This is a genomic window from Lysobacter tyrosinilyticus (assembly GCF_054779815.1).
The window spans coordinates 1-57,671 of sequence record NZ_BAAGXN010000002.1 but is presented as its reverse complement, the minus strand read 5'-3'; the positions used below and the strand labels follow the sequence as shown (position 1 = coordinate 57,671).

Annotated in this window: 45 protein-coding genes and 1 riboswitch (1 of these 46 running past the window's edge); of the genes, 17 read left to right on the top strand and 28 right to left on the bottom strand. The window is 66.2% G+C overall.

Annotation, left to right across the window (positions count from 1 at the left end; genetic code table 11):
• Positions 1–353, bottom strand: the 5' portion of a protein-coding gene (locus ACYVGK_RS06590; RefSeq protein ID WP_460732504.1) for a TetR/AcrR family transcriptional regulator. Its footprint begins 310 nt before the window's first position; only the first 353 of its 663 coding nucleotides appear in the window; the start codon lies at positions 351–353; its stop codon lies off the left edge, out of view.
• 79 nt (positions 354–432) lie between these two features.
• On the opposite strand from ACYVGK_RS06590, the gene ACYVGK_RS06585 reads away from it, so the two are divergent.
• Positions 433–1,608: an efflux RND transporter periplasmic adaptor subunit gene (locus ACYVGK_RS06585; protein ID WP_460732503.1), complete on the top strand. Its 1,176-nt coding sequence runs from the start codon at positions 433–435 to the stop codon at positions 1,606–1,608.
• A gap of 206 nt (positions 1,609–1,814) precedes the next feature.
• The gene (locus tag ACYVGK_RS06580; protein ID WP_460732502.1) at positions 1,815–5,015 is read left to right on the top strand and encodes an efflux RND transporter permease subunit; all 3,201 of its coding nucleotides are present in this window, start codon (positions 1,815–1,817) and stop codon (positions 5,013–5,015) included.
• A gap of 226 nt (positions 5,016–5,241) precedes the next feature.
• Here ACYVGK_RS06580 and thrC read toward each other — a convergent pair whose 3' ends face one another.
• The 16 genes from thrC to ACYVGK_RS06500 form a co-directional block, all read right to left on the bottom strand.
• The gene (thrC, locus tag ACYVGK_RS06575) at positions 5,242–6,522 is read right to left on the bottom strand and encodes a threonine synthase (protein ID WP_460732501.1); all 1,281 of its coding nucleotides are present in this window, start codon (positions 6,520–6,522) and stop codon (positions 5,242–5,244) included.
• 164 nt (positions 6,523–6,686) lie between these two features.
• Positions 6,687–7,622 (bottom strand): homoserine kinase, encoded by a 936-nt coding sequence (locus ACYVGK_RS06570; protein ID WP_460732500.1) that lies wholly within the window; start codon positions 7,620–7,622, stop codon positions 6,687–6,689.
• A gap of 125 nt (positions 7,623–7,747) precedes the next feature.
• Positions 7,748–10,279, bottom strand: coding sequence for a bifunctional aspartate kinase/homoserine dehydrogenase I (gene thrA / locus ACYVGK_RS06565; RefSeq protein ID WP_460732499.1), 2,532 nt, complete (start codon positions 10,277–10,279; stop codon positions 7,748–7,750).
• A gap of 82 nt (positions 10,280–10,361) precedes the next feature.
• A complete protein-coding gene (locus ACYVGK_RS06560) occupies positions 10,362–10,502 on the bottom strand; it encodes a hypothetical protein (RefSeq protein ID WP_460732498.1) in 141 nt (46 codons plus the stop codon).
• 193 nt (positions 10,503–10,695) lie between these two features.
• Complete coding sequence (leuB, locus tag ACYVGK_RS06555) at positions 10,696–11,820, bottom strand: 3-isopropylmalate dehydrogenase (RefSeq protein WP_460732497.1); 1,125 nt, start codon at positions 11,818–11,820, stop codon at positions 10,696–10,698.
• Entirely contained in the window at positions 11,810–12,433 is a 624-nt protein-coding gene (leuD, locus tag ACYVGK_RS06550) for a 3-isopropylmalate dehydratase small subunit (RefSeq protein WP_460732496.1), read from the bottom strand. The genes leuB and leuD overlap by 11 nt, the downstream gene beginning before the upstream one ends.
• A gap of 181 nt (positions 12,434–12,614) precedes the next feature.
• A complete protein-coding gene (gene leuC / locus ACYVGK_RS06545; RefSeq protein ID WP_460732495.1) occupies positions 12,615–14,027 on the bottom strand; it encodes a 3-isopropylmalate dehydratase large subunit in 1,413 nt (470 codons plus the stop codon).
• 133 nt (positions 14,028–14,160) lie between these two features.
• Positions 14,161–15,732, bottom strand: a complete 1,572-nt coding sequence (locus ACYVGK_RS06540) for a 2-isopropylmalate synthase (RefSeq protein WP_460732494.1) — start codon at positions 15,730–15,732, stop codon at positions 14,161–14,163.
• Positions 15,729–16,898 carry a threonine dehydratase gene (locus ACYVGK_RS06535; protein ID WP_460732493.1) on the bottom strand — a complete coding sequence of 390 codons (1,170 nt, stop codon included), beginning with the start codon at positions 16,896–16,898 and terminating at the stop codon, positions 15,729–15,731. Before ACYVGK_RS06535 ends, ACYVGK_RS06540 begins: the two co-directional genes overlap by 4 nt.
• Positions 16,899–17,076: 178 nt before the next feature.
• Positions 17,077–17,964 (bottom strand): aminotransferase class IV, encoded by an 888-nt coding sequence (locus ACYVGK_RS06530; RefSeq protein ID WP_460732492.1) that lies wholly within the window; start codon positions 17,962–17,964, stop codon positions 17,077–17,079.
• 143 nt (positions 17,965–18,107) lie between these two features.
• Positions 18,108–18,344: an ACT domain-containing protein gene (locus ACYVGK_RS06525; protein WP_460732491.1), complete on the bottom strand. Its 237-nt coding sequence runs from the start codon at positions 18,342–18,344 to the stop codon at positions 18,108–18,110.
• Positions 18,328–20,085 (bottom strand): acetolactate synthase 2 catalytic subunit, encoded by a 1,758-nt coding sequence (ilvG, locus tag ACYVGK_RS06520; RefSeq protein ID WP_460732490.1) that lies wholly within the window; start codon positions 20,083–20,085, stop codon positions 18,328–18,330. Before ilvG ends, ACYVGK_RS06525 begins: the two co-directional genes overlap by 17 nt.
• Positions 20,085–21,092, bottom strand: a complete 1,008-nt coding sequence (ilvC, locus tag ACYVGK_RS06515; RefSeq protein WP_460732489.1) for a ketol-acid reductoisomerase — start codon at positions 21,090–21,092, stop codon at positions 20,085–20,087. Before ilvC ends, ilvG begins: the two co-directional genes overlap by 1 nt.
• A 66-nt stretch (positions 21,093–21,158) precedes the next feature.
• Entirely contained in the window at positions 21,159–22,931 is a 1,773-nt protein-coding gene (gene ilvD / locus ACYVGK_RS06510; protein ID WP_460732488.1) for a dihydroxy-acid dehydratase, read from the bottom strand.
• A gap of 113 nt (positions 22,932–23,044) precedes the next feature.
• Positions 23,045–23,203, bottom strand: a complete 159-nt coding sequence (locus tag ACYVGK_RS06505) for a hypothetical protein (RefSeq protein ID WP_460732487.1) — start codon at positions 23,201–23,203, stop codon at positions 23,045–23,047.
• A 134-nt stretch (positions 23,204–23,337) separates the two neighbouring features.
• Positions 23,338–24,087 carry a TylF/MycF/NovP-related O-methyltransferase gene (locus ACYVGK_RS06500; protein ID WP_460732486.1) on the bottom strand — a complete coding sequence of 250 codons (750 nt, stop codon included), beginning with the start codon at positions 24,085–24,087 and terminating at the stop codon, positions 23,338–23,340.
• Between the two features lie 80 nt (positions 24,088–24,167).
• Positions 24,168–24,263, top strand: a riboswitch (TPP riboswitch).
• 150 nt (positions 24,264–24,413) lie between these two features.
• Between ACYVGK_RS06500 and thiC the strand changes: the two genes are divergently transcribed.
• From thiC to ACYVGK_RS06470, 6 genes are all read left to right on the top strand, one after another.
• On the top strand, positions 24,414–26,291 hold the full coding sequence (thiC, locus tag ACYVGK_RS06495) for a phosphomethylpyrimidine synthase ThiC (RefSeq protein ID WP_460732485.1): 1,878 nt from the start codon (positions 24,414–24,416) through the stop codon (positions 26,289–26,291).
• A 559-nt stretch (positions 26,292–26,850) separates the two neighbouring features.
• Positions 26,851–29,109, top strand: coding sequence for a winged helix-turn-helix domain-containing protein (locus tag ACYVGK_RS06490; protein ID WP_460732484.1), 2,259 nt, complete (start codon positions 26,851–26,853; stop codon positions 29,107–29,109).
• 155 nt (positions 29,110–29,264) lie between these two features.
• Positions 29,265–30,167 (top strand): helix-turn-helix domain-containing protein, encoded by a 903-nt coding sequence (locus ACYVGK_RS06485; RefSeq protein WP_460732483.1) that lies wholly within the window; start codon positions 29,265–29,267, stop codon positions 30,165–30,167.
• Positions 30,168–30,265: 98 nt separating this feature from the next.
• Positions 30,266–33,184: a TonB-dependent receptor plug domain-containing protein gene (locus ACYVGK_RS06480; protein ID WP_460732482.1), complete on the top strand. Its 2,919-nt coding sequence runs from the start codon at positions 30,266–30,268 to the stop codon at positions 33,182–33,184.
• 113 nt (positions 33,185–33,297) lie between these two features.
• Positions 33,298–34,281: an aspartyl/asparaginyl beta-hydroxylase domain-containing protein gene (locus ACYVGK_RS06475; RefSeq protein WP_460732481.1), complete on the top strand. Its 984-nt coding sequence runs from the start codon at positions 33,298–33,300 to the stop codon at positions 34,279–34,281.
• Positions 34,282–34,428: 147 nt separating this feature from the next.
• Positions 34,429–37,290 (top strand): TonB-dependent receptor plug domain-containing protein, encoded by a 2,862-nt coding sequence (locus tag ACYVGK_RS06470; protein ID WP_460732480.1) that lies wholly within the window; start codon positions 34,429–34,431, stop codon positions 37,288–37,290.
• A gap of 76 nt (positions 37,291–37,366) precedes the next feature.
• Here ACYVGK_RS06470 and ppa read toward each other — a convergent pair whose 3' ends face one another.
• From ppa to ACYVGK_RS06450, 4 genes are all read right to left on the bottom strand, one after another.
• Positions 37,367–37,915, bottom strand: a complete 549-nt coding sequence (gene ppa, locus ACYVGK_RS06465) for an inorganic diphosphatase (RefSeq protein WP_460732479.1) — start codon at positions 37,913–37,915, stop codon at positions 37,367–37,369.
• A 124-nt stretch (positions 37,916–38,039) separates the two neighbouring features.
• Positions 38,040–38,795 (bottom strand): slipin family protein, encoded by a 756-nt coding sequence (locus ACYVGK_RS06460; protein ID WP_460732478.1) that lies wholly within the window; start codon positions 38,793–38,795, stop codon positions 38,040–38,042.
• A 33-nt stretch (positions 38,796–38,828) separates the two neighbouring features.
• Entirely contained in the window at positions 38,829–40,226 is a 1,398-nt protein-coding gene (locus tag ACYVGK_RS06455; protein ID WP_460732477.1) for an NfeD family protein, read from the bottom strand.
• 315 nt (positions 40,227–40,541) lie between these two features.
• A complete protein-coding gene (locus ACYVGK_RS06450) occupies positions 40,542–42,602 on the bottom strand; it encodes a sodium-translocating pyrophosphatase (RefSeq protein WP_460732476.1) in 2,061 nt (686 codons plus the stop codon).
• A gap of 250 nt (positions 42,603–42,852) precedes the next feature.
• On the opposite strand from ACYVGK_RS06450, the gene ACYVGK_RS06445 reads away from it, so the two are divergent.
• Complete coding sequence (locus ACYVGK_RS06445) at positions 42,853–43,356, top strand: hypothetical protein (RefSeq protein ID WP_460732475.1); 504 nt, start codon at positions 42,853–42,855, stop codon at positions 43,354–43,356.
• Between the two features lie 55 nt (positions 43,357–43,411).
• Here the strand turns inward: ACYVGK_RS06445 and ACYVGK_RS06440 are convergent, their stop codons facing one another.
• From ACYVGK_RS06440 to ACYVGK_RS06430, 3 genes are all read right to left on the bottom strand, one after another.
• Positions 43,412–43,879 carry a DUF2846 domain-containing protein gene (locus tag ACYVGK_RS06440; RefSeq protein WP_460732474.1) on the bottom strand — a complete coding sequence of 156 codons (468 nt, stop codon included), beginning with the start codon at positions 43,877–43,879 and terminating at the stop codon, positions 43,412–43,414.
• A gap of 3 nt (positions 43,880–43,882) precedes the next feature.
• Positions 43,883–44,506 (bottom strand): hypothetical protein, encoded by a 624-nt coding sequence (locus tag ACYVGK_RS06435; protein ID WP_460732473.1) that lies wholly within the window; start codon positions 44,504–44,506, stop codon positions 43,883–43,885.
• Between the two features lie 87 nt (positions 44,507–44,593).
• Complete coding sequence (locus tag ACYVGK_RS06430) at positions 44,594–45,862, bottom strand: 6-phosphofructokinase (RefSeq protein ID WP_460732472.1); 1,269 nt, start codon at positions 45,860–45,862, stop codon at positions 44,594–44,596.
• 142 nt (positions 45,863–46,004) lie between these two features.
• On the opposite strand from ACYVGK_RS06430, the gene ACYVGK_RS06425 reads away from it, so the two are divergent.
• The 3 genes from ACYVGK_RS06425 to ACYVGK_RS06415 all read left to right on the top strand — a co-directional run bounded on the left by ACYVGK_RS06425 (position 46,005) and on the right by ACYVGK_RS06415 (position 48,917).
• The gene (locus ACYVGK_RS06425) at positions 46,005–46,583 is read left to right on the top strand and encodes an adenylate kinase (protein WP_460732471.1); all 579 of its coding nucleotides are present in this window, start codon (positions 46,005–46,007) and stop codon (positions 46,581–46,583) included.
• A 176-nt stretch (positions 46,584–46,759) separates the two neighbouring features.
• Complete coding sequence (locus tag ACYVGK_RS06420) at positions 46,760–48,202, top strand: Mur ligase family protein (RefSeq protein WP_460732470.1); 1,443 nt, start codon at positions 46,760–46,762, stop codon at positions 48,200–48,202.
• 124 nt (positions 48,203–48,326) lie between these two features.
• Positions 48,327–48,917, top strand: coding sequence for an LON peptidase substrate-binding domain-containing protein (locus tag ACYVGK_RS06415; RefSeq protein WP_460732469.1), 591 nt, complete (start codon positions 48,327–48,329; stop codon positions 48,915–48,917).
• Positions 48,918–48,983: 66 nt separating this feature from the next.
• Here the strand turns inward: ACYVGK_RS06415 and ACYVGK_RS06410 are convergent, their stop codons facing one another.
• Positions 48,984–50,969 (bottom strand): bifunctional DedA family/phosphatase PAP2 family protein, encoded by a 1,986-nt coding sequence (locus tag ACYVGK_RS06410; protein WP_460732468.1) that lies wholly within the window; start codon positions 50,967–50,969, stop codon positions 48,984–48,986.
• A gap of 104 nt (positions 50,970–51,073) precedes the next feature.
• Between ACYVGK_RS06410 and ACYVGK_RS06405 the strand changes: the two genes are divergently transcribed.
• From ACYVGK_RS06405 to ACYVGK_RS06390, 4 genes are all read left to right on the top strand, one after another.
• Positions 51,074–51,739, top strand: coding sequence for a protein kinase family protein (locus ACYVGK_RS06405; protein ID WP_460732645.1), 666 nt, complete (start codon positions 51,074–51,076; stop codon positions 51,737–51,739).
• A complete protein-coding gene (locus ACYVGK_RS06400) occupies positions 51,736–52,554 on the top strand; it encodes an SDR family oxidoreductase (protein WP_460732467.1) in 819 nt (272 codons plus the stop codon). The genes ACYVGK_RS06405 and ACYVGK_RS06400 overlap by 4 nt, the downstream gene beginning before the upstream one ends.
• 29 nt (positions 52,555–52,583) lie before the next feature.
• A complete protein-coding gene (locus ACYVGK_RS06395; RefSeq protein WP_460732466.1) occupies positions 52,584–53,003 on the top strand; it encodes a VOC family protein in 420 nt (139 codons plus the stop codon).
• Between the two features lie 88 nt (positions 53,004–53,091).
• Entirely contained in the window at positions 53,092–54,315 is a 1,224-nt protein-coding gene (locus ACYVGK_RS06390; protein WP_460732465.1) for an acetylornithine/succinyldiaminopimelate transaminase, read from the top strand.
• Between the two features lie 57 nt (positions 54,316–54,372).
• On the opposite strand, the gene hemL is transcribed toward ACYVGK_RS06390, so the two are convergent.
• Both hemL and thiE read right to left on the bottom strand, forming a co-directional pair.
• The gene (gene hemL, locus ACYVGK_RS06385) at positions 54,373–55,662 is read right to left on the bottom strand and encodes a glutamate-1-semialdehyde 2,1-aminomutase (protein ID WP_460732464.1); all 1,290 of its coding nucleotides are present in this window, start codon (positions 55,660–55,662) and stop codon (positions 54,373–54,375) included.
• Positions 55,659–56,294 carry a thiamine phosphate synthase gene (gene thiE, locus ACYVGK_RS06380; RefSeq protein WP_460732463.1) on the bottom strand — a complete coding sequence of 212 codons (636 nt, stop codon included), beginning with the start codon at positions 56,292–56,294 and terminating at the stop codon, positions 55,659–55,661. Before thiE ends, hemL begins: the two co-directional genes overlap by 4 nt.
• A 73-nt stretch (positions 56,295–56,367) precedes the next feature.
• Here thiE and ACYVGK_RS06375 point away from each other — a divergent pair, with 73 nt between their 5' ends.
• The gene (locus tag ACYVGK_RS06375; RefSeq protein WP_460732462.1) at positions 56,368–56,559 is read left to right on the top strand and encodes a rubredoxin; all 192 of its coding nucleotides are present in this window, start codon (positions 56,368–56,370) and stop codon (positions 56,557–56,559) included.
• A gap of 80 nt (positions 56,560–56,639) precedes the next feature.
• Here the strand turns inward: ACYVGK_RS06375 and ACYVGK_RS06370 are convergent, their stop codons facing one another.
• Entirely contained in the window at positions 56,640–57,080 is a 441-nt protein-coding gene (locus ACYVGK_RS06370; protein ID WP_460732461.1) for a DUF192 domain-containing protein, read from the bottom strand.
• Between the last annotated feature and the right edge of the window lie 591 nt (positions 57,081–57,671).

The following is a 57,671-nucleotide window of genomic DNA, read 5'->3' as shown; positions in this document are numbered from 1 at the left end:
ATCGCCAGGGCTTCCTCGCTGTTGATCAGGGCGACGAAGGCGCGGCCGATGCTCAGCAGCTGTTCGCGCAGCGACGAGGCCGGATCGACCGCAAACAGGCCGTTGGAGAGCTGCTCCTCGCACTTGGCGCTGATTGCCGCGGAGAACAGCGTCTCCTTGTCGCCGAAGTGGCTGTACACGGTGAGCTTGGACACCCCGGCCTCGGCGGCGATCTGGTCCATGCTCACGCGCTCGAAGCCGTGGGCCGTGAACATGCGCTTGGCCGCGTCGAGGATGGCGGCGCGCTTGCCCAGGTCCTTGGGGCGGCCGGGGCTGGCGGGCTTGGGGTCTGGAGAAAGTGGGACGGAAGTCATGGCTGCAGATACTAGACTACGCGGTTTGATAAATATACAGTACCAGCCAGTTTACTAATCTGCTGGCCGAGGCCGCGCCATGAACCCGCTCCGCAATGCGTTCTTCCAGGTCCGGAAATCCGGTGTCACGCCGCTGCTGGCCGGGCTCGCCCTGGCGGCCGCGCTCCCGCTGGCCGGCTGCAACAGCGAGGCCAAGCCGGTGGAGGCCGCCCGTCCGGTACTGGTGATCCGTCCCGGCGGCGGCGCCGAAGCGGGGCTCACTGCTTATCCCGGTGAAATCCGGGCCCGCGAAGAAAGCCCGCTGGCCTTCCGCGTCGGCGGCAAGCTGGTCCGCCGCGATGTCGATGTCGGCGCGCATGTGAAGCAGGGCGATCTGCTGGCCGTGCTCGACGCCGGTGACCTCGCCGCGCAGGCCCGTGCCGCACAAGCCCAGCTCACCGCGGCCGAAGCCGAACTCGTCCGCGCCCGCGCCGACCAGTCCCGCTTCGCCAAGCTCGCCGGCCAGCAGCTGGTCAGCCGCTCTACGCTCGATGCGCAGAACGCCGCCGCGACCGCTGCGCAGGGCCAGGTGAATGCCGCACGCGCGAATTTTGATGTCGCCCGCAACCAGGCCGGCTACACGCAGTTGCGTGCACCGCGCGATGGCGTGATCGCCAGCCGCGCCGCCGAAGCCGGTCAGGTCGTCGGTGCGGGCCAGCCGATCTTCACGCTGGCTGCCGATGGCGGCCGCGAAGTCGCAATCGCGCTGCCGGAAAGCCGCATCCGCGAATTCACGGTCGGCCAGCCGGTGGCGGTCGAACTGTGGAGCGCACCGGGCCAGCATCTGCCGGCCACGATTCGTGAAATCGCGCCGGCCGCAGACCCGCAGGCCCGCACCTACGCGGCGCGCGTCAGTCTCGCCATTGATGCGGCGAAGGCGGTCGATCTCGGCCAGAGCGCACGTGTCTATGTACAAGACAACGGTGCGCGGGCCGCGCTGACCGTGCCGCTGTCGGCGATCCAGCGGGACGCCCGCAGCGGCGCTGCGTTGTGGGTGGTCGATCCTGCGACCGCCAAGCTGCACCTCACTTCCGTGCAGCTGGGTCCGTTCGGAGAAACGAGCGCACCGGTGCTGTCGGGTGTGAAGCCGGATGCGTGGATCGTCGCGGCCGGTGGGCATCTGTTGCGCGAAGGGCAGCTGGTGGCACCGGTGGATCGGGAAAACCGCCCCGTGGCAATGAACGCCACGAAGCCCGTAGCGCTAACGGCCCGGTAATTCATTCGAGCGGCTCCTGCACGGCACCTACTCCTCCTCTCCCCGCATCGCGAGAGGGCAAGGGGTGAGAGGCGCCGCAGGCGCTGCAACAGCAACAACAAAAGCTGCCCCTCATCCGCCCTTCCCTCAGCGAGCTGTCGCTCGCTTCGACCTTCTCCCCGCTGGCGCGGGGAGAAGGGAACATCAAAAACACGGAACGCTGACCTATGCGTCGTTTCAACCTGTCCGAGTGGGCGCTCAACAACCGCACCCTCGTCGTCTACGCGATGCTGCTGCTGGCGCTGATCGGCGCCTGGTCGTACCGCAATCTCGGGCAGTCGGAAGACCCGCCTTTCACGTTCAAGGCCATGGTGGTGCGCACGCTGTGGCCGGGCGCTACTGCCGATGAAGTCTCGCGCCAGGTCACCGAGCGCATCGAGAAGCAACTGATGCAGACCGGCAAGTACGAGTTCATCCGCTCGTATTCGCGGCCGGGTGAGTCGCAGGTGATCTTCATCGCGCGCGATTCGCTGAAATCCAGCCAGGTGCCCGACGTCTGGTACCAGGTGCGCAAGAAGGTCGGCGACATCCGCCCGACGCTGCCCGAAGGCGTGATCGGTCCGTTCTTCAACGATGAGTTCGGCGACACCTTCGGCAATATCTATGCGCTGACCGGCAAGGGGTTCGACTACGCCGTGCTCAAGGACTACGCCGAGCGCGTGGAACTGGAACTGCAGCGCGTGCCCGACGTGGGCAAGATCGAACTGGTCGGCCTGCAGGACGAAAAGATCTGGATCGAAGTCAGCAACACCAAGCTGGCCACCCTTGGCATTCCGCTCGATGCGGTGAAGAGCGCGCTGGAACAGCAGAACGCGGTGGTGCCGGCCGGCTTCTTCGAAACGCCGACCGAGCGCGTGCAGCTGCGCATTACCGGCGGCTTCAAGTCGGTCGAAGAGATCCGCGATTTCCCGATCCGCGCCGGTGGCCGCACGATCCGCCTCGCCGACGTGGCCACCGTCACCCGCGGCTTCAGCGACCCCGCCGCTCCGCGCATGCGCTTCATGGGCGATGACGCCATCGGTATCGCGGTGGCGATGAAGGACGGTGGCGACATCCTCAAGCTCGGCAAGACCCTGGAAAGCGAATTCGAGCGCCTGCAGAACACGCTGCCGGCAGGCATGGAACTGCGCAAGGTCTCGGATCAGCCCGCAGCCGTGCATGAATCCGTCGGCGAGTTCGTGCATGTGCTCGCCGAAGCCGTTGCGATCGTGTTGCTGGTGAGCTTCTTCTCGCTCGGCTTCCGCACCGGCATGGTGGTCGCGGTCAGCATTCCGCTGGTGCTGGCGATGACCTTCGCGGTGATGCATTACTTCGGCATCGGTCTGCACAAGATTTCACTCGGCGCGCTGGTGCTGGCGCTGGGCCTGCTCGTGGACGACGCGATCATTGCGGTCGAGATGATGGCAATCAAGATGGAGCAGGGCTTCTCGCGCCTGAAGGCGGCGAGCTTTGCCTACGAGACCACGGCGTTCCCGATGCTCACCGGTACGCTGGTCACCGCGGCCGGCTTCCTGCCGATCGCGACCGCCGCGTCGAGCACCGGCGAATACACGCGTTCGCTGTTCCAGGTGGTGACCATCGCGCTGCTGGTGTCGTGGGTCGCGGCGGTGCTGTTCATCCCGTACCTGGGCGACAAGATGCTGCCCGACCTGCATCAGCCGCAGCCGCCCAAGCCCGGCTCACTGACCGCGCGCTGGAACGCGCTGCGTGCGCGTGCGGCCGATCGCTGGCCGGCGTTCGCCAGCGTGCTCGCGCCGCCGGAGCCGCACGATCATGCGCACGACCCGTATGCGTCGAAGTTCTACGTCGGCTTCCGCAATCTGCTCGATGCCAGCCTGCGTCGGCGCTGGTTGGTGATCGGGCTGACCGCGATGGCGTTCGTGGCTTCGGTTTTGCTGTTCCGCTTCGTCCCGCAGCAGTTCTTCCCGGATTCGACCCGCGTCGAGCTGATGGTCGACATGGAGCTGGCCGAAGGCGTGTCGCTGCGTTCGACCGAAGTCCAGGCGAAGAAGCTGGAGAAGCTGTTGGCCAAGCGCGCGGGCATCGACAATTACGTCGCCTACGTCGGCACCGGTTCGCCGCGGTTCTACCTGCCGCTGGACCAGCAGCTGCCGCAGGCGAACTTCTCGCAATTCGTGGTGCGCGCCAAGGACATCCATGCCCGCGAGGAGCTGCGCGACTGGCTGATCAATGACGTCGCCCCGCAATTCCCCGAGCTGCAGCTGCGCGTGACGCGTCTGGAGAACGGTCCGCCGGTCGGCTATCCGGTGCAGTTCCGCGTCTCCGGCGAACACATCGATCGCGTGCGCGCGATCGCCAAGCAGGTCGAAGCCGAGGTTCGCAAGAATCCCAACGTTTCCAACGTCAACCTCGACTGGGACGAGCCCAGCAAGGTGGTGAAGCTGGTGATCGACCAGGATCGCGCCCGCGCGCTGGGCGTGAGCTCGGCGGAAGTCGCGCGCTTCCTGTCCGGCTCGCTCTCGGGCCTGCGCGTGAGCACCTATCGCGAAGGCAACGAGCTGATCGAGATGCTGATGCGCGGCCCGGACGAGGAGCGCGCGCGTCTGGATCTGCTCGGTAGCCTGGCGGTGCCGACTCCGAACGGGCCGGTGCCGCTGTCGCAGATCGCCAAGCTTGAGTACGTGTTCGAAGATGGCGTGATCTGGCATCGCGATCGCCTGCCGACCGTGACCGTGCGCGCCGACATCCGCAACAAGCTCACCGCGCCGACCGTAGTCGACCAGATCTTGCCGACGCTGAAGGATATCGAGGCGAAGCTGCCGGAGGGCTACCTGTTGCGCACCGGCGGAACGGTCGAGGACTCGGCGCGCGGCCAGAACTCGATCAACGCCGGCATGCCGCTGTTCCTGCTGGTGGTGGTCACGCTGCTGATGCTGCAGCTGCGCAGCTTCTCGCGCACGATGCTGGTGCTGCTGACCGCGCCGCTCGGACTGATCGGTGTGACCTTGTTCCTGCTAGTGTTCCGCGTCCCGTTCGGCTTCGTGGCGATGCTCGGCACGATCGCGCTGGCCGGCATGATCATGCGTAACTCGGTGATCCTGGTCGACCAGATCGAACACGACATCGCAGCCGGCAACGACCGCTGGCACGCGATTGTCGAGGCTACCGTGCGCCGTTTCCGCCCGATCGTGTTGACTGCGCTTGCAGCGGTGCTGGCGATGATTCCGCTGACGCGATCGGCGTTCTTCGGGCCGATGGCGGTGGCGATCATGGGTGGTCTGATCGTGGCGACGGTGCTGACGTTGCTGTTCCTGCCGGCGTTGTATGCGGCGTGGTTCAGAGTCAAACCTTCGGAAGGGAAAGCGGTACCGACCCCGATGACGCCGGCACCGAGTACGGCCCACTGATCTTCTCTTCGCGACCGGGCCGTCTGCAGGCTCTCTCCCCCTCCCGACCTTCGGGCGGCCCGGTTCGCGATCCTTCACCGGACATTGTCTTTGTAGAGCGGAGCTTGCTCCGCTGCTTTCCCATCCGCGCACCTGACTCAGCGGGAGTGGATCGACGTCAAAGACAGCGGAGCAAGCTCCGCTCTACAAAGCAGGTTCGCCGCCTCATCGACCTGCCGCGGTGTGCTTATCCCAGCATCGCGCGCAATGCGTCGTAACTTGCTTCCATCGTCGAGCCATGTGCAGGTCGCGCCAGCCATTCGGCGAGGGCCGGTGGCGGCGTGACGGCGTGCCCCACCAGCGGTTCCACGATGCTGTCGAACTTGGCCGGATGCGCGGTGGCGACCACGGCCCACGGCTTCGTATCGGCCGCGTCGCGCAAACGCTCGAGCACGCGCAGCCCGACTGAGGTGTGCGGGCATGGGACGACGCCGTGCAGCTGCGGAGACTGCCCGATCGTCTCGCGGATCGCCGCGTCGTCCACGCTGAAAGCGCGCAACGCGGCGCGTAGTTCGGTGTCGTCGCGATGCCACCAGCGCAGGCGTTCGAAATTGCTCGGCGCACCTACATCCATCGCATTCGCCAGGGTGGCGACACTGGCATGCGGGACGTAGTCGGCGCCGGCGAAGTAGCGCGGCAACACATCATTGGCGTTGCTGGCCAGCACGATCTCGCCGATCGGCAGGCCCATGCGTCGCGCCAGCCAGCACGCCAGCGCGTTGCCGAGATTGCCGGTGGGGATGACGAAGTTCAGCGGCACGCCATGCTGCGCGTGAAACTGCAGCGCGGTATGCGCGTAGTACGCCGCCTGCGGCAACAGCCGCCCGAGGCTGATGCTGTTGGCCGAGCTCAGCGGCACGCGCGCGCGCAGCGATTCATCGCCCAGCGCCTGCTTCACCATGCGCTGGCAATCGTCGAAGGTGCCGGCCACGCGATAGGTGCTTACGTTGTCGCCGAAGCATTCCAATCCATGCGCCTGCCGCGGCGACACGCGGCCATCCGGATACAGGATCACCACCTTGAAGCCGGGGCGGCGATGGAACGCCGCGCCGACCGCGGCGCCGGTATCGCCGGATGTGGCCACAAGAATGGTGGTTGGCGGCGCGGCCGGATCGCGCAGACGCGACAGGCATTCGGCGAGGAAGCGCGCAGCGTAGTCCTTGAATGCGGCGGTCGGCCCATGGAACAGCTCGAGCAGGTAGTCATTGCCCGACGACAGCGGCTTAAGCGGCGCGGCGAAGTCGAATGCCGTGGCGCAGATCGCCGGTAACTCCGCCTGCAGGCGCGATTGCGCGAAGTACGGCGAGAGCAGGGCTTGTGCGGTCTCCGCGAGCGTCGCGCCAGCGTGGTCCAGTGCGCTGGCAGGCACCGACGCGGGCACGTAGAGACCGCCGTCGGGAGCGAGCCCGGCGATCAGGGCGACGTCGATGGAGACGGGAGCGTTGCTGCGGGTACTGATGAAGTCCATGGCGTGGTTCTGGCTCTTGATTTTGGCTCCCTCCCTTGCACGCAGCGCAGGGGAGGGTTGGGGAGGGGTGCTTTTGCTGTTGCTTTATGGAGCAGGAGCAACAGCAAAAGCACCCCTCCCCAACCCTCCCCTTCGCCTGCGGCGAAAGGGAGGGGCAGAAGGGCTCAATGCGCGATCACTTCCGCGCGCGGTCCGTTCACCGGCGAGATGTAGACATCGCTTTCCAGTCCGGTGGCGGCGAAGGCGACCTGCATCGCGTGCCCCGCCCACGACGCCTCATCCGCGCTGTTGAACCAGCCGAACACGGTCGGACCTGCGCCAGAGATGCTCGCGCCCAGCGCACCGTGCGCGAGCGCCGCGGCCTTCACCTCGGCGAAGCCGGGAATCAGCGGCGCGCGGCGTGGCTCGACCAGCCCATCACGCAGGCCTTCGGCGATCAGCGTGCGGTCTCCGCGCGCCAGGCCGGTGAGGAACAGCGCCAGGAATTCGCTCTGGTGCACGAACTCGCTGATCGCATACGGCACCGCCAGGGCCGCACGTGCGCGTCGTGTCTCCAACACGAAATGCGGATGCACCGCGGCGCAGTACAGATCCGGCGCCGCCAGTGGAATCGCGCGCGTCGCGGTCGCCAGCACCACACCGCCGAACAGCATCGGCGCGACGTTGTCGCCGTGCACGCTGCCGCTGGCGACGGCTTCGCCGATCAGGGCGAGGAGATAGAGCTCGTCGCGCGACAGCGGCGTGTCGAGCACCGCGTTCGCCGCGACCAGGGCCGCGACGCACGACGCGGCCGAGCCGCCCAGGCCGGAGCCGAGTGGAATGCCCTTGTGCAGCTGCAGTTCGAAGCCGTGCGCAATGCCATGGCGTTGGCGCAATTCGATCAGCGCGCGGCCCGCGGTATTCGCCTCGGCTTCCAGCGGCAACAGCGCGGCGCCTTCCACATCGCCCTCGATGGCGGTGATGCGCACCACGGGTTCGTTGATGCGCGTGACCCGCGCGCGGTCGCCGGGGCCGGCGATGGTGTGGCCGAGCAGGTCGAAACCGACGCCGATGTTGCCGACGCTGGCGGGGGCGAAGGCGATGGCCTGTCTTGCGGTCATGGCGTTGAAACGTGAAGTTTGCGAAGGGTCCTTCGACTTCGGGCCTTCGGCCCTACGCTCAGGACAAACGGAAGTTGGGAGTATTGGACCGTGCGTCCTGAGCGTAGCGGAGCGGAGTCGAAGGGTCATGGACGTGCTCCCAGCGCCTGGGCGATGGCGAGGATATCGCCGAATACGCCTGCGGCCGTGACATCCGGGCCTGCGCCGGGTCCCTGTACTACCAGCGGATTGCTGGCATAGCGGCGGGTGCGGAACTGGATGAGATTATCGGTGAGTTGGCTATGCAGCGCGGGATGCTGCGGTTCCGGCGAAACCAGGCCGACGCGCGCATTGCCGTCGCGGTCGAGCCGGGCCAGATAGCGCAGCGCGCGGCCTTCGCGGCGTGCCGCATCCAGCCGCACCTGCAACGGTGCATCGAGCTCGGACAGGCGCGCCAGGAATTCCTCACGATTTATCGCGCGCAGCTCCGGCGGCACGAGACTCTCGATCGCGACATCTTCCATCGACAACTCGCGCCCCGCTTCGCGCGCGAGGATGACCAGCTTGCGCGCCACGTCGATGCCGGAAAGGTCGTCGCGCGGATCCGGTTCGGTATAGCCCAGGGCGCGCGCTTCGGATACCAGCTGCGAGAACGGCACGCTGCCGTCGTACTTGTTGAACAGCCACGCCAGCGTGCCGGAGAACACGCCTTCGACTTCGGTCAGTTCATCGCCGGTGTCCAGCTGGCTGCGCAGTGTCTGGATCACCGGTAGCCCGGCGCCGACCGTGGCTTCGTAACGGAAGTGGCCGCCGTTGCGGGTCGCGGCCTGGATCGCGCGGTAGCGCTCCAGCGGGCCGGAGCCGGCGTGCTTGTTCGGCGTGACCACATGGATGCCGGCGGCGAGCCAGGCCTCGTAATGCGCGGCGACCGCGTCGCTGCCGCTGCAGTCGACGATCATCGCGTGCGGTAGGTGCTCGGCGCGCACATGTGCGGCGAAGCGGTCGAAGTCGAGCGGCTGGCCCAGTTCCAGCGCTTCCACCGCTTCCGCCGGATCGAGTCGACGCGGCGCCAGATGCATGCGCTGGCTGTTGGCGATGGCGCGCAGGCGCAGGTCGAGACCACTGACACCCAAGCCGCTGTAGCGCGTGGCCGCCTGCGCCAATTGCGCGAGCAGGGCGCGACCGACATTACCGGGGCCGATGATGCCGACCGACAAGGTCTGCGGCGACAGCCAGAACGCGGAATGTGCAGCGCGCAAGCCACGCGTGGCATCGTCGGCATCGATCGCCACCGAGACGTTGCGTTCGCTGGCGCCTTGCGCGATTGCGCGGATGTTCACCCGCGCCTGCGCGAGTCCGGCGAACAGGCGCGCCGATACGCCGGGTGTGCCGACCATGCCATCGCCGACGGCGGCGAGCACGGCCACACCGGAGGTGATGCGTACTCCCTCGACCAGACCATCGGCGATCGCATCGCGGAACGCGGCCTGCACCGCCATGCGTCCGCGCTCGGCCTGATCGGCACGCAGCACGCAGCAGATCGAGTGTTCGGAGGAGCCCTGCGAAATCATCGTCACCGACACGCTCGCGGTGTGCAGCGCGGCGAACATGCGCTCGGCCGTGCCGGGCACGCCGATCAGGCCGGCGCCGGTGAGCTCCAGCAGCGCCATGTCGGGGACAAGGCTGAGTCCCTTCACCGGCGAGGCGGCCGGCACGGATTGCTCGGTGATCAGCGTGCCGGGGCTATCGGGATTGAGCGTGTTGCGGATGCGGATCGGCAGCCCGGCGTTCATCGCCGGCGCCATCGTCTGCGGATGCAGCACCTTGGCGCCGAAGTAGGCGAGTTCGCAGGCTTCCGCATAGGACATCGATTCCAGGCACACCGCATCGGGCACCAGGCGCGGATCGGCGCTGAGTACGCCATCGACGTCAGTCCAGATGGTCAGCAGGGTGGCGTCGAACAACACGGCGAAGATCGCCGCCGAGTAATCGCTGCCGTTGCGGCCCAACGTGGTGACCGCACCGCCGCCGTCGCGGGCGATGAAGCCGGTGACGATCACGTTGGTCTGCGGGTTGGCGGCGCGCCACATCGCGAGCTTGCTGCGGCTGGCCGTCCAATCGACGCCGACACCCAGCTCGCCCGCGTGCACTTCCAGCACTTCGCGCGCGTCCATCACGCCCCACTTGAACACGTCGCAATCGAGCGTGGCCTTCAGCATCCGCGAGGACCAGACTTCGCCCAGGCCCTGGATCGTGGCGAACCACTCGGGTTTGCGCGACGGCGCCGACAAAGCGGCGTGCAGTGCGAGGAACTCCTGTTCCAGCCAGGCGGCGAGCGCGTAGGTCTCGCTCGCGTCCAGCTCGCGCGCGGTGCTGAGGTGGCGGTCGCGCAGGTCGCGGAACTCTTCTTCCCAGGGCTTCTTCGCCAGTGCGGCGTTGGCCAGGCCGCTCAGGGCATCGGTGACGCCCTGCATCGCCGAGACCACGACCACGCGCGAGAAGCCGTAATCGTTCAGCAGCGTCGCGACATTGCGGAAGCGGTCCGCGGTGGCGAGGCTGGTGCCGCCGAACTTGTGCGCCTGGCAGACAAGCACGGGCTCAGCCGGGCGCGGTTGACCGGACAGGCGTCCTTGAAGCGCCGCGGCGGCAGCTGGGTCGGAAGGTGGTGCGACGGACATGCGGGGGCTCCTGATAAGCCCCGCAACGGCCGGAGGGGGTTGCCCCGCATCCGGTCCGGATGCGGGGCGGGGTGATGGATTCTCAGTCCACGACGCCCAACCGCATCCGCCACCTGGTACCGGTACCGGTGGTAGTGCGGGTGGTGGTAATCGTCGCCACGGCCACGCCGATACGCGCAGCCTGGCTGCGGATCGTGCGGGCGGTGGCGAGGGCGGCGTGCATGGACGAAGTGATAACGGGGCGTGCGGCGGGCTGTCAAATAATCTTACGGGTGAAACGAGTGGTAGCGGCCTGTCCGGACTCGCTTTTGTTCGTCATCCCGGCGAACGCCGGGATCCAGCTCTTCGGAAAGTACGGAAATACTGGATCCCGGGCATTCGCCGGGATGACGAAGGATTAGCTCCCAACCAGCTCCCTAGTCGCGCAACTCGGTCACCTGGCACGGCAACTGCAGCTGTTCGATGACCGCGGCAGTGGCGGCGCGCGTACCGATTGCCGGCTTCCCGGCGGCAAGGTCTGCAGTGAGATGCCCGGCGTCCAAGGCGTTGGAGACCGCCTTCTCGACGCATTGCGCCTCGGCTTCCAGGCCCAGCGAATGCCGCAACAGCAGTGCCGCGCTGAGGATGGCCGCGTAGGGATTGGCGATGCCCTGGCCAGCGATGTCGGGTGCGGAACCGTGGATGGGTTCGTACAGGCCTGTCCTGAGCGTAGGCGAAGCCGAAGTCGAAGGGCCGACGCGGCCTTCGCCCAGGGAAGCCGACGGCAGCAAGCCCAGCGAGCCGGCCAGCATCGAGGCCTCATCGGTGAGGATGTCGCCGAACATGTTCTCGGTGACGATCACGTCGTACTCGCGCGGCTTGGCGAGCAGGTGCATCGCCATCGAATCCACCAGCTGGTGCTCCAGCGCCACGTCGGGGAATTCGTCGCGCACCACCTGCGTGGCGACTTCGCGCCACAGGCGGGAGGTTTCCAGCACGTTGGCCTTGTCAACCGATGTGACGCGACCACTGCGCTGCAGGGCGAGGCGGCAGGCGTGGCGCACCACGCGTTTGACTTCATCGACGCTGTATTCGCACAGATCGCTGGCTGATTCGGCGGTGCGCTGCTTCTGGCCGAAGTAGATGCCGCCGGTGAGCTCGCGCACCACGATCAGGTCGACGCCCTGCAGCAGGTGCGGTTTGATCGGTGAGGCGCCGAGCGCGACCGCGTGCGGCTTCACCGGACGCAGGTTGGCGTACAGGCCCAGTGCCTTGCGGATCGCGAGCAGGCCCTGTTCCGGGCGCACCTTGGCCTTGGGATCGGACCACTTCGGGCCGCCGACCGCGCCGAGCAGCACCGCATCGGCCTTCCGTGCGGCCGCCAGCGTGTCCAGTGGCAGCGGCTCGCCAGTGGCATCGATCGCGGCGCCGCCGATCAGCTTCTCGGTGAAGGTGAAGCTGTGGCCGTAGCGTGCGGCCACGGCGCGCAGCACTTCCACCGCCGCAGCGGTGACTTCGGGACCGATGCCGTCACCGGGCAGGACGACGATGTCAGCGTGCATGGGAAACCTCGGTAGTAGCGACGTGGGAGTACGGATGGGCATTGCGTCCGGCTTCGAAGCGTTCGATCGCCGCGTGCTGCTTGAGCAGGTAGCCGAGCTGATCCACGCCTTCGAGCAGGCAAGTCTGGGCGAAGGCGTCGAGCGGGAATTCGAAGCGCCGGCCGTCGGGCAACGCGACGCTGCGGGTGGCGACATCGATAGCGAGTTCGATCCCGGGTTGGTCAAGCAGTTCGTCGACGATCGCGTCATCTAGCACGATCGGCAGCAGACCGTTCTTCAATGCGTTGCTACGAAAGATGTCGGCGATTTCGCTGCTGATCACCGCGCGCAGGCCGAGATCGAGCAGCGCCCACGGCGCGTGCTCGCGCGAGGAACCGCAGCCGAAGTTGCGCCCGGCGACGAGGATGCGTGCGTTGACGTTCTCGGCCAGGTTGAACGGAAAGGCGAGGTTGGTCGACCCGTTCGGCAGCGTGCGCCAGTCGCTGAAGGCGTGCTTGCCCAGGCCCTTGCGCTCGGTGGTGGTGAGGAAGCGCGCCGGAATGATCTGGTCGGTGTCGATGTTGCGTTCGCGCAGCACGACGGTACGCGAGGTGAGTTCTTTGAAGGCATGCATCAGGAGATCTCCCGGCCACACGGTTGCATTTGTTCGTCATTCCCGCGAACGCGGGAACCCAGGGTCTTTGGGGTTGCGGTTGCTTCTTCCGCTGCTGCGGCTGACAGAAGCAAAGCCACTGGGTCCCCGCTTGCGCGGGGATGACGGGAAGCAGCGAACGTTGTAAAGGAAGCGGGATTCATCACGCCGCCTCCGGTTGCAGGAACTTGCGCGGATCGGTGATCTCGCCGGCAACCGCGCAGGCTGCGGCCGTCGCGGGCGAGGCGAGCACGGTGCGTGCGCCCTTGCCCTGGCGGCCTTCGAAGTTGCGATTGCTGGTCGAGACTGCGAGCTGGCCGGGACCGACCAGGTCGCCGTTCATGGCGATGCACATGGAGCAGCCGGGCTCGCGCCACTCCGCGCCGGCGGCGCGCACGATGTCGTGGATGCCCTCGGCCTCCGCGTCGCGCTTGACCTGCTCCGAACCGGGCACGACCAGCATGCGCACACGCGGATGCACGCGACGGTTGCGCAGCACCTCCGCCGCCGCGCGCAGGTCGCTCAGTCGCGAGTTGGTGCAGCTGCCGACGAACACCACGTCGACCGCACGACCCGCGACCGCGGCACCGGCGTCCCAGCCCATGTATTGGCGCGCCTTGGCTTCATCGCTGTCGGCACTGGCCGATACGTTGCCGCTGAGTGCGACGACCTGGCCCGGATGCGTGCCCCAGGTGATGGTCGGCTGGATGTCGCGCGCATCGATGTGCACCTCGCGATCGAAGCGGGCGCCGTCGTCGCTGCGGAACTGTTGCCAGTACTCGACTGCGCGGGCGAAGTCATCGCCCTGTGGCGCACGTGGCGTATGCGCCAGATATTCGAACGTGGTTTCGTCCGGCGCGATCAGGCCTGCACGCGCGCCGGCTTCGATCGACATGTTGCACACGGTCATGCGCTCGTCCATCGACATCGCGCGGATCGCTTCGCCGCGATATTCGATGACGTGGCCGGTGCCGCCATTGACGCCGATCACGCCGATCACGTGCAGGATCAGATCCTTCGCGGTCACGCCGGGCGCGAGTTCGCCGTCGACCGTGATCGCCAGCGTCTTGGGCTTGCGTTGCAGCAGGCATTGCGTGGCCATCACATGGCTGACTTCACTGGTGCCGATGCCGAAGGCCAATGCTCCAAAAGCACCATGCGTGGCGGTGTGGCTGTCGCCGCAGACGATGGTCATGCCGGGTTGGGTCAGGCCAAGCTCCGGGCCGATCACGTGGACGATGCCGCGGTGCGCGCTGTCGAAATCGAACAGCTCGACACCGAAGCGCGCGCAGTTCTCGCGCAGCGTCTGAACCTGGGTCTGTGCGGCTTCGCTGACGTACGGCAGGACGCCGTGCGCGTCGGCGGGCAGCGTCGGCGTGGAATGGTCGAGGGTGGCCTTGGTGCGTTCAGGACAGCGCAGCGGCAGGTCGCGCGCGTCGAGTTCGGTGAAGGCCTGCGGCGAGGTGACTTCGTGGATCAGGTGCAGGTCGATGTAGAGCATGGCCGGCGCGGCCTCGCTTTCCGGCGTGACCACGTGCGCGTCCCACAATTTGTCGAATAGGGTTCTGGGAGTCATTGAACAGTGCTCTTTTCTGTGTCTTTGTCCGTTGCTGTTGCTCGTCATTCCCGCGAACGCGGGAACCCAGCGCCTTGGTGCTCAGGCGAAAGTCGCTGGGTTCCTGCTTGCGCAGGAATGACGAGCGAGGGAATCACGCACTCACTGCGACACGCGGCTGCACCCTGTGCCCGCGCAACACGCGGTTGGCGACATCGAGCCACGCGATCGCGCTGGCTTCGAGCACGTCGCGGCTGGTGCCTTGTCCGGTCAGGGTGTCGTCGTCGATGCGCGCGCTGAGGTTGGCCTCGCCGCGTGCGTCGGCACCGACGCCCATGCTGTGCACCTCGTAGGTCTCGAGCACGAAGTCGACGCCGGTCGCCTGTGCGAGCGCGGCGAACAACGCGGCCACCGGGCCTTCGCCTTCGGCGCTCTGGATCACGTGCCGGCCGTCCGGATCGGACAGGTCCACGTGTGCGCGTGTGCGCTGGCCGTAGTCGGTCAGACTTAAGGCGGAGACGCGCCAACCCGGGCCAAAACTCTCGCCCTCGACCAGCCGCTGCAGGTCGCGATCACTGATCACGTGCTGGGTCTGGGTCAGTGCCTTGGCATCGGCGATCACCTGGTCCAGTTGCGCGTCTTCCAATATGTAGCCCAGATGGCGCAGGCGATTGGCGACCGCGGCGCGGCCACTGTGGCGACCCAGCACCAGCTGCGAGTCCTCCCAGCCCACGTCCTGCGGCCGCATGATTTCGTAGGTATCGCGGTTCTTCAGCATGCCGTGCTGATGGATGCCGGACTCGTGCGCGAAGGCATTGGCGCCGACGATCGCCTTGTTGCGCTGTACCTGGTTACCGGTGATGCGCGAGAGCAGGCGCGAGGTCGGCAGCAATCGGCGGGTGTCGATGCCGGTGCCGACGTTGTAGTACGCGCCGCGCACCTTCAGCGCCATCACCAGCTCTTCCAGCGCGGCATTGCCGGCGCGTTCGCCGATACCGTTGATCGTGCATTCGACCTGGCGCGCGCCGCCTTCGACCGCGGCCAGCGAGTTGGCGACGGCCAATCCCAGATCGTTGTGGCAGTGCGCACTGAACACGACGTGCTCGGCGCCCTTCACGTTGGCGCGCAGATATTCGAACAGCGCACGAATCTCAGCGGGCGTGGTGTAGCCGACCGTGTCGGGCACGTTGAGCGTGCGCGCGCCGGCTTCGATCGCGGCGTCGAACACTTCGACCAGGAACTCGCGCTCGGTGCGCAGCGCGTCTTCGGCGGAGAACTCGACGTCGTCGACGTGCTTGCGCGCCAGGCTCACGCCCATGATCGTGTGCTCGATCACCTGCGCGCGGCTCATGTTGAGCTTGTGCTGGCGGTGCAGCGGGCTGGTGGAAATGAAGGTGTGGATGCGTGGCGCGGCGGCGTGTTGCAGCGCGCTGGCGCAGGCCTCGATGTCGGCGGGGTGGCAGCGCGCCAGTGCGGCGATCGAGGCGCCGCGCACCTCGCGGGCGATGGTCTGCACCGCGTTGAAGTCGGCGGGCGAGCTGTTGGGGAAGCCGGCTTCGATCACGTCGACGCCGAGATCGGCCAGCGCGTGCGCGAACAGGATCTTCTGCGCGGCGTTCATGGTGAAGCCCGGCGACTGTTCGCCGTCGCGCAGGGTGGTGTCGAAGATGCGGATCGGGGCGGGCGTGGCGACGCGTGCTACGTCGCTCGGAATGGAATCATTCACGTCAAGCAGTCCTCTTTTGGCGTGTTTTCGGTGGTGGAAGCAGCGGAGGGAGTGCGCGGGACGGCTGCCGCAACCAGGTTCGCGCCAGGCGCGAGCGTCGTCGGGGCAGCCTGCCTAAGTCGGGCCTGCATGCCGGCCTTGGCGGCGGCTTCGTCCAGCACCGGTCGCGTCATGCCCGTCGCTGGGAGCGGCTCCTGCACACGCCGGCGCGGCTTGCGCGGCGGACGCGGACGCACATCGCACAGCAGCTTCGCGAGCACGCCGGCATCGACGTTGCCGCCGGATACCACTGCGCATTTGCGCTTGCCGGCGACGCGGCGGCCTGCAGCCAACGCCAATGCACCGGCGCCTTCGGCGATCACGTGTTCTTCCAGCGCAAGCCGCACCAGCGTCTCGCGCAGTTCGGCCTCGCGCACGATCACCACGTCGTCGAGCAGCGCGCGCAGCACCTTCTGAGTCAGCGCGCCGGGCTCCTTCACCCGTACGCCATCGGCGAGCGTGGTCGCGGGTTCGCATATTTCCAGATCGCCGCGCAAGGCACGCGCCATCGAATCCACGTTCTCGACCTGCGCGCCGACTACGCGCACGCCCTGCGACTTCAGCGCCAGCACCACGCCGGACGCCAGTCCGCCGCCACCGATGGGAACCAGCACCACGTCCGGCATCAGCGCGGCCATTTCCAGCCCGACCGTGCCTTGACCGGCGATCACGTCCGCATCGTCGAACGCGGACAGCAGGCGGAAATCGTGCTGCGCGGCGAGTTCGGCGGCGAAGGCCTTGGCCTCGTCATAGCTGTCGCCATGCAGGCGCACGGTGGCGCCCCAATGCGCGACGCCGGCGATCTTGGTTTCCGGTGCGGTGCGCGGCATCACCGTGATCGCTTGCAGACCCAATCTGTAGGCCGCCCACGCCAGGCCCTGTGCGTGATTGCCGGCGGACGCGGCGATGGTCGGGCGCGTATCGCCGCGTTCGCGCGCCGCCAGCAGCGCGTTCATCGCGCCGCGCACCTTGTACGAACCGGTGCGCTGCAGGTTCTCCAGTTTCAGCCAGCAGCCGAAGCGTTCGGCATAGTGCAGCGGCGTGGGATTGAGATAGCGACGCAGCCGCGCCTGCGCCGCCAATACATCGGCAGCGCTTACGGGCAAGTCCGTAACGGAAGCGCTCATCACCGCGCTCCCCTTCGTGTTGAGCCAATGACTTCCGCTCGTGCCGAGCGGATGAATCCCGCTCGTGCTGAGCGTAGCCGCGCAGCGGCGAAGTCGAAGCACCCGACCATGCGCGAGTCCTTCGACTTCGGGCCTGCGGCCCTACGCTCAGGACGAACGGAGGCGGGCGCCGACGTGCTCATACAGTCGTCAGCCAATGCGCGTAAGCGGCGTCTTCACCGCGAACCACGCGCCGATACTGCTGCACCAGCTCCGTGGCAACGCGGTGGTCGTCGAAGCGGCGCGTGTCCAGTTCGGCGACCGGGGTGATCTCCGCGGCCGTGCCGCAGACGAATACGGCATCGGCTTCTGCCAGCTCTTCGTAGCGCACCGGTCGCGATTGCGCACTGGTCAACGCGATCACGGTGTCGCGGGTGATGCCCGCCAGCGCGTCGCGATGCTCTACTGCGGTGATCCGGTAGCCGCGCACCATGAACACGTTGGCGCCGGTGCACTCGACGATATAGCCCTGCTCATCGACGAACAGCGCCTCATTGAAGCCGCGCTGCTTGGCCTCGTGCTTGGCCAGGATCGAATTGACGTAGGCGCCGCACAGCTTCAGCGGCGGCAACGAAGTGGCGGGATTGCGCCGCCAGCTCGAGGTGCCCAGACGCACGTGCGCGCCGGCCAGGTGCACGTTGGTCGGGAAGGTCGCGACCATCAGGTGCTTGCTCAGCGGCGCGACGTCCAGGCCGATCGAGCCGGTGCCGCACCAGGCCAGCGGACGCACGTAGGCGTCGCGATGGCCGTTGCGGCGCAGGATCTGCAGCGTGGCCTCGGTGGCTTCGGCGACATCGAACGGGATGCCCAACAGCTCGCAGCCCTTGCGCATGCGTTCCAGGTGTTCGGGAAGACGGAATACGGCGCTGCCACCGTCGACCGTTGCATACGCGCGGATGCCCTCGAACACGCCGCTGCCGTAATGCATGGCATGCGTGGTCAGCGGCGCGCCGTCCGCGCTGGCGTCGATGAAGCGGCCGTCGAACCAGATCTGCGGGCTCTGCTCCCTCCCTTTTGCCGAAGGCAAAGGGGAGGGCTGGGGAGGGGTGCTTTTGATCGTGGCGGCACCCGAAAAGGCTTCGGCGCTCCGCGCCTCATACCCCCTCCCGGCCTCGCCCTGCTCGCTGCGCGAGCAAGGGGAGGAGACAAGCACAGCGTCCCGCGGCGAGCTCATCGACATAGCGAGACCTCCACCGCGAGACAGTCGTACAGCTTCTCCAACTGTTGCTGCAGCGATTCGGGCGCACGTTCGCCTTCGACGGTCATGCGCAGATGCCAACGATCGCCGTCGGGCTGTGCTTCGCCGTCGACGCTGATCGGCTGGAAGCCGCGGCGCTCGGCCGTGCCCAGTACGCGGGCGAGGGCACCTTCGGCATGGCGCAGAGTGAGATCAAGCTGGTAGCGCATGGGCGTCCTCCTGTGGATTGGCGTATGAGGGAGCGACGGTGTCGTCGCGTTGCGGATCGAGCATCTCCGCGTTGTTGCGGTTGGGTGGAACCAGTGGCCACACGTTGGTGGCCTGGTCGATGGCGACGTGCAGCAGCGCCGGACCCTTCGCGTCGAGCAGCGCCTGCAGCGCGGCTTCGACTGCATCGGCGCGATCGACATGCAGCGCCTCGACGCCGAATGCAGTGGCAACGGCTCCGAAGTCGGGGTTGTCGGACAGGTCGATCTCCGAATAGCGCTTATCGAAGAACAGCTCCTGCCACTGCCGCACCATGCCCAGCGCCTGGTTGTCGAGCAGCACGATCTTCACGGGCAGGCCGTAGCGGCGCAGCGTTGCAAGCTCCTGCACGTTCATCAGGAACGAGCCGTCGCCGCTGACGCAGACCACGCGCGCCTCCGGTTCCCTGCATTTATCAAGCGCGAGCTGTGCACCGATCGCCGCCGGCAGGCCGAAGCCCATCGCGCCGAGCGCGCCGGAGGTCAGGTGCTTGCGCGGATCGTCGAAGCGCCAGTGCTGCGCGACCCACATCTGGTGCTGGCCGACGTCGCAGGCGACGACGGCATCGGGCGCGAGTTCGGACAGGCGCTTGAGCAATGCCGGCGCGTACACGGTCTCGCCCGGCGCGTCATAACGTGCCGCACCTTCGCGTGCACGCTGCTGGCACAGCGCACGCCACTGCCGGCGCGCGGCGCCGTGGCGACCATGGAGATGCGCGGCGCACGGCAAGGTCAGTTTGGTCAGCGTAGTGGTGATATCGCCGCGCACGCCGGCATCGGCGTGGCGCAGCTTGCCGATCTCGCAGGCATCCAGGTCCATGTGCACGACGCGCGCATGCGGAGCGAATTCGGCCAGTTTGCCGGTGGCGCGGTCGTCGAAGCGCGCGCCGACCACGATCAGCAGGTCGCTCTCCTGCACGGCCAGGTTGGCCGCGCGGGTGCCGTGCATGCCGAGCATGCCGAGATTGAGCGGATGCTGCGCCGGCAGTGCGCCCAGCCCCTTCAGCGTCAGCACCGTCGGGATCTGGGTGGCGTCGACGAAGGTGCGAAACGCTGCCATCGCGTCACCGAGCGCGATGCCGCCACCGCCATAGATCACCGGCCGGTCGGCCTGCGAGATCAGAGCCAGCGCCGCGTGTAGCGACGCATCCATCGGCGCATCAACATCATCGATGCCCAACGACACGTGTGGCGCCACGCGTGAGGCGTCGCCGTTCTGCACGTCCTTGGGCAGATCGATCAGCACCGGGCCGGGGCGGCCGGAGCGCGCCAGGCGGAACGCTTCGCCGACGATGCGCGGCAGGTCCTCGACGCGGCGCGCGATGAAGCTGTGCTTCACCATCGGTAGCGTCATGCCGAACACGTCCAGTTCCTGGAACGCATCGGTACCCATCAGCGTGGTCGGCACCTGGCCGGTGATGACCACCATCGGCACCGAATCCAGCATCGCATCGGCGATGCCGGTGACCAGGTTCGACGCGCCGGGGCCGGACGTCGCCACGCATACACCGACGCGCCCGCTGGCCCGCGCATAACCGTTCGCGGCGAACGCCGCGCCCTGCTCGTGGCGGACCAGAACGTGCTTCAGTTCCGATACGCCATGCAGCGCGTCGTAGAACGGCATGATCGCGCCGCCCGGATACCCGAACAGCGTGTCGATGCCTTCGGCGACGAGGGCCTGCACCAGCCAGCGGGCGCCATTCATCACGCGGCCTCGGTCTGCGGTGCGGCGGCGGGCTTGGTCGCCTGCGGCGCGGTCGACAGCCACTTCATGTTGGCGCGCAGCTTCTTGCCGACCGCTTCGATCGGATGATCGAGGTCGGCCTGCTTCATCGCCTTGTAGTTGGCGTTGCCGGCGGCGTACTCGGCGATCCACTGGCGCGCGAAGGTGCCGTCCTGGATCTCCGTCAGCACCTTCTTCATCTGCGTGCGGGTGTTGTCGTCGACCACGTAGTTGCCGCGGGTCAGCGCGCCGTACTGCGCGGTCTCGCTGATGAACTCGTGCATGCGGGTGATGCCGCCTTCGTAGAACAGGTCGACGATCAGCTTCAGTTCGTGCAGGCACTCGTAGTAGGCGACCTCCGGTTGATAGCCGGCTTCGACCAGGGTTTCCCAGCCGGCCTGCACGAGCTTGGTCGCGCCGCCGCAGAGCACGGCCTGTTCGCCGAACAGGTCGGTTTCGGTTTCTTCTTTGAAGGTGGTCTTGATCGCGTTCTGACGTGCGCCACCGATGCCGGCGCAATAGGTCAGCGCGAACTGCTCCGCCTTGCCGCTCTTGTCCTGGTAGACCGCATACACCGACGGAACGCCGCGACCGATCTCGTACTCTCGACGGACCAGCGCGCCCGGACCCTTCGGTGCAACGAGCACGACATCGAGGTCCTCGCGCGGCGAGATCTGACCGTAGTGCACGTTGAAGCCGTGCGCGAACAGCAGGCAGGCGCCCTTGGCGATGTTCGGCTCGATCACTTCGCCGTAGAGCTGCGGCTGGACCATGTCGGGCGTGAGCACGGCGACGAGTTCGGCGTCTTTCACCGCCTCGGCGGGCGTCTTCACGGTGAAGCCGTCGGCCTTCGCCTTGATCTCCGTGGGGCCGCCCGGGCGCAGGCCGATGGTGACGTCGAAGCCGGAGTCGCGCAGGTTCAGTGCATGGGCGCGGCCCTGGCTGCCGTAACCGACGATCGCGATGCGGGGCTGGGTGGTGCTGGTCATGGTGGTGTCCTGTGGTGGATCGGAAGAGGTGGTGATCGAACTGGTTGTGAAGCTGGAACTGCGGGATCAGACGACGATTACTTCGTCCGCCAGGTCGGCGGCCGAACGAACGAATGCAGAAGTGGAGTCGTTGGCGTCGGACGCGTCCATGCGAAGCACGTGCGAAAGCGGGCCCGGTGCGGTAACCGCGCCGCGCGACGCGGAACCGACCGCAAGCGCGTATTTGGCGAGCACGCCGGTAGTGACGCGCGGCGCCATGCGTTTGGCAGGGCGCACGCGCAGGTCGGCGTCGACATCGATGCGGCGCTGCGCGACATCGATGCGTACGGTGTCGCCTTCGCGCAGCTTGGCGATCGGTCCGCCGCGTGCGGCTTCCGGCGCGATGTGACCGACCATGAAGCCGTGCGTGGCGCCGCTGAAGCGGCCATCGGTGATCAGCGCGACGTCGTTGCCGAGGCCCTGGCCGACCAGCGCGGCTGTGACCGCGAGCATCTCGCGCATGCCAGGACCGCCGGCGGGGCCTTCGAAGCGGATCACGACCACATCGCCTGCGTTGATCAGTCGCGCCTGCACCGCGGCGAACGCGGCTTCCTCGGAATCGAACACGCGCGCCGGGCCTTCGAAGTGTTCGCGGCCGTGGCCGGCGAGCTTGAGGATGCAGCCCTCGGGAGCGAGATCTCCGTACAGGATCGAGTAGCCGCCGCGCGGCTTGATCGGCGAAGCGATCGGACGCACCACGTCCTGGGCGGCTGCGACCGGAACTTCATCGAGTTCGGCAAAGAAGCGGCGGCCGGTGACGGTCGGAATGTCTTCGATCAACCCGGCCGCACGCAGTTCGCGCGCGACCAGCGCGGTGCCGCCGTACTCGAACATCTCCGCCGCGGTATAGCGACCACCGGGCTTCAGGTCGGCGATGACCGGCGTGCGCGCGGCCGCTTCGAACTCGTCCAGGTCGAAGGCGACACCTGCTTCGTGCGCGATCGCCAGCAGATGCAGCGCCGCGTTGGTGGAACCGGCGGTGGCCGAGACCGCGCGCGCCGCGTTGCGCAACGCGACGGGAGAGAGGATGTCGCGCGGTCTCGGGCCGCCATCGCGCAGGAGCTGCATCACCAGTTCGCCGCAGGCATGGGCGGCGACGGGCTTGTCGACATGGACCGCCGGGATGTCGTTGAGCTGCAGCGGCGACAGGCCGAGGAAGGTCAGCACCATCGCCATCGTGTTGGCGGTGAACTGGCCGCCACACGCGCCCGCGCCGGGGCAGGCGTGCGATTCGATGCGATGCAGTTCGCGGTCGTCGATCTTGCCGGCGGCGTGCGCACCGACGGCTTCGAACACGTCCTGTACGGTGAGCGCGCGGTCTTCCTCGGGCCTCGCTGCGGCGCGTTTTGGGCAATGTCCCGGCATGATCGTGCCGCCGTACAGGATCACGGTCGGGATGTTCAAACGCGCGGCCGCCATTGCCGCCGCGGGAATGGTCTTGTCGCAGCCGACCAGCATCACCACCGCATCGAGGCAGTGTCCATTGACCGCGAGCTCGATCGAATCGGCGATGGTCTCGCGCGACACCAGCGACGCGCGCATGCCCTCGGAGCCCATCGCGATGCCGTCGGTGACCGCGATCGTGTTGAACTCGATCGGCGTGCCGCCACCGGCGATCACGCCGGCGCGCACATGCTGGGCGAGATCGCGCAACGTGAGGTTGCACGGCGACACGTCCGACCAGGTATGCACGACTGCAACCAGCGGCTTGGCGATGGCGGCATCGTCGAGCCCGGTGGCGCGCAGCATCGCGCGGGCCGGAGCACGTGCGGGTCCTTGCTTGATGGCGTTGCTTCTCACGTCTGAACGTTCCTGCGACTGCTTCGTGGAAAATTCAGGCCGTAGAAAACAAAAACCCCGCGCCTTCTCAGGCGCGGGGTCTTTGGATCTAGACCTGGGTTGTGGTGTCTTACTTACACAAACCCGTACTCCGCGCTGATTGGCCCGGTAATAAGTACAAGTACGGTAATAAGCGCGACGGTGGCGAGCGTAATGAGGGCTGCGCGCAGCACGACCGCCGAGCCTTGCGGCTGGGTGATGGCGATCGGGAAGTGGTTGTTGCGCTGCGTCATGAGTTCAGGAAATCACGTCGTTCGGAACCGTGTCAACGCCTGATGCGGCGATATCACCAAAGGTAATAGTGAATCCGGATTTCCGTTTCGGAAGAAATGGTTTCGCTACCGCAATGAATTCAGGTTCAGCCGCATTAGAGCTTTCGAAAATAGCCGTTCGAATATTCGTTCGCATACAGCACCGAAACCTTCTCGGGCTTGTCGGCGAAGAACTCGTCGGCTGCGCGCCTCACCCCCGGCGAGACGTAGGTGTCGCGGATGCCTGGGCACGCGTACACCGTCGGATCGTAGTAGACGCAGAAGAAACCGATCGCTCCCGGTGACATTCGCGCATAGATATGGGGCAGCACGTGCGTCATGGAGGAATACAGGTCACCGTCGAGGATGGCGAAGCTGATGCGCTCGGGCAGCTGCGATGGAATGGTGTCCTCGAACCAGCCCTTATGGACGACCGGCCGCGTTGCGACGCCGGCGCGCCGGAAGTTCGCCTCGAACTGTTCGAGCGGCGCGATCATGTCGCCCTTGCGGTAGATGCCGTCGGCGGCATCGACGCCGGTCGGTTCGGGCAGGCCCTCGAAGCTGTCGTAGACGTGGAACTGCTTGCTGTGGTCGCCGCTCGCCGACAACACCGATTGGACCACGGTCGACGATTCGCCGGTTGCGCAACCCACTTCGACCAAGTCCCCAGGGACGTTGTAGGCGCAGGTCTGGCTGGCCAGGTGGAACACGTTCATGCGCGACTCGACGTTGCCGTAGCCCCAGTGGTAGGGCGGTGGCGCCACCCTCAGTTTCGTGCCGAGGCGCGCGAGCACCCGGTTCGCGATGCGCTGGCGGCCGCCCGGGGGGCGGTTCATGCGGGTCACGATGATGCTGCTGGGGTCCATGCCCGGTAATTACGCGAGACAGGGCACGGAACGGTCCACTTTTCCTGGGCCATGCCCCACGCGGGGGTGTGGTCTAATACCGCCCGAAGCGGGGGTACCGGCCTGTGCCGGTTGAGACACACCCTTCGAACCTGATGCGGTTGAGACCGCCGTAGGGAAGCTTCGCCGGATTGCCTTGCGATTCGTGCGCCGCCCGCTTCGTCGCGCCACGCCGCGATGACTTTTCCGGTTGCCATAGCATTGAACGCGCCGTAGCGCGGGGTGAAATTCGGCAGCCAGAACGGCCGTTGCGACGTTGCTCCACGCAACAGAACCGGACGAACCAGATGAACGCCGTTCCCTCCCAGCTCCTCCAGCAGGCCGAACAACTGTCGGCCGACGTCACCCGCCCGATTCCCGGCTCGACCAAGATCCATGTCGAAGGCTCGCGCCCGGACATCCGCGTGCCGATGCGCGAGATCGCGCTGACGAAGACGCCGACCATGTTCGGAGGCGAGGACAACGCGCCGTTCGCGGTCTACGACTGCTCGGGTCCGTATACCGATCCGGAGGCGCGCATCGACCTGGCCGCCGGTCTGGCGCCGCTGCGTGCGCAGTGGATCGCCGAGCGTGGCGATACCCGGTTGTTGTCGGCGCTGTCGTCGGAATTCGGTCGTGCCCGCGAGACCGATCCCAAGCTCGATGCGGTGCGCTTCCGTTCGCGTCCGCAGCCGCGCGTTGCGCTCAGCGGCGCCAATGTGTCGCAGATGCACTACGCGAAGAAGGGCATCGTCACGCCGGAGATGGAATACATCGCGATCCGCGAGAACCAGCGCATCGAGGCGATCCGCGAGGCGCACCTGCTGCGCCAGCATCCGGGCGAGCACTTCGGCGCCAATATCCAGAAGTTGATCACCCCGGAATTCGTGCGTGACGAAGTGGCCCGCGGCCGCGCGATCATTCCGAACAACATCAACCATCCGGAAAGCGAGCCGATGATCATCGGCCGCAACTTCCTCACCAAGGTCAACGCGAACATCGGCAACAGCGCGGTGTCGTCGGGCATTGCCGAGGAAGTCGAGAAGCTGGTGTGGGCGATCCGCTGGGGCGCCGACACGGTGATGGACCTGTCGACCGGCAAGCACATCCACGAAACCCGCGAGTGGATCATCCGCAACTCGCCGGTGCCGATCGGTACGGTGCCGATCTACCAGGCACTGGAGAAGGTCGATGGCCGCGCCGAAGAGCTCACTTGGGAGATCTTCCGCGACACCCTGATCGAACAGGCCGAGCAGGGCGTGGACTATTTCACCATCCACGCCGGCGTGCTGCTGCGCTACGTGCCGCTGACCGCCAAGCGCGTCACTGGCATCGTGAGTCGCGGCGGTTCGATCCTGGCGAAGTGGTGCCTGGCGCATCACAAGGAGAATTTCCTCTACACGCACTTCGAGGAAATCTGCGAAATCATGAAGGCCTACGACGTGGCCTTCTCGCTTGGCGACGGTTTGCGTCCGGGTTCGATCGCCGATGCCAACGACGCGGCGCAGTTCGGCGAGCTGGAAACGCTCGGTGAGTTGACCAAGATCGCGTGGAAGCATGACGTCCAGACCATGATCGAAGGCCCCGGCCACGTGCCGATGCAGCTGATCAAAGAGAACATGGACAAGCAGCTGCGCGAGTGCGGCGAAGCGCCGTTCTATACGCTCGGCCCGCTGACCACCGACATCGCGCCGGGCTACGACCACATCACTTCTGCGATCGGCGCGGCGATGATCGGCTGGTACGGCACGGCGATGCTTTGCTACGTCACGCCGAAGGAACACCTCGGCCTGCCGAACAAGCACGACGTGCGCGAAGGCCTGATGGCGTACAAGATCGCCGCACATGCGGCGGATCTGGCCAAGGGGCATCCGGGTGCGCAGGCGCGCGACAACGCGTTGTCGAAGGCGCGCTTCGAGTTCCGCTGGGAGGACCAGTTCAATCTTGGTCTGGATCCGGAACGTGCCCGCGAATACCACGACGAGACGCTACCCAAGGATGCGCACAAGGTCGCGCACTTCTGCTCGATGTGCGGCCCGCACTTCTGCTCGATGAAGATCACCCAGGACGTGCGCGACTACGCTGCCGAGCACGGCGTCGAGGAGTCGGCCGCGCTGGAAGAGGGGATGGCGGAGAAGTCGAAGGAATTCCTGGCGCAGGGCGCCGAGGTTTACCGCAAGGCCTGAGGACTCCCTCGCCCCGCTTGCGGGGAGAGGGACAGCGTTGCGTAGCGACGCAGGGTGAGGGGTCGTCAGACGCCGCGTCCAAAAGCGCCCCTCATCTGCCCTTCGGGCATCTTCTCCCCGCAGGCGGGGAGAAGAACAAGCCACTTATGCTCTGGACTGGCGCCTCGCCACGCTTGCGGGGAGAGGGGCAGCGTTGCCTAGCAACGCAGGGTGAGGGCCGTCAGGCGTCGCGCCAAAAAGCGCCCCTCATCTGCCCTTCGGGCATCTCCTCCCCGCAAGCGGGGAGAAGAACAAGCAGGACTTCGGGGTCGCCCAAAAAAAGCGCCGGAGGACAGATCCGGCGCAAAGGGACTTATTGGAGGAGATGACGCCGGGGGGCGTCTGCCGGTAACCGGACCTAGCGAGGCTGAATGCCTGTACAGGCCGGGTAACCGGTGAACCTTAGAATGACCCGACGGTCGATACCTTTCCCGTGACGGCAAGCTCGTTTGCCGCATCGGTCGGTTCCATTGACCGCACTGGCACCCCTTCGCGCGCCTGCGCATCATTTCGCCTCTTCATGTCGAACCCTGCCCCGCCATCGCCATTGCTGCCGACCGCGCGGCTGCGCGTGGGCGAGTGCACGGTGGACATGCCGCTGCGCGAGATCCATGCGCCCGGCGCGCGGCGCCCGCGCCGCGTCACGCCCAAGGCGATCGGTGTGCTGGCAGCCCTGATCGAGCAGGGCGGGCGGGTGATGAGCCGTGAAGCGCTGCTCGCACAGGTCTGGGCGGGCACGCTGCCGACCGACGACGTGGTGACCCAGGCCATCACCCAGCTGCGCAAGGCGTTCGACGACGAGCGCGGCAATCCCCATTACATCGAGACGATCGCCAAGTTCGGCTATCGCCTGCTGGCGACGGTCGAGTGGCTGGACGCGCCGGAGCCGATGGAATCCCCGGCCCCGGCCATGCCGGCAGCGCAACCAGGCCCGCCGCAAGCGACGCGTCCGCGCTATGCGCCGGCCCCGCGCGACGTGCGCGGTGACTGGCGCGCGGTCGCCGCGGCGATCGCGGTGGCGATGCTGGTATTCGGCGTTGTGCTGCTGTGGTCGTTGCGGCGCGACGCGCCCGGCGCGGCCATGCCGCACCACGCTCAGGCCGGCGGGCGCGGTGCATCGACCACGGCCGGCTATCGCCTGATCACTTCGGTGCCGGGGATCGAGAGCAGCCCGAGCCTGTCACCGGATGCCGCGCTGGTCGCCTACGTGGCGGTGCCGGCCGGACAACGCCGCACGGCGATCATGGTCCAGACCACCGATCCCAGCACGCCGAGGCAGCTGAGCCATCCCGAGAGCGAAGCGGCCGACAGCGCGCCGGCTTGGTCGCCGAACGGACGCGAGATCGCGTTCCTGCGCGTGGTGCCGGGTCGCGACTGCAGGGTCCTGGTGCTGCCTTCCAGCGGCGGTACCGAACGCAGCGTCGGCGAATGCGATCCGCGCAATCCGCCCAGCTTCGACTGGACCTACGACGGCCGCGGCCTGGTCTTCGGCAGCCGCGGTACGCCCACCGGGGGGTCCGGTCTGCGCCTGCTCGATCTGGCCAGCGGCGAGTGGCGGCTGCTCGACTACGGCGCGGTCACCAGTGACGTCGACTTCTCGCCGCGTTATTCGCCGGACGGGCGTTGGATCGTGTTCGTGCGCAACTCGCCGGTCGGCGACCTGTACCGCATTCCCAGCAGCGGTGGCCATGCACAGCGCCTGACACGCCTGCATGCGGACATCCGCGGCTGGGACTGGATGCCCGACGGCCGCAGCATCGTGCTCAGCCGCTGGAGCGGCAGCGCCAGCCGCTTGTTGCAGGTCGACCTCGACAGCGGCGTGCTGCGCGACATGGGCATCCAGGACGCCATCGAACCGACGATCGCGGCCAAGGTGCCGGCGCTGGCCTTCAATGAGTCGCGCAGCTATTTCGGCATCCACCGCATGGCGTTGAACGGCCGCCACGAAATGGACCGGCTGTTTCCCTCGTCGGGTCGCGATCGCCTGCCGGTGATCGCCCCGGACGACCACCAGTTGGCGTTCACCTCCGATCGCTCGGGCGAGTTCGGCCTGTGGTGGGTCGACATGCAGCGCCCCGAGTCGCTGCGATTGATCGAAGGCGTGCGCCCCGAGTCCTGGCATCCGCCGGACTGGTCGCGCGACAGCCGACGCCTGCTGGTCGTGGGCGACGGCACGGCCGGCTTCGGGCTGTACGAAATCACGCCGGCGAGCGGCCAGGTCGTGCGCTTGCCGAGCCCGGAGGCCGACGTGGTGCAGGCCGTCTACGTGCCCGGCGACGACAATCGTCTGCTTATGGTCGCGGGGGGCGAGGAAGGCCGACTGCAGTTGCGCCTCTACAACCGGCGCAGCCGACCGTGGCAGGCCCTCGCGGTCATTCCCGACGTCGCCGTGGCCCGCGTGGATGCGGCCAACCGGCGGGTGTTGTTCACCCGGCCCGGGCGCTCCGGCCTGTGGCAGGCCGATCTCGTCCTCTCGCCGGGCAGCATCCGCGAGATCGATGCCGAAGTTCCCGAGGCCGGCCGTTACCGGGCCTGGGCCGTGTCCGCGGATGGCCGCATCTACTTCTTCCAGCCCACGGCCGATTGCGCCTCCGCGCTTCGGCGCTTGGGCGACGCCGAATCGCTGCTGTGCGTGGATCGCAATCGCCGCAATGGCCCCAGCGGCTTCAGTCTGGCCCCGCGCAACGATGCGATCTACGTCACGCTTTCACTTTGGGACGGCGGCGACATCGGCTTCATGCCGCTGACCATGGCGTCGGAGCCGATCGGCTCGCAATGACGCAAGCGCTTGGTTTTTCTGAAAAAACTATCTTCGGAAGTCCTTCGGAAACGCTTTCGGCCAGATTTCGCACAACTCTCCGCCAAATTTCCTGATGTGAGCCGGTTCATCCGGCAAATCCACCTCCCACTACTGGGCATGAACGAGGTGGAACGGTGGAAGCGACGCAATGGGCGGACCGTGGACAGATCCTGCAACCGGAATTGGGCGACGCCGCCCAGGCCGGCTGCATCGGCGTCGCGCGGCTGGGCAGCGTGCAGCTCGACAACGGCGGCTTCTCGGTCTGGGTACAGATCCGGGGTAGCTCCTGGGTGGAGGCCCGTGAGGGCCGGTTCCAGCTGCAGCGCGGTGAATGGATCGCGCTGGAGCGGGATTCGCGCCCGCTGGTCCAGAGCGACCGCCATGGCCTCTGCATCGGCCTGAGCCTGGGCAGCGAAGTACTGCGTGCGCTCAGCCGACTCGCCGACGGTGCCCTCTATGCCGGCCGGGGCCGCCTGAGCTGCCGCGACGTCCGCAGCGTGCTGCGCCTGTGGCGCGAGACCGCCGCACGCGCTCCGGCGCTCGACATGGCCCTGCTGCGTCCGCTGCTGCTGCAGCTGATCGGCGTGCAGCGCGACCTGGCCGCGCGCGTGCCGCGTTGCCCGGGGCGTTCGCGCACGCGCAAGCGCCAGGTGTTCGGCCGACTGCAGCGGGCCCGCCTGTACCTGGAAGGCAACAGCGATCGCATCGTGCGCATCAGCGAGCTGGCCGAACTCACCAGCTTCTCCAGCTGGTACTTCTCCAAGACGTTCCTGTCGCTGTACGACGAGAGCCCGCAGGCGGCCGCCGCGCGTCTGCGCATCGAGCGCGCGGCCGAGTTGCTCGAAGGCACGTCGATGATGATTGGCGAAGTCGCCGGCGCGTGCGGCTTCGACAACTGCTGCAGTTTCGCGCGTGCATTCCGCGCGCGTTTCGGCGTCTCCGCATCGCGCTATCGCCAGGGTGTGCGCGCGCCCGCGCAATCGCTTGCGCCGCCAAATGCGGCAAACGCACCCATCGCGCACCGCAAAGCTTCCTAGCGCGTGGGGCCGTAAGTTGCCGAGGCGTTTAACGCACCAATAACGATCGTCGCCAAATGGCGATCGCAACAGATACCGATCATCCGGAGAGAGAACAGATGACTCATCGCCACACCGCGATGTCGCGCGGCCTTTTGCCCGTAAGCATCGCGCTTGCCCTGGCCCCGGCATTCGCCGGTGCGCAGGATGCGCAGCCGACCGACACGACGCGTGCTGAAAATGCCACGACGCTCGATCGCATCGAAGTGACGGGCTCGCGCATCCGCCAGTCCGACATCGAAACCGCGCAGCCGGTCATCCAGGTGACCCGCGAGCAGATCCAGCAGCAGGGCTTCACCTCGGTCGCCGACATCCTGCAGAACCTGACCTCGGCAGGCTCTCCGGCGATCTCGCGTTCGCAGGCGCTCGCTTCCGGTGAAGACGTCGGTGGTTACTACATCGACATCCGTAACCTCGGCGCGAACCGCACCCTGGTGCTCGTCAATGGCAAGCGCCTGGGCGTTTCGACCAGCGGCCTGCAGGACCTGAGCCAGATCCCGGTCTCGGCGATCGAGCGCATCGAAGTCCTGAAGGACGGCGGCTCCGCGCTGTACGGCTCCGACGCCATCGCCGGCGTGGTCAACGTGATCACCCGTCGCAACTACGACGGCGTCGAAGCCAATGCCTACCTCGGCCAGTACAGCCAGGGCGACGGCGAGAAGCAGTCCTACGACCTCACCATCGGCAACGTCGGTGAGCGCTCCAGCCTGACCGCCAGCTTCGAATACGCGAAGGAAAAGCCGGTCTTCGCCAAGGACCGTCCGTTCAGCGCCTACGGCAACGTGGGTGAGAACTACTCCGACGACTATCCGTTCTCCGGCTGGAGCCCGGTGAGCCAGAACGGCTCGTTCTGCGAACCGTGTGGCCCGCGCCCGCAAGATGCCGTGTGGTGGACCCTGACCCCGGGCACCGATCCGCGCAATCGCGCCAACTACACGCGCATCACCCCGGCGCAGTACGCCAACTCGAACGAACAGATGTTCGTGCAGACCGGCATCGAGCGTCAGTCGATCTTCGTCAACGGCTCGGTCGATCTGACTGACAACATCCGTTTCCGTTCGGACCTGCAGTACAACAAGCGCACCACCGACCAGCAGATCGCCGGTTACCCGTTCCAGTCGGCTTCGTTCGGCCTGCCGCTGTCGGGCAACAGCTACTTCACCCCGACGCCGGGCGCGGATCTGACCTTCCGCCGCCGCCTGTGGGAAATGCCGCGCACCACCGAGAGCAAGCTGGAAACCTTCCGCGTCGCTTCGGGCTTTGAAGGCAGCTTCCAGATTGGCGAAAAGTACTGGGACTGGGACGTCAGCGCGAACATCAACCGCAATGAGAGCGTGAAGAACGCGCGCGGTGACGCCAACCTGCTGGCCGCCGAAAAGGCGCTGGGCGCCTCCTGGCTCAACCCGGCCACCGGCCGCGTCGAGTGCGGCTCGGCTGCCAACCCGATCGAGTACGGCACCAACTTCGGCGCCGGCCAGTGCGTGCCGTGGAATCCGCTCGCGCCGTACGGCGACACCCAGGCCGGTTCGCTTTCGGGCAACGCGGATCTGATCGCCTACATGTTCCCGCAGTACACCGACACCGGTCGCACCAACTCGAAGACCTACAGCGCCAACCTGTCGGGCTCGCTGTTCGCGCTGCCGGCCGGCGATCTGGGCCTCGCAGTGGGCGTCGAGCATCGTTCGGAAGACGGCCGCTTCGTTCCGGACGCGTTCGCCCAGGCCGGCCTGAGCACCGGCCTGCCGGCGACCACCACGTCGGGTCAGTACTCGCTCGACGAGGCCTATGCCGAACTTGAAATCCCGGTCCTGGCCGACATGCCGTTCGCCAAGGAACTGAGCTTCAACGTCGCGACCCGCTACTCCGACTACTCGAACTTCGGCGACACGCTCAACAGCAAGTTCTCGTTCCGCTGGCGTCCGATGGACGGCCTGTTGGTTCGCGGCACCTACGCCGAGGGCTTCCGCGCGGCGTCGATCAGCGATCTGTACGGTGGCGTGGGCGGCAGCTTCGAGTCGTACACCGACCCGTGCGGCGTGCTGAAGGATGCCAACGGAAACATCGTGGACAGCCAGAGCAACGGCAATGCGGCGTGCAACGCGGCCGGCGTGCCGGCCAACTACGTGCAGCTCGGCCAGGGTCTGGTGCCGTGCACCGGCTATCCCTGCCAGACGCCGGACCAGTTCCTGAGCGGTTCGAACCCGAACCTGACTCCGGAAACGGCCACGACCAAGACCGCGGGCATCGTGTGGAGCCCGAAGTGGGTGGAAGGCCTGGATATCGAACTGGACTGGTACAACTACGACCTGTCCAACGCGATCATCTCCGATAGCGTCGACCGCATCCTGCGCGACTGCTACGTGCTGGGTAACTCCGCGCGCTGCAATGGCGTTGTCCGCGCCACCGACGGTCACATCACCAACCTGTTCTTCGGCCTGGCCAACCTCGGCGCGCTGGAAACGGAAGGCTTCGACTTCAACGTCAACTACAAGCTGCCCGAGACCTCGTTCGGCAAGTTCACGTTCAATTGGGACAACTCGTACACCAGCAAGTACGACACGGCCGGCCAGGACAAGAACGGCAACGACATCATGATCGGTCAGGTCGGCACCGGCGGCGTGTTCCGTCTGCGCTCGAACCTGGGCGTGAACTGGTCGAAGGGCATCTTCAGCGCGAACTGGACCGCACGTTACTACTCGGGCATCTACGAGAACTGCGTGCCGAACCGTCCGTGCAACGATGCGGACCGCTACGCCAACGGCGCCAAGGCTGCGATCAACCGTCTGGGCTCGAACACCTTCCACGACGCCCAGGTCGCGGCGAAGCTTCCGTGGGACGCGACCGTTGCGGTCGGCGCGAACAACGTCTTCAACCATATCGGTCCGACGATGTTCACCCAGCCGGCGAGCAACTTCCCGTACTACGGCGGCTTCGATATCGGTCGCACCGTGTACCTGAAGTACCAGCAGCGCTTCTGATCCTCCCCGGGATCACTCTACGGCCCCGAAAGGGGCCGTAGTTTTTTGCGGTGTGCGTGCGGAGCGGTGATGAAGGCGCGTAGCATTACCGGGCATTCGCTCGGGGCTCATGCATGAAGTTGCCGGTTCCATTCGTCCAGCTGCCGTTGCTCTTCGATGCGGAGGCACTCGCGACCGAGATCGATGCCATCGGGGAATCGCACTGGCGCGCGCACCCGCAGGGCTTTCCGGGCAATTCGATGTTGCCGCTGGTGGCGGTCAACGGTAATCCGGATGACGAGGGCTTTGCCGGCGCCATGCAGCCGACCGAGTACCTCCAGCGTTGTCCCTATCTCGCCCAGGTATTCGCCAGCATCGGCGCCACCGTGGGCCGCAGCCGGTTGATGCGGCTGGCCGGACAGGCGGAAGTCACCCGGCATGCCGACCAGGGCTATTACTGGGCCGAGCGCGTGCGCGTGCACGTGCCGATCGTGACCCAGCCGACAGTGCGTTTCGAATGCGGTGGCGTTGCGATCAACATGGCGGCAGGCCAGTGCTGGATCTTCGACACGTGGCGTCAGCACCGCGTCCTGAACGACGCTGCGAGTTCGCGTGTGCACCTGGTGATCGACACCGTGGGGGGAGAGCGTTTTTGGGAACTGGTCGGGCGCGGGCGTCCGCACAACGGACCGTTGAGCGCGCCGGCCTGGTCGCCGCACACCGTCAGGCCCGACAGCGCGAGCGTCCATGACTTCGTCTGCGAAACCGTCAACGTGCCGATCGTGATGACGCCGTGGGAACTCAACAGCCATTTGGGCCTGTTGTTCGCCGATGCCGTGCCGCACCCCAACCTGCAACCGCTACACGCGTTGACCCAGCGCTTCAGCCGCGCTTGGCAGGGGCTATGGTTCCAGCACGGCGAGCGCATCGAAGGCCACGACAGCTTCCGCCGCCTGATTGCCACTTATCTCGCCACTGCGAAGCCGCTTGCCGAACCGCTGATGCTCAACAACGATCTGGCCTGGTTTGGTGCGATGAACTCGCTGATCGGACGCATGGCGGTGCGCCCGGCGGACGCAGTGCGCTCGAAACAGCGCGACCTCGCCGACAACGCCTGACTTCGCCTGCTTGCGCCTGATATGACTTTGGGCACATAGGCACGCCAATCTCTGCCAGCCTTGGCGACAACGCGGGTCAACCCGCCCGTATTGATTCGCCCACATCCTGCTCTCCAACGCTTCGTTCGTTCGAGACGGGGGTGGGTTATGGAACGCAAGTTGCTGACCACCGCGGTGTGCGCCGTGTTGTTCCTACCCGCGATGTCCACGCGGGCACAGGACGTGCCAACGCAGGATGCGCCCACACAGGATGTCCCGGTCCAGCAGCAACCTTCGCCGCAGGAGTCCGAACGCAGCGAAGACGCGGTGAACCTGGATCGCGTCGTGGTGACCGGCTCGCGCATTCCACGCAGCCAGATCGAGACCGCTTCGCCGGTCACGACCATTACCGCCGAAGACATCCAGCGTCAGGGCTTCCGCAACGTGTCCGACGTGCTGCGCGCGCAGCCGCTGGCGACCGGATCGCTGCAGGACAACCAGTTTGCCGGCAGCTTCACCGCGAACGCGACCACCGTAAGCCTGCTCGGCCTGTCGCCCAGCTTCACGCTGATCCTGCTGGATGGGCGACCGATCGCGGACTATCCGCTGCTCTACAACGGGCAGAGCAACTTCACCGACCTCACCAGCATTCCGACCGCGATGGTCGAACGCATCGACATCCTGCCGGGCAACCAGAGCTCGATCTATGGCTCGGCGGCGATCGCGGGCGTGGTCAACATCATTCTGAAGAAGCATCTGGAAGGCGTGCAGCTCAACGCGCGCATCGGCGGCTACAGCGAAGGCGGCGGCGACAACGAGCGCTTGCAGCTCACCGGTGGCAACAATTGGAACAAACTGGATCTGACCTGGGGCCTGCAATACAGCCATCAGGATCCGATCTACATGCGTGAGCGCGACTTCACCGACACCACCGACGACAACCCCAATCCGAACCTGCGCTACGGCAGCCGCACCTTCATCATCCTCAACGGCTTCACCAACCAGTACGACGATCCGGGCACGCATTGCGACGCGCTGGGCTTCCTGTACGGCGGCACCACGCGGCTGGATTTCCGCCCCGGGCGCGGCAACTTCTGCGGCAGCCGTGCGCAGCCCGGCTTCGCAACCCTGCTCAACGAAGAGCGCGGTATTTCGGCCTATCTGACTTCGACGTATCACCTCAGCGACGACGACGATCTTTATGCGACCGTGCTGGTCGGACGGAACAAGGCGAAGAACGACAGCGGCTCGCACTTCTGGGTGCCCGACATCAACGGCACGCACAACAACTTCATCTGGAACCAGACCGAGCAGACGCTGGAGACCTACCAACGCATCTTCGCGCCGGAAGAGCAGGGCAACGACAACTTCTACGACACCGACTCGGACTCGTACAACGTCGCGTTCGGCATCAAGGGCGCGCTCGGGGCCTCGAACTGGGATTACGACGCGTACTACAGTCGTTCCGGCTACAAGGTCACCTCCGACCAGCTGTGGCCGGTGGCGGAGCGGATGGAGCAGTTCTTCCGCGACCAGTTCCTCGGTCCGCAGCTGGGCACCTACTACGGTTACCCGGTGTATGCGCCGGACAAGGACGCGTTCTATCAGGCGCTGACGCCCGCGCAGTACCACTCATTCGTCGACAACATCCACAACGAATCCTCGACCTGGACCCACAACGTCAACCTTCAGCTGGTGAACGGTTCGTTGTTCCACATGCCGGCGGGCGACGTCGGCTTCGCCGCGATTCTTCAGGCCGGCAAGCAGCATTGGGACAATCCGATCGACCCCGGCGTCGCCGGCGACTTCTTCTTCGGCCTCAGCGGCACGAGCGGCAAGGGCGACCGCACCAGCGAGGCGATCGGCGTCGAATTCAACGTGCCGTTGCTGAAGTCGCTCACGGCCAACATCGCCGGTCGCTACGACTCCTACAAGAACGTGCATGCCGGCTCGGATTCCAAGGGCACGTACAAGCTCGGCCTGGAGTTTCGTCCCATCGAGAGCCTGCTGTTCCGCGCGAATTACGCGACCGCGTTCCGCGCGCCGGACATGGGCTACATCTTCACCGGTGGCAACGGCTTCTTCACCACCGAGACCGATTTCTACAAGTGCGAAATCGATCCGGGCAACTGCGCGCTCTATACGGGCCTGTCGGTGGAGGGCAACCAGGTCGCCAATCCGGATCTTCAGTCGATCACCGCGAAGTCCTGGGGCTACGGCGTGGTCTGGGCGCCGAGCAGCAACTTCGACCTGCGCGCGGACTACTACAACGTGAAGATCGAGGATGAAGTCGTCCCGCAGTCGACCACGCAGACGCTGTTCGACGAGAACGAATGCCGCCAGGGCCGCCTGGATCCGCAATCGGCGCGCTGCATCGACGCACTGGCGCGCGTGCAGCGCCTGCCGGTCAATCCAAACAATCCGTTCCTGAGCGAGAACCTCGACCTGTTGATCGTCAAGGGCATCAACATCGCCGAGGAGAACGTCTCGGGCATCACCGCGGCCGGCAACTACCGCTTCGACAATGCGTGGGGGCGCTGGCAGGTGGGGCTCGAGTACAACCTGACCCTGAAGCATGAAACGCGCACGTTCCCGGACCAGCCCACGTTCGACCTGTTCTCGAGCGGGCAGCTGCTGACGGCGGAGTTCAAGAGCATCGTCACCGGCGATCTGGGCTGGGAGCGCGGCAAGTGGCGCGCGAACCTGCATGCGACGCGTTACGGCTCCACGCCCAACTACGCACGCCAGTTCACCACGGATCCGGCTGATCCGTATGTGACCAGCAACGGAGTCGGGCCTGGTCGGGTGCGCCCCTGGATGCTCTACAACCTCAGCGTCGACTACCAGCTCACCAAGCGCAGCGGGCTGAGCGTCATCGTCAACAACATCCGCAACTCGGAGCCGCCGTTCGACGCGAGCTATGACGGGTCGCAGGGCTTCGCGCCGCCGTTCTACAACATCTTTGCCTACAACGGATATGGACGCTCGTGGTGGGTCGAGTACAAGTTCGACTTCGGCGGCGGTCAATGACGCTGCATCCGGATCGCAAGCCTGCACAAAAGAAAACGGCGGCCCAGGGCCGCCGTTTTCATGCACGAGTGCCGGATCAGAAGTTCGGCTTGTCCGCGCTGTCTTCGTAACGCTTGATCGCGTCGAGCAGGATCTGCTTGGCTTCCTTGGCGTCGCCGAAGCCGTCGAGCTTGACCCACTTGCCCTTCTCGAGATCCTTGTAGTGCTCGAAGAAGTGGCCGATGCGATCCAGCCAATGCTGCGAGAGCTGCGCGATGTCGGTGATGTGCGCGTAGCCGCCGAAGATCTTCGGCACCGGCACGGCGATGAGCTTCTCGTCGCTGCCGGCTTCGTCGGTCATCTTCAGCACGCCGACCGGCACGCAGCGGATCACCGAGCCCGGCACCAGTGGCAGCGGCAGGATCACCAGCACGTCAGCCGGGTCGCCATCGCCGCACAAAGTGTGCGGGACGTAGCCGTAATTGCACGGATAGCGCATCGGCGTGGACAGGATGCGGTCGACGAAGATCGCGCCCGAAGCCTTGTCGACTTCGTACTTGACCGGCTCGGCGTCCTTGGGGATTTCGATGATGACGTTGATTTCGTCCGGCGGGTTCTTGCCGGTGGGGACGAGGTCCAGACCCATGGGGGAGTGCTCCGACGTGCTGACCGGGCCTGGCGGCCGCGGCGGGGGTGGGGAAGGGGGCGCATTTTACCCGCAGGACGTGCCTGCGGGTCCGTTCGCGCCTTGAAGCCCCGGCATCCAGGCTTCAGGAGCCCGGGCCGCGCCCCAACAGCGTCGGCAGCACGTCGATCGGCAGCGGGAACACGATGGTGGAGCTCTTCTCGCCGGCGATCTCGGTCAGGGTCTGCAGGTAGCGCAGCTGGATCGCGCGCGGATCGCCGCCGAGCAGGCGCGCCGCCTCGACCAGCTTCGCCGCGGCCTGCAGCTCGCCTTCGGCATGGATCACTTTGGCCCGGCGCACGCGTTCGGCCTCGGCCTGGCGGGCGATCGCGCGCACCATGACCTCGTTGATGTCGACGTGCTTGATCTCGACGTTGGCGACCTTGATGCCCCAGGCGTCGGTCTGCGCATCGAGGATGGTGCGGATGTCGTGGTTGAGCTTGTCGCGTTCGGCCAGCATCTCGTCGAGGTCGTGCTGGCCCAGCACCGAGCGCAGGGTGGTCTGCGCGAGCTGGCTGGTGGCTTCGTAGAAGTGCTCGACGTTGATGATCGCCTTCTGCGGATCGACCACGCGGAAATAGACCACGGCATTGACCTTCACTGACACGTTGTCGTGCGAGATCAGATCCTGCGATGGCACGTCCATGACGATCGTGCGCAGATCGACACGCACCATCTGCTGCACGACCGGAATCAGGATAAACAGGCCCGGACCTTTCACCTTCCAGAAGCGGCCGAGCTGGAACACCACCGCACGTTCGTACTCGCGCAGGATCTTCACCGCGGCGAAGAACAGCAGCAGGACGAACAGGATCAGCGGCATCGAAAACAGGATGTTCATGACCGGGCTCCAGCGGACGATGGAAATGAGGACTCAGGATTCGACCGGGGCGACCTGCAGCACCAGCCCGGTCAGCGCCAGCACGCGTAACGACTGGCCGCGATGCACCGGCGCGCTGCTGTGCGCTTGCCAGAGTTCGCCGCGGATCCGCACCTGGCCGCGGCCATCGCTGAAGTCATCGGTGGCGATGGCGGTCTGCCCCAGCATCTCTTCGATGCCGGTGACCACCGGTTGCCGGCGTGCGCGCATCGCCAGCCAGACCACGCCCATGAAGGCGGCGGCACTGGCCGCGGCAATCCCGCCGATCAAGCGACCGGATACGCCGAAACCCGGTGCCTCGGTGTCGAACAGCATCAACGAGCCCACTATCAGCGCGACCACGCCGCCAATCCCGAGCGAGCCGAAGCTGGGCATCGCGAATTCCGCCGCCATCAACGCGACCCCGAGCACGATCAGCGCCACGCCGGCGTAGTTCACCGGCAGCACCTGCAGCGCATAAAGCGCCAGCAGCAGGCTCACGCCGCCGATCACGCCCGGGAAGAGCACGCCCGGATTGAGCCCCTCGAACACCAGTCCGTACACGCCTGCCAGCAGCAACATGTAGGCGACGGTGGGTTCGGTGATCACGGCGAGGAAGCGGTTGCGCCAGTCCGGCGTGAATGGCGTCACCGTGGCTGTCGCGACATGCACGGTCGCTTCGCCGCCGCGCAGCCGGACCGTGCGGCCTTCGGCACCACGCAACAGCGACGCGATGTCGCGGGCGATGAAGTCGATGACGTGCTGGGCGACGGCCTGGTTGGCGGTCAGGGTCGCCGCGTCGCGCACCGCGGCTTCGGCGAACACGGTGTCGCGCCCGCGCAGTTCGGCGAGCGTACGCAGGTAGGCGATCGAGTCGTTGCGCGCCTTGCGTTCCATGGTGCTGGCGGGTGCGGGCGTGTCGTCGCGTTTTGCGGCGTCCTTGTCGTCTGCGGGCTTTTGGGGCGGCGGTGCGACCTCGGGCTGCGGCATCGCACCGATCGTGATCGGCGTCGCGGCGCCGAGCGAGGTCGCCGGAGCCATCGCCGCGACATGACAGGCGTAGAGGATGTAGGTGCCCGCGCTGGCCGCGCGCGCGCCTTCCGGTGCGACCCAGCCGATCACCGGCACCGGCGAGGCGAGGATGGCCTGGTTGATGTCGCGCGTGGCGGCTTCCAGCCCGCCCGGCGTGTCGATGCGCAGGATTACCGCAGCGACGTGCCGGCGTTGCGCCTGTTTCAATCCGCGTTGCACGTAGTCGCGGGTGGCGGGGCCGATGCCGCCTTTGATGTCGAGCAGCAGCACTTCTGGAGCGGAAGTCGACGGAGCCGGTGCAGGCTTCGCCATCGAGCCCGCGAGTACCGATGCCAACGCCAGGCAGCAGGCCAGCAATGCGGTGCGTCCCTGCAGGCTCATGGCGACCTCCACAGGAGGATCCGAGACGGATCGCTATGCGATTAGTTAGCGCTTGGGCCTGTTAAGGAAACGGGATGCCGGGAAATTAGGAAATCCGCCGGAACGGTCTTGCCCTTCTCCCCGCAACGCGGGGAGAAGGTGCTCGAAGGGCGGATGCGGGGCGGCTTTTGATTCTTCGCAAAAAAGCAACGGCGGCCTTGCGGCCGCCGTTTGTACTGCACAGATTGTCGCGACCGTCTGCCCCTCACCCCTTGCCCTCTCCCCGCAAGCGGGGAGAGGGGGAGTGATCGTCGTGCTTCGCACGACAGTGTTATTTCATAGGAGCGGGACCATCAGCAGCGCGACGATATTGATGATCTTGATAAGGGGGTTCACCGCCGGGCCCGCCGTGTCCTTGTAAGGATCACCCACGGTGTCGCCGGTCACCGCCGCCTTGTGCGCCTCGGACCCCTTGCCGCCGTGGTGGCCGTCCTCGATGTACTTCTTGGCGTTGTCCCAGGCACCGCCGCCGGTGGTCATCGAGATCGCGACGAACAGACCGGTCACGATCGTGCCGATCAGCACGCCGCCCAGCGCCTTCGGTCCCAGCAGCAGACCGACCACGACCGGTACCGCGACCGGCAGCAGCGACGGCACGATCATCTCCTTGATCGCCGACTTGGTCAGCATGTCCACGGCGCGCGAGTAGTCCGGCTTGCCGGTGCCCTGCATGATGCCGGGGATGTCGCGGAACTGACGGCGCACTTCCTCCACCACCGCGCCGGCGGCACGGCCGACCGCTTCCATCGCCATCGCGCCGAACAGGTATGGGATCAGGCCGCCGATCAGCAGGCCGATGATCACCATGTGGTCGGACAGATCGAAGCGCAGTGCTTCGTATGCCATGCCGGTGGCAGCGGCCTTCGCCTCGCCGACGGTGTTGAGGTTGTGCGTGTAGTCCGCGAACAACACCAGCGCCGCCAGTGCCGCCGATCCGATCGCATAACCCTTGGTCACCGCCTTGGTGGTGTTGCCGACGGCGTCGAGCGGGTCGGTGATGTTGCGCACTTCCGGCGGCAGTTCCGCCATCTCGGCGATACCACCGGCGTTGTCGGTGATCGGACCATACGCATCGAGTGCGACGATCATCCCCGCCATCGACAGCATGGCGGTTGCGGCGATCGCGATGCCATACAGACCGCCCAGCGCATAGGCACTCCAGATCGCGGCGCAGATCACCACGACCGGCAGCGCGGTCGACTTCATCGACACACCCAGGCCCGCGATGATGTTGGTGCCGTGGCCGGTGGTCGACGCCTGCGCGATATGCTGCACCGGCTTGAACTGCGTGCCGGTGTAGTACTCGGTGATCCACACGATCGCGCCGGTCAGGACCAGGCCGATCAGCGCGCACCAGTACAGGTTCATCGCGCCGTAGCTGGAATCGGCCATCAACCGAGTGGTAATCGGATAGAACGCGATCGCCGCCAGCACCGCCGACACGATCACGCCCTTGTACAGCGCGCCCATGATGTTGCGGCTGCCGTCCTTCACCTTCACGAAGAAGGTGCCGATGATCGAGGCGATGATCGACACGCCACCGAGCACCAGCGGATACAGCACCGAGTTGTGGCCCGCTTCGGCGCTCATCAGGCCGCCGAGCAGCATCGTGGCGATTACGGTAACGGCGTAGGTCTCGAACAGATCCGCGGCCATGCCGGCGCAGTCGCCGACGTTGTCGCCGACGTTGTCCGCGATCACGGCCGGATTGCGCGGGTCGTCTTCGGGAATGCCCGCTTCGACCTTGCCGACCAGATCCGCTCCGACGTCCGCACCCTTGGTGAAGATGCCGCCACCGAGGCGCGCGAAGATCGAGATCAGCGAGGAGCCGAAGGCGAGACCGACCAGTGCATGCAACGCGGCTTCGCCTTCGACGCCGAGTTGCCGGGTCAGCAGGTAGTAGTAGCCGGCGACACCGAGCAGGCCCAGGCCCACCACAAGCATGCCGGTGATGGCACCGCCGCGGAACGCGACGTCCATTGCCTTGCTCATGCCGTGACGCGCGGCTTCGGCCGTGCGCACGTTGGCGCGGACCGACACGTTCATGCCGATGTAACCGGCAGCGCCGGACAGCACCGCACCGATCAGGAACCCGATCGCAGTGTGCCAGTTGAGGAAGACGCCGATCACCACGAACAACACCACGCCCGCGATCGCGATCGTCGTGTATTGGCGATTGAGATAGGCGCGTGCGCCTTCCTGGATCGCGCCGGCGATCTGCTGCATGCGTTCGTTGCCGGCGGGTTGTGCGCTGATCCAGCGCGTAGAAACGATCCCGTACAGGATCGCGATAACGGCGCAAACCAGCGCCAAGGGCAAACCGTACTGCTCCAGCATGAACCCTCCCCCGAGTGGACAATGTAGGAATTTCTGGGAAAACCGCAGATTTTTCGCGTCACTGCGCGGGCGGGCAGAACACACGTCCGGCAAGGCAACGGGCCGACTATGGCACATTTCCCGCTGCGGAACGGCGGCAGGCTTGTGATCGCGATCACGTGGCCAAGCGCGACGGCGCGCCCGCCGATGTCAAAACACGTTCAGACCATGCATGCGAGCCTGCGGTTTCGATCCGTTATCGGGAGCTGCGATGCGCATCCTGACCGTAGTGCTGGCCGTGCTGACATCGTCCACGATGGCGGCTGAGATCACGCCTGAAATCGTCAGGCCGACTGGCACGCCGCAAGCCAACGGCGCCGTGCATACGGTGCGGACGATTCCCGAGGCCTGTGTGCGCCTGGAGGGTGTATTCACAGGTGACGCCGCGCAGCCCTACCGCTTCACTGCGGTGAAGAGCGCTCCCAATTGCCGGCCGCGCGCCCGCTATGTCGACTTCGCCCAGGCGCAGCCTTCGTCGGCGAAGGGCTGGAAGTTCAACGATGAGATCCGCGTGCCGAACGCGGCCTGTCCATCGCAACTGGCTGTGATCCGCGTCTGGCGCAAGCCCGGCGAAACCGCTCCACCCAAGTTGGATGCGCAGGGACGCGCGCGCATCTATCTCAAGGACGCCACCGAGCAGGTGAGGGCGCAGGGTGGGCCGAGGGTGTCGCTGTATGTCGCGCAGGTGAGCCTCGAGGGGCGTGCCTGCAATTAGCGCGCTCCAAAAACAAAGGCCGCTTGCGCGGCCCTTGTCTGTCGGCTTCAGAAAATTACTTCTTGGCCGGCTTCAGCTTCAGACCGGCGAAGGTGGCTTCATCGGACGGAGCCAGGTTCGAACGCCCAGCCAGGATACCCATGCTGATGGCGCCGGAGACGTAGTAGGTCTCGCCCGCTTCGACTTCGAGCGTCAGCGCGTCCTTGGCTTCGCCACCGGTGGTGAACTGGTGCGTGCCCGGCTCGACGACCGCGACGAAATACTTGCCGTTACCCAGCTTCACCAGGTCGGTTTCGCCTTCGCGGATCTTCAGACCGACGGCAGCGCCCATCATCTTGGATTGGCGGAAGAACACAATCTGTCCCTTGTCCGCCGGCGCCGCGCCAACGATTGAATTGGCAGCGGCCGGTGCGGCCTGCGCCGACGCAGTGGCCTCAGCCTGGGGCGCTTCCTGGGCCGCAAAGGTGGAAGCGGACAGCACGAGCAGCGCGCACAGGGCGGAAGATTGCAACTTCGAGAACATTGATTACTCCTGGTTGGGTGTAGCGGGTGGGTCGACAACAGACGCGCTGCAGGCTTGCAGCACGAGGTCCTGAGCCAGCTTGGCGGTGACGCGTGTGCCGGCGGGAATTTCGATTTCGTGGCCGCGGATGAACATCGCGAATGGACCGATCGCGAAGGCCGTCCCTAATGCCGCGCCGTAGTTGGCGTCGCCGACCGCACCGGCTTTCATGCCGCGCAACGGAATCTGCTGTCCGCCGAAGTCGAGATAGCGGCCCGCCAGCAACAATTCGCCGGGCTTGCCGCCACCGTGCGCTGGCATCGCATGAACGACTTGGCCGACGCCCAGCGTGCCGGCGGGCACGCAGGGCGCGCCATCGTGCACGAGGGGCGAAGCCAAGCGCAGACCAAACTTGTCGCCGCGCTTGTGCTGCGACGAGTTGATCGGCGTGAGGATTTCCAGCTCGACCAGCGTGCCGGCAGCGAAGACATGTTCGAGCCGTGACGCGGCAGGTGCGGTTTGTGCCGTGGGTTCGGACGTGACGGGTGTTGTCGCCGGAATGACGCGCTCCGCGGTCAGGGTCTGGGCGTTTGCATGGGCCACCATGACTGTCGCGCACAGCGCAGCCAGTATTGTGAAAAACCTCATATTCGCCCCCATCCCCCGGCGCGGGGACGCTAACGGATTCATGCCGTCGCATGCAAGGGCAGCCCGCCCCTCACGACGGCCTGCGTCTCATCCGTTGAATGGCGGAAGCGTCTGCTTCACGGTGACATTTCTGAGCGTCACGTACTTGGGAAGCCCGTCGCGCCCGTACGGTGGCGGCGCTTCGCCACGGATCAGCGGTTCCAGATAACGACGCGCGGCATCGGTGATGCCCAGGCCATCCTTGCGGATGAAATTCGCCGGCATCTTCTTCTCGTGATTGGCGATCTTCGTCAGCGGCGCCGCTTCGATCTTCCAGCGATAGGGCGCATCGGAGGTGCGCACGATCACCGGCATCACCGCGTTCATGCCCTTGAGCGCGAATTCCACCGCGGCCTTGCCCACGGCCTGGGCCTGATCGAGGTCGGTCTTTGATGCCAAATGTCGCGCCGAACGTTGCATATAGTCAGGCAGCGTCCAATGCACTTTGTAGCCCAGTGCATCCTTCACGCGCCCGGCAAGATGCGAGGCGACGCCGCCGAGCTGGGTGTGCCCGAACGAGTCCTTGCCGGCGCCGGCATCGGCGACGAACTTGCCGTCTGCGGTCTGGATGCCTTCGCTGGCGACGATCACGCAGTAGCCGACGCGCTCGACGGTGGCCTTCACCTTGGCGAAGAATTCGGCTTCCTCGAATGGACGTTCCGGGAACAGGATCAGATGCGGCGCCTCATCCGGCGATGCGCCGGCGAGTCCGCCGGCTGCGGCGAGCCAACCGGCATGGCGACCCATGGCTTCGTAGACGAAGACCTTGGTGGACGTGTCCGCCATCGCCGCCACGTCCAGCGCGCACTCGCGTACCGACACCGCGGTGTATTTAGCGGCCGAGCCGAAACCGGGGCAGCAGTCGGTGACGGCAAGATCGTTGTCCACCGTCTTGGGCACACCCACGCAGGTGAGCGGATAGCCGAATTCCGCCGCCAGTTGCGAGACCTTGAGTGCGGTGTCGGCCGAATCGTTGCCGCCGTTGTAGAGGAAGTAGCGGACGTCGTGGGCCTTGAACACCGCCAGCAGGCGCTCGTAGCGCGCGCGGTCCTGTTCCAGCGACTTGAGCTTGACCCGGCATGAGCCGAACGCCCCGCCGGGGGTGTGGGCCAGGGCGCGGATCGCCGCCAGCGATTCTTTCGAGGTATCGATCAGCTCCTCGCGCAGGGCGCCGAGGATGCCGTTGCGGGCCGCGAACACCTTGACCTTGCGTGCCCGGGCAGTCTGGATCACGGCCGAAGCCGTGGCGTTGATGACCGCGGTGACCCCGCCGGACTGCGCGTAGAGCAGGGTGCCGCCGCTATTTCCCTTGGCCATATGAATCAATGCTCCAGGCTGGATGCGGTAAGCTGGCCGTCCCTTTTCGTCCCGATGGCCAGGCTGCTGGCAGTGTAGCGCCGCCGCGGGACAGGGCCTTGGTGCCCTTCCAGTTTCCCGTTTTGCTTCAGGAGTGATGTAGATGCGATTGGTATTGCTCGGTGCGCCGGGTTCCGGCAAGGGCACGCAGGCCACGAGGCTGAAGGAGCACCTGCAGGTGCCGCATATTTCCACCGGTGACCTGCTGCGCGCCGAAGTGGCCGCCGGCAGCAAGCTCGGGCTGGAAGCCAAGGAAGTGATGGCTCGCGGCGAGCTGGTCAGCGACGCGATCCTGCTGGGCATGCTCGAGGACCGCTTCTCGCGTCCCGATACCAAGGGCGGTTTCATCCTCGACGGTTACCCGCGCAACCTCGCCCAGGCCGACGCCATGGGCAAGCTGCTGACCCGCATTGGCCAGCCGATGGACTATGCGGTGCAACTCGAAGTGCCGACCGAACTGCTGGTCGAGCGCATCGCCGGTCGTGCCAAGGCCGAAGGTCGCGAAGACGACAGCCCGGAATCGGTCCGCAAGCGCCTGCAGGTCTATAACGACCAGACCGCCCCGGTCATCGATTACTACCGCCAGCAGGGCCAGCTCAACGTGGTCAATGGCGTGGGTTCGCTGGACGACGTGTTCGCCCGCATCATCGAGGCGATCGTGCCGGCGCACGAAGTCGGTTGATTTCCAATTCGCGCATTTCGGTGCGCGCATGAGAAAACGCCTCGGCAAGCCGGGGCGTTTTTGTTTTCGGGTTCCTGCGGGGGCGGTGCTGTCCCGGGCCGGGCCAGGCGCCGCTACGAGGGATTTGTCGGATCCGCATCGCGGTAAGACCCTGTGAAATCGGTGACAATCGCGGCATGAGCAAAGTCCATATCCTGGGTATCGCCGGCACCTTCATGGGCGGCGTCGCCGCGCTGGCGCGCGAACTCGGCCACGCCGTCGAAGGCAGCGATCAGAACATCTATCCGCCGATGTCCACCCAGCTGGAACAGCTCGGCATCACGCTGCGCCAGGGCTACCTGCCGGAGAACATTTCCGCCGATTGCGCCGAGATCGTGGTCGGCAATGCGCTCTCGCGCGGCAATGCCGCGGTGGAGCAGGTGTTGGACGAGGGCCGCAAGTACAACTCCGGCGCGCAGTGGCTGGCCGAGAACGTGCTTCCGGGCCGCGACACGCTCGCCGTCGCCGGTACCCACGGCAAGACCACCACGACCACGATCCTCACCTACCTGCTGGAAGCCGCCGGTCGCGCGCCGGGCTTCCTGATCGGCGGCGTGGCCGAGGACTTCGGTGTATCCGCGCGCCGCGGCACCGGGCGCGAATTCGTGGTCGAAGCCGACGAATACGACACCGCCTTCTTCGACAAGCGCAGCAAGTTCGTCCACTACAAGCCGCTGGTCGCGATCCTCAACAATCTCGAGTACGACCACGCCGACATCTTTCCGGACGTGGCCGCGATCCAGCGCCAGTTCCACCATCTCGTGCGTACCGTACCGCGTCGTGGCCGTTTGATCGTCAACGGCGAAGACAAGCACCTGGCCGAAGTGCTGGCGATGGGCTGCTGGACGCCGTTGGAGACCTTCGGTCTCGACGCGAGCCTGATCCCGCAGCCGCACCTGCCGATCGAGGAACGACATGGCGATCGCAGCGACGAAGGCGCAGCGGCACGTGCGGCGTTCAACTGGACTGCGCATCTGATCCATGAAGACGGCAGCGCGTTCGTGGTCGTGCACGACGGCCGCGAGATCGGCGAAGTGCATTGGCCGCTGCTCGGTCGCCACAACGTGATGAATGCGCTGGCCTCGCTGGCCGCCGCCAACGCGGTCGGCGTCGATGTGCAGACCGTGCTGCCGGCGCTGGCGGAATTCCGCAGCGTCAAACGCCGCCTCGAAGTGATCGGACAGGCGCAGGGCGTCACCATCTACGACGACTTCGCTCATCACCCGACCGCGATCGCCACCACGTTGGCCGGCCTGCGTGCCAAGGTCGGCGATGCACGGATCGTCGTGGCGATGGAGCCGCGCAGCAATTCGATGCGCCTGGGCGCACATGCCGAGGCGCTGGCGCCCTCGCTGGATATCGCCGATGCAGTGGTGTTCCTGCATCGGCCGGAACTGGCGTGGGATGCGGGCAAGGTCGTCGCGGGGCTGCGCGGGGAAGGCATCGCCGTGCCCGACGTCGACCGGCTCATTGCGGTGCTGCGCGAACGCGTGCGCAATGGCGACCATGTCGTGTTCATGTCGAACGGCGGCTTCGATGGCGCACCGCGTCGATTCCTGGCGGCACTGCAAGGCGCGTGACACCGTCCTTGTAGAGCGGAGCTTGCTCCGCTGCTTTTCTCATCGGCAATGGCCTGCCCCGATCAAGGCAGCGGAGCAAGCTCCGCTCTACAAAGAACTGCGGACGGTCGCTTAGACTGCCGGCATGCCGAACCAGGCGGTCTCGACCGAATCCCTAGCGCTATTCCCGCTGCACACGGTGCTTCTCCCCGGTGCGGCACTCGGCCTGCGCGTATTCGAGGCGCGCTATCTCGATCTGGTCCGCGATTGCGGTCGCAGGGGCCGTAGCTTCGGCGTCTGCCTGATCATGAAGGGCGACGAAGTCGGCGCGCCGGCCGCCGCCGCGGCCTTTGGCACCGAGGCGGTGATCGAGGACTTCGGCCAGGGCGAGGATGGCTTGCTGACGCTCAGCGTGCGCGGCAAGCGCCGCTTCCACGTCGAACGCGCCCGCGTGCGCGACAACGGCCTGCAGGTAGCGGATATATCGTGGTGCGAACCCGACGCCGTCGAAGCGGTGCGACCCGAGCACGGCTTGTTGCCGGTGCTGCTCGATTCGATCATCGAAAAGATCGGCGGCGAACACGCCAGGGCCGAACGCGCGTTGATGGACGATGCCGCCTGGGTGGCCTGGCGCCTGGCCGAGCTATTGCCATTGCACGATTCGCAGCGGCAGGAATTGCTGCAGATGGCCGATCCGCATGAGCGGATGGACCGATTGCTGCAGCTGGTGTCGTAGGGCGGGTCTCGACCCGCCGTTCAAGCAATCTTTACGCGACAAGAACGCGGCGGGTCGAGATCCGCCCTATCGCGTGCGTAGTCGCAGCACCGGGCCGCCACCGTCCGGATGCACCGATTCGACCGCCGCCAACGGCTGCAATGCCGCCCGCACCTGCGCATGCGCATAGCCGGCATCCGCTACCGGCAACCACAGCGACGCCGCGCGCAATGGCCTCCGATAACGCAGCGTCTGTGCAGTGCCCATCCACAACCGCGTGCCATCGGACAGCGTCGCCGGTGCCGGCCACAGCCGCAGCGCGATCTGCTCGTCCGCACTGCGGCCCGGATGCAGCAGGAGCAGCTCTTCCGGACGCGCTTCCAGCGTCGCCGGCAACACCACCTGTTCGCGCGCGGGTCTGTCGTCGTCGAGCAGGCCCAGCGTGGCTACCCAGTCCGCCTGCGGCTGCACGCGCCAGCCTTGTGCGACCAGGGCCTGCTGCAGCGGTTGCAATGGTCCGGCGAGCTGCACATCGAGCGACCAGCGCCGGCGTACATCGCGTTCATTGCGCTGCGCGGGCAGCATCGCCCAGTCGTGTCGCCACCACGATTCCGCCGCGAGCGTGGTGGTGGGGGCCGCCGCGGCGAACTTGGCCAGCAGGCGATCGGCGTGGCGCGGCGCGTGCCATGCGGCCGCCGCGGCGAAGGTTAGGTAGAACGCCAACGCCAACGGCCGCATCCAGAACGAGCGCGCCACGTGGCGGCGATAAGCCAGGCCGAGCACCAGCAGCCACAGGATTCCGAACAACGTGCCGCCGACCAGATCGCTGGGCCAGTGTGCACCGAGGTAGAGGCGCGCGAACGCGATCACCGTCGTCACCACGCCCGCGAGCAGATACGGCCACACGCGCTGGCGCCCGGGCAATTCGCGAGCGATCAGCACCGCGAAGAAGCCGAACACGATCGTCGTCATCGTCACCGCCACCGACGGGAAGCCGAAGCCGGTCGGCGCGGTCGGCGGTCGCGGCATGTCGATCGCGGCTTCCAGCACGTTGGTGAATACCAGCCCGAACACGATCGCCGCGATCCAGTGCGCCGCCGCCATCCAGCGCTTGCGCCACAGCAGATACACAAGGGCGACCAGTGCAGCCGGTCCGAGCACCTGCGCATCGCCCATGCTGGCCAGGCCGGCCATCAGCCGGTCCGCGAGCGGATTGCGCAGGTTCCACATGAACTCGTGGACGGTGTGGTCCAGCGCCAGCGGACCGCCACTGGCCAGCAGCGACGCGAGCAGAGTGAACCAGGCCCAGCTGATCCCGATCAGACACACCGCCAGCATCAGCAGCGATGGTGACTCCGGACGGTTGGGGTCCATCAGCGCTTCGGCATAGCGGCCCAGGTGCGGATGTCGCCGCGTCCACTTCAGCATGCGCGCCAGCAGGTTGTCGGCGTGGCCGGCGAACCAGCGCCAGGTGTAGAGCACGCAGGCCCAGACCAGCGTGACCGTTACCACCAGACCGCCCAGTACCAGGGCCAGGCGATCGGCAACCGCCGCGATCGCATCGTAGGACGCGCCCAGCACCCAGCCAGGCCCGAGGTACAGCGCTGACCACGCCAGGCAAGCGATCAGGCTCAGCGGCACGTAACGGCGCAACGGCATGTGCGCCATGCCCGCGATCGCCGGCACGAATGGCCGCACCGCGCCGACGAAGCGGGCCACGAAGAGGCTCTTGACGGCGTTGCGGCGAAACATGCTTTCGCCGCGATCCAGCCATTGCGGATATTTAGAAAACGGCCATCGCCGCCGCAGCTGCGGGCCCCAGCGATTCCCCACCCAGTAACTGGAACCGTCGCCCAGGAACGCGCCCAGCGTGAGGCAGACCAGTGCGTACGGTCCATTGACGTGTCCGAGCCCGATCAGCACGCCGACCGCGAACAACAACGGCAGTGCCGGCACCAGGAAGCCAAACAGGATCAGCGCCTCGCTGAACCCGATCAGTAAGATCACCGCGCCGGCGGCTAACGGGTGCGCACTGATCCATGCGCTGGCGCTTTCAATCCAGGTCGGTTCCATCGCCCGATTATGTCAGTCGTGTATGGCAGCTGTGCATGGCGTTCGTCATCCAGCCGCGCAACCGCGGTGACGCGTACACTTTCGGCATGTCTGCTCCTGTCGATATGCCCGCCGGTATCCCTGTCGAAGAAGTCGCCGCACTCAAGGCCGACAGCTTCGGCCGCATCGCCTTGATGCGCGATGCGCAAGGTCTGTTCGTGCGTCGCGACCTGGCCCATGTGCCGCTGTGGTTGCGGCTGCCCGCGTGGTGGCTGGCCCGCCGTGAAGCGCATGCATTGCAGCGAGTGGATGGCCTGGCGGCAATGCCGCAACTGCTGCGCTGGGATGGACGCCGCCTCGATCGCAGCTATCTCGACGGCGCCGCGATGTACCAGCGTCCGCCGCGCGGCGATCTGCGCTACTTCCGCAATGCCCGCCGCCTGTTGCAGCAATTGCATCGGCGCGGCCTCGCCCATAACGATCTGGCGAAGGAAGCCAACTGGCTGGTGCTGGCCGACGGCTCGCCGGCGATCATCGATTTCCAGCTCGCCACGCGCGGCGATCCGCGCTCGCGCTGGATGCGCCTGCTCGCCCGCGAAGACCTGCGCCACCTGCTCAAGCACAAGCGCACCTACTGCGCACAGGCGCTGACGCCGGTGGAACGGCGTGTGCTCAAACGGCATTCGTGGGTGCGCGAGGCGTGGTTCGCCACCGGCAAGCCGGCCTATCGCTTCATCACCCGCAAATTGCTGAAGTGGGAAGACAACGAAGGGCAGGGACCCAAGCCATGACATCGCTCGCAGGAAAGACTCTTTTCATCACCGGTGCCTCGCGCGGTATTGGCCTGGCGATCGCACTGCGCGCCGCGCGTGATGGCGCCAACGTCGCCATCGCGGCCAAGTCGGCGGTGCCTAATCCGAAACTCCCCGGCACCATCCACACAGCGGCAGAAGCCGTGAATGAAGCCGGCGGCCGCGGCCTCGCGCTCAAGTGCGACATCCGCGAAGAGGACGAAGTAAAGGCTGCAGTGGCAGCCACAGTCGATACCTTCGGCGGCATCGACATCCTGGTGAACAACGCCAGCGCGATCTTCCTGCGCGGCACGCTGGACACGCCGATGAAGCGCTTCGACCTGATGCAGCAGGTCAATGCGCGCGGCACGTTCCTGTGCGCGCAGGCTTGCCTGCCGTACCTGCTGCAGGCGCCCAATCCGCACATCCTCACGCTATGTCCGCCGCCCTCGCTGGATCCGAAGTGGTGGGCGCCGCATACCGGTTACACCCTGGCGAAGATGGGGATGAGCTTCGTGACCATAGGTCTGGCCGGTGAATTCGGTCGACGCGGCGTGGCGGTGAATGGTCTGTGGCCGCGCACGCTGATCGCCACGGACGCGTTGAACATGATTCCGGGCGTGAGTGCAGGCAATGGTCGTTCTCCTACGATCATGGCCGATGCCGCGCACGCGATCCTGACGCGCGAGGCGAAGGGCTTCAGCGGTCGCTTCCTGATCGACGACGAAGTGCTCGCCGAAGCCGGCGTCACGGACCTGTCCGGCTATGCGATCGACCCCGCGCAGCCGCTGTTCCCTGACCTGTTCCTCGACTGAGCTCGCTCGGCCCGCTTTCCGGAGTCGCCATGAAGTATCTGCACACCATGATCCGCGTCCGCGACATCGACGCCACGCTGCGCTTCTTCTGCGAAGGCCTGGGGCTGGTCGAGAAACGCCGCAATGATTACCCGCAGGGCAAGTACACCCTGATCTTCCTTGCCGCTCCAGAAACTCCCGACGCCGAGCTCGAACTGACCTACAACTGGGATTCGAACGAGGATTACGGCTCGGCGCGCAACTTCGGCCACCTCGCGTTCCGCGTGAAAGACATCTACGACACCTGCGCGCGCCTGCAGTCGATGGGCTACACGATCAACCGCCCTCCGCGTGACGGCCACATGGCCTTCGTGCGCTCGCCCGACTTGATCTCGATCGAGCTGCTGCAAGACGGCCACCTGCCGCCGCAGGAGCCGTGGACGTCGATGCCGAATACCGGGCAGTGGTGACAACGGGGCCGCGTCTTTCGCACAGGCGCGGCCAAGCGCCGGCGGTGCGAATGGGGGAAAATGGCGGTTCTCCCACGACTCCGCCGCCATGAGCACCTCCGCCGAACTCTTCGCGCTCTCAGAACGCTATTACCTGCCCGTCTACCGTCCGCGCCGGATCGTGCTGGATCACGGCAAAGGTTCGCGGATCTGGGATCGCGATGGCCGCGAATACGTGGATTTCGGCGCCGGTATCGCGGTCAATGCGCTGGGGCACGCGCATCCGGCGCTGCTCGCTGCGCTGACCGACCAGGCCGGCAAGCTCTGGCACACCAGCAACGTCTTCGTCAGCGAGCCGCCGCTGCGCCTGGCCGAAGAGCTGGTCGCGGCTTCGCGCTTCGCCGAACGTGTGTTCTTCTGCAATTCCGGCGCCGAGGCCAACGAAGGCGCGATCAAGCTGGCGCGCAAGTGGGCGACGGCGCAGGGGCGCACGCCCGAGCGCCGTGTGATCCTCACCTTCCGCGGCAGCTTCCACGGCCGCACGCTGGCCGCCGTTACCGCCACCGCGCAGCCGAAGTACCACGAAGGCTATGAGCCGCTGCCACCGGGCTTTCGCTATGGCGACTTCAACGACCTGGCCGGCGCGGAAGCCGCGATGGCCGCAGGCGACGTCTGCGCGGTGCTGGTCGAACCGGTGCAGGGCGAGGGTGGCGTGACGCCAGCGACTCCGGAATTCCTGCAGGGGCTGCGCGCGCTGTGCGACCGCCATGAGGCGCTGCTCGTGTTCGACGAGATCCAGTGCGGCATGGGCCGCACCGGCCACCTTTTTGCCGCGCACGCCTACGGCGTTACGCCGGACGTGGTGACGCTCGCGAAGGCGCTGGGCAGTGGTTTCCCGATCGGGGCGATGCTGGTCGGTGCGAAGGCCGCGCAGGCAATGCAGTTCGGCGCACACGGCACCACGTTTGGCGGCAATCCGCTGGCCGCCGCGGTTGCGCGAGCGGCGTTGCGCGAACTCTCATCGGCCTCGTTGCTTGGCAATGTCGCGCGGCAGGAGCAGGCCCTGCGCGACGGCCTGGCGGCGATCGATGCGGAGTTCGGTGTGTTCAGCGAGATCCGCGGCCGCGGTCTGATGCTCGGCGCGCAGTTGCGCGAGGCGTATGCCGGTAAGGCCGGCGAAATCCTAGATCGCTGCGTCGAGCACGGGCTGCTCACGCTGCAGGCGGGGCCGGATGTGCTGCGCTTCGTGCCCGCACTCAACATCGGCGATGCGGATGTCGCCGAAGGCCTCAAGTGTCTGCGTGCCGCGATTGCGGACATGCTCCGGGGCTGAGACCTGGAACAAAAAAGCCCGGGAATCCCCGGGCTTTTTTGCGGAAGCGGGCTTGGATCAATCGCGCGCGAGGGCAAAGGCTTCACGCGCTGCCGCCAGGGTCAACGCGATTTCCGCTTCGCCGTGCGCACTCGAGACGAAGCCGGCTTCGAATGCCGACGGTGCGAGATACACGCCGCGCTCCAGCATCGCGTGGAAGAAGCGGTTGAAGCGCGCGGTGTCCGAAGCCTTTGCGTCCTCGAAGGTCTCGACCGGGCCTTCGCGGAAATACAGACCGAACATGCCCGGCGCGCGTGTCGTGGTGAAGGCGACGCCCGCGTCGCGCGCGGCCGCTTCGAAGCCGTCGCACAGCACGTGCGTGCTGCGCTCCAGCGCGGCGTGGAAGCCGGGGGCGCGGATCAGATCCATCGTGGCCAGGCCCGCGGCCATCGCGACCGGATTGCCACTGAGCGTGCCGGCCTGGTAGATCGGGCCGCTGGGTGCGACCTGGGCCATCAGATCGCGACGGCCGCCATACGCGCCGACGGGCATGCCGCCGCCGATGATCTTGCCGAAGGTGGAGAGGTCCGGCGTGATGCCGTACAGCTCCTGCGCCCCGCCGAGCGCCACGCGGAAACCGGTCATCACTTCGTCGAAGATCAGCACCGTGCCGTGCTTCGTGCACAGCTCGCGCAGATGCTGCAGGTAGCCGGCGCGCGGCAGGATGCAGTTGGCGTTACCGACGATCGGCTCGATGATCAGGCCGGCGATCTCGTGGCCGACTTCGTCGAACAATTTGGTCGCCGCGTCGAAATCGTTGTAGGGCAGCGTCAGCGTCAGATCGGCCAGCGCGGCGGGCACGCCCGGCGAATTCGGCAGACCCAGCGTCATCACGCCGCTGCCGGCCTTCACCAGGAAGCTGTCGCCGTGGCCGTGGTAGCAGCCTTCGAACTTGACGATGCGCGTGCGGCCGGTAGCGCCGCGCGCGACACGGATCGCCGACAACGTGGCTTCGGTACCGGAATTGACCATGCGCACCATTTCGCAGCTCGGCACGATCTGCGTGATCGCTTCGGCCATCGTTACTTCCAGTGCATTGGGCACGCCGAAGCTGAGACCGTCGCGCATCGTGCGTGCGACCGCGTCGAGGACCTCTGGACGTGCGTGTCCGGCGATCATCGGGCCCCACGAACCGACGTAGTCGACGTAACGATTGCCGTCGACATCGAACAAATAGGCGCCTTCGGCGCGTTGTGCGAAGAACGGTTCCCCGCCCACCGATTTGAAGGCGCGTACCGGCGAGTTGACGCCGCCGGGAATCAGGTCTTTGGCGCGGGTGAACAGGTCGTGCGAACGGTCGTTCTTCATGCAGGAATGTCTTCGAAACAGGAGAGGTAGGCGCGGACGGCGGCAGCTGGATCCGTGGCGTCGAACACGCCGCTGATCACGGCCAACAAGTCGGCCCCGGCCGCCACCAGCGGCCGCGCATTGTCCGGGGTGATGCCGCCGATCGCCACCCGTGGCACGCCCAGCGCCGCCGAGTCGCGCAGCAGCTCGAGGCTCGCGCGACGCGCATTGGGCTTGGTGGGTGAGGGGAAGAAGGCGCCAAAAGCCACGTAGTTGGCGCCAGCGGCGACTGCCTGGCGGGCAAGGCGCAGGTCGTCGTAGCAGGAAGCGCCAAGCAGGCAGTCACCCCCGAGTTCATGACGGGCCAGGGCGAGTTCGCCGTCGTCCTCACCCAGGTGCGCGCCCGCCGCGCCGATCGCGGCGGCGAGCGCCCAGTCGTCATTGATGATCAGCGGAACGTCATGAGCCTGACACAGCGGGTGCAGAGCCAGCGCCTGTTCGGCGCGCAGATCCTCGCTCGCGATCTTGTTGCGGTACTGCAGCCAGGCAGCGCCGGCGCCCAGCACGGTTTCGACGCGTGCAAGCAGGCGGCCAGTGTCCGGGTCGTCGGGTGTAATGGCGTAGAGGCCGCGGCGCGGCCAGCGCGGATTCATGCTTGCAGCATCCTGGGTCCGGGCGTGACAAAATGCGCGTCCCGCTTCATGCGCACCACCCCATTATCGACCCATGACCGAAGTTGCCGCGACCACCATTTACCGCACCTGGATGTGTGTCGTTTGCGGCTTCATCTACGACGAGGCCAAGGGCCTGCCGGAAGAGGGCATCGCCCCGGGCACGCGCTGGGAAGATGTCCCGGACACCTGGACCTGCCCGGATTGCGGTGTCACTAAGGACGACTTCGAGATGATGGAAGTCTGAGCGAGCACCACGCCTCGCCTGGCAAAAAGGGCCGCAAATGCGGCCCTTTTCATTGCGGAACCCGGTGAGCGGGCTGCCGTTCAGGAATGTGGAATGCCGCGGCTGAACTTCAACTGGGCGCCGCTCACCAGTTTGAGACGTGCCGCTTCGCCGGCATTGAGTTCCAGCACATAGCGCGCCGGGGCATCGCTCGGATACGGCGGGCAGCCGTCGCCCAGGGCGCAGGGCGGCACGTCGCGCTGCTGCGAGACCAGCTTCCGCTCGTTGTCGAAGTAGAGGATGTCGAGCGGGATGCGGGTGTTCTTCATCCAGTACGACTGCGGTTCCTCCGAGTCGTGGATGAACAACATGCCGTGGTCGGCGGCCATTTCATCGCGGAACATCAGGCCGCGGGCGCGTTCGGCATCGTCGTCGGCGATTTCCACGCTATATCGCTGGCCGCCCAGCTCTACCCAGTCTCCCTTGCCTGTCGCGCAGCCACTCAACAGCAGCCCCGCCGACAGCATTGCAATTGCGCGCATATGTTTTTCCCTATGGAAAGCCCGTCGAAACATGGGCGAGGGGCCTGTAGTCGTCAAGCGCGCAAAAATAATTTCTCAAACCCCCTTCCCATTTTGTTTGTGCGTCTGCACAATGCGCGCCCCGCTGAGGTGCAGGCATTGATTGAAGCGGGGGCGTGTTGAGAAAGCGGTTTCGGAAGCGGTTGACGAATTCGAAGCGTGCTGTAAGATGCGCGGCCCTGCAGACGGGACGGCCGAAACGGCCTCTCCCGGAGACGCAGGGAAGCCAAAAAAGATTGCGACACGGTGTTGACGGAATCGAAATTGGCTGTATAGTTGTCGGCTCCCTCGGGCACTTCGGTGCGGCGGGGTGAAGCAAGAAGGATGAGGCGCTGAGGCCGATTCCGAAGATCTTTGACAGTGTGCGCAGGTGACTTGTGCGGGCGTCTGGCCGGTGGAAATGTCCATCAAGCAGACGTTCGACACAGAGTCCAAATGAATCAAGTAAAGCAAGCAATTGCTAGTAATTTGAGTTTATTTGGGCCTGGATAGACGACTGCACTCAAAAAATTGGATCTTCGGATCCTGTAATTTTAAGTGAAGAGTTTGATC

Coding starts and splice junctions, on each gene's coding strand:
- thiC (WP_460732485.1), top strand. CDS start 24,414: ATGAACGCCGTTCCCTCCCAGCTCCTCCAGCAGGCCGAACAACTGTCG.
- leuB (WP_460732497.1), bottom strand. CDS start 11,820: ATGCACGCTGACATCGTCGTCCTGCCCGGTGACGGCATCGGTCCCGAA.
- ACYVGK_RS06455 (WP_460732477.1), bottom strand. CDS start 40,226: ATGAGCCTGCAGGGACGCACCGCATTGCTGGCCTGCTGCCTGGCGTTG.
- ACYVGK_RS06430 (WP_460732472.1), bottom strand. CDS start 45,862: ATGGCCAAGGGAAATAGCGGCGGCACCCTGCTCTACGCGCAGTCCGGC.
- ACYVGK_RS06560 (WP_460732498.1), bottom strand. CDS start 10,502: ATGCACGCCGCCCTCGCCACCGCCCGCACGATCCGCAGCCAGGCTGCG.
- ACYVGK_RS06390 (WP_460732465.1), top strand. CDS start 53,092: ATGAGCACCTCCGCCGAACTCTTCGCGCTCTCAGAACGCTATTACCTG.
- ACYVGK_RS06400 (WP_460732467.1), top strand. CDS start 51,736: ATGACATCGCTCGCAGGAAAGACTCTTTTCATCACCGGTGCCTCGCGC.
- ppa (WP_460732479.1), bottom strand. CDS start 37,915: ATGGGTCTGGACCTCGTCCCCACCGGCAAGAACCCGCCGGACGAAATC.
- ACYVGK_RS06580 (WP_460732502.1), top strand. CDS start 1,815: ATGCGTCGTTTCAACCTGTCCGAGTGGGCGCTCAACAACCGCACCCTC.
- ACYVGK_RS06480 (WP_460732482.1), top strand. CDS start 30,266: ATGACTCATCGCCACACCGCGATGTCGCGCGGCCTTTTGCCCGTAAGC.
- thrA (WP_460732499.1), bottom strand. CDS start 10,279: ATGTCCGTCGCACCACCTTCCGACCCAGCTGCCGCCGCGGCGCTTCAA.
- ACYVGK_RS06435 (WP_460732473.1), bottom strand. CDS start 44,506: ATGAGGTTTTTCACAATACTGGCTGCGCTGTGCGCGACAGTCATGGTG.
- ACYVGK_RS06535 (WP_460732493.1), bottom strand. CDS start 16,898: ATGAGCGCTTCCGTTACGGACTTGCCCGTAAGCGCTGCCGATGTATTG.
- thiE (WP_460732463.1), bottom strand. CDS start 56,294: ATGAATCCGCGCTGGCCGCGCCGCGGCCTCTACGCCATTACACCCGAC.
- ACYVGK_RS06505 (WP_460732487.1), bottom strand. CDS start 23,203: ATGACGCAGCGCAACAACCACTTCCCGATCGCCATCACCCAGCCGCAA.
- ACYVGK_RS06375 (WP_460732462.1), top strand. CDS start 56,368: ATGACCGAAGTTGCCGCGACCACCATTTACCGCACCTGGATGTGTGTC.
- ACYVGK_RS06405 (WP_460732645.1), top strand. CDS start 51,074: ATGCCCGCCGGTATCCCTGTCGAAGAAGTCGCCGCACTCAAGGCCGAC.
- ACYVGK_RS06440 (WP_460732474.1), bottom strand. CDS start 43,879: ATGTTCTCGAAGTTGCAATCTTCCGCCCTGTGCGCGCTGCTCGTGCTG.
- ACYVGK_RS06525 (WP_460732491.1), bottom strand. CDS start 18,344: ATGCGCTACCAGCTTGATCTCACTCTGCGCCATGCCGAAGGTGCCCTC.
- ACYVGK_RS06450 (WP_460732476.1), bottom strand. CDS start 42,602: ATGCTGGAGCAGTACGGTTTGCCCTTGGCGCTGGTTTGCGCCGTTATC.
- ilvG (WP_460732490.1), bottom strand. CDS start 20,085: ATGAATGGCGCCCGCTGGCTGGTGCAGGCCCTCGTCGCCGAAGGCATC.
- ACYVGK_RS06500 (WP_460732486.1), bottom strand. CDS start 24,087: ATGGACCCCAGCAGCATCATCGTGACCCGCATGAACCGCCCCCCGGGC.
- ACYVGK_RS06425 (WP_460732471.1), top strand. CDS start 46,005: ATGCGATTGGTATTGCTCGGTGCGCCGGGTTCCGGCAAGGGCACGCAG.
- ACYVGK_RS06585 (WP_460732503.1), top strand. CDS start 433: ATGAACCCGCTCCGCAATGCGTTCTTCCAGGTCCGGAAATCCGGTGTC.
- ACYVGK_RS06445 (WP_460732475.1), top strand. CDS start 42,853: ATGCGCATCCTGACCGTAGTGCTGGCCGTGCTGACATCGTCCACGATG.
- ACYVGK_RS06395 (WP_460732466.1), top strand. CDS start 52,584: ATGAAGTATCTGCACACCATGATCCGCGTCCGCGACATCGACGCCACG.
- ACYVGK_RS06475 (WP_460732481.1), top strand. CDS start 33,298: ATGAAGTTGCCGGTTCCATTCGTCCAGCTGCCGTTGCTCTTCGATGCG.
- ACYVGK_RS06415 (WP_460732469.1), top strand. CDS start 48,327: ATGCCGAACCAGGCGGTCTCGACCGAATCCCTAGCGCTATTCCCGCTG.
- leuD (WP_460732496.1), bottom strand. CDS start 12,433: ATGCATGCCTTCAAAGAACTCACCTCGCGTACCGTCGTGCTGCGCGAA.
- leuC (WP_460732495.1), bottom strand. CDS start 14,027: ATGACTCCCAGAACCCTATTCGACAAATTGTGGGACGCGCACGTGGTC.
- ACYVGK_RS06570 (WP_460732500.1), bottom strand. CDS start 7,622: ATGACCGCAAGACAGGCCATCGCCTTCGCCCCCGCCAGCGTCGGCAAC.
- thrC (WP_460732501.1), bottom strand. CDS start 6,522: ATGGACTTCATCAGTACCCGCAGCAACGCTCCCGTCTCCATCGACGTC.
- ACYVGK_RS06460 (WP_460732478.1), bottom strand. CDS start 38,795: ATGAACATCCTGTTTTCGATGCCGCTGATCCTGTTCGTCCTGCTGCTG.
- ACYVGK_RS06410 (WP_460732468.1), bottom strand. CDS start 50,969: ATGGAACCGACCTGGATTGAAAGCGCCAGCGCATGGATCAGTGCGCAC.
- ilvC (WP_460732489.1), bottom strand. CDS start 21,092: ATGACCAGCACCACCCAGCCCCGCATCGCGATCGTCGGTTACGGCAGC.
- ACYVGK_RS06420 (WP_460732470.1), top strand. CDS start 46,760: ATGAGCAAAGTCCATATCCTGGGTATCGCCGGCACCTTCATGGGCGGC.
- ACYVGK_RS06470 (WP_460732480.1), top strand. CDS start 34,429: ATGGAACGCAAGTTGCTGACCACCGCGGTGTGCGCCGTGTTGTTCCTA.
- ACYVGK_RS06370 (WP_460732461.1), bottom strand. CDS start 57,080: ATGCGCGCAATTGCAATGCTGTCGGCGGGGCTGCTGTTGAGTGGCTGC.
- hemL (WP_460732464.1), bottom strand. CDS start 55,662: ATGAAGAACGACCGTTCGCACGACCTGTTCACCCGCGCCAAAGACCTG.
- ACYVGK_RS06490 (WP_460732484.1), top strand. CDS start 26,851: ATGTCGAACCCTGCCCCGCCATCGCCATTGCTGCCGACCGCGCGGCTG.